Origin of the sequence: Myxococcus sp. CA051A (assembly GCF_013336705.1) — a bacterium.
Taxonomy (GTDB): Bacteria; Myxococcota; Myxococcia; order Myxococcales; family Myxococcaceae; genus Myxococcus; species Myxococcus llanfairpwllgwyngyllgogerychwyrndrobwllllantysiliogogogochensis.
Genome location: NZ_JABUMS010000006.1, coordinates 183161 through 240831 on the forward strand (window position 1 = coordinate 183161; position 57671 = coordinate 240831).

Consider the following 57671-nt stretch of genomic DNA (forward strand, 5'->3'; position numbering starts at 1 on the left):
CTCCTCCTTCCACCACGCCAACTGCTTCTCCAGCACCTCCCCCTTCAGCCACTCCCGCTGCCACCTCGCGTAATCCGCGTACTGCACCTCCAGGCCCCGCTCCTCCCCCTCCTCCCCTCTCACCCTCGCCCCGTACGCTTCGCTCAACTCCCTCTCCAGCACTCCCACCGACCACCCGTCGAACACGATGTGATGCACCACCCACACCAACACGTGCTCCGCCTCCCCCACCTTCAGCACCTTCGCCCTCAGCAGCGGCCCCCGCTCCAGGTCGAACGGCCCGCGCGCCTCCTCTTCCACTCGCGCCAGCACGTCCCCTTCCTCCACCTCCTCCACGCGCAGCTCCAGTTCCACCGCCTCCTGGATTCGCTGCACCGGCCGGCCGTCCACTTCGCCGAACGTCGTCCGCAGTGACTCGTGTCGCCTCACCACCTCGCGGAACGCGTCCTCCAGTGCCTGCACATCCAGCCGGCCGCTCAGCCGCCGCGCGAAGGGGACGTTGTAGGAAATCCCTCCCGCGTCGAGCTGCGAGGTGAGCCAGAGCCGCTGCTGCGCGAAGGACTGCTCCACCACGCCACCATGCGGCTGGTGCGTCAGGGGTGGCGGCTGCGCGCCATGGTTTTCCTCGAGTCGCTCCGCGAGCCGCGTCACGGTGGGAGACTCGAACAGGACTCGCACGGGCAGCTCCCGGCCCAGCACCTCGCGCAACCGCGACACAGCCCGTGTCGCCAGCAGGGAGTGTCCCCCCAGTTCGAAGAAGTGGTCCTCCACGCCCATCCGCGAGAGGCCCAACAACGGCGCCAGCACATCGGCCACCACCTGCTCCATCGCCGTGCGCGGTGCCACGTACTCACCTCGCGCGTCCTCCGCTCGCGGTGATGGCAGCGCCGTCCTGTCCAGCTTCCCGTTCAAGGTCAGGGGGAAGGCCGGCAGCGGGACGAAGGCCGAGGGCACCATGTACTCGGGCAGCCGTGCCTGCGCGTGCGTGCGCATCGCCTGGGGCGTCAGCGCCACTCCCACGGAGGGCACGAAGTACGCGACGAGCCACCGACCTCCGGGCCCATCGTCCCGGGCCAGCACCGCCACCTCACGCACCTCGGGATGCGCGGCAAGTGCGGCCTCCACCTCGCTCAGCTCGATGCGAAAGCCTCGGAGCTTCACCTGACCGTCCAGCCTGCTGGCGAACTCGAGCGTCCCGTCGCGCAGGAAGCGCACCCGGTCTCCCGTGCGGTACAGCCGGGCTCCCGGCTCCGCGCTGAAGGGATGCGGCACGAAGCGCTCCGCGGTCAGCTCGGGCCGTCGGAGATAGCCCCACGCCAGTCCATCGCCCCCTGTGTACAGCTCGCCCCACACGCCCACCGGCACCAGCTCCAGGGCCGCGTCCAGCACGTAGACGTTCGTGTTGGAGATGGGCCGACCGATGGACACCGACGTGCCGACTCGCGCCGGGTCCGTGAGCCGATGGGTGGTGGTGAAGGTGGTGTTCTCCGTGGGGCCATAGCCGTTGACCACGCTTCCACCCCGCGCCAGCCGCGCGCGGACGGCTCCCGGCGACACCACGTCACCTCCCGTGAGGACCTGACGCACGCTCGCCAGGGCCTCGGGCCGGGTGGCCATCACCTGCTCGAAGAACGCGGAGGTGAGCCACAGCGCGGTGACGCCATGGCGCGACAGCGCGCCCTCCAAATCCTCCACCGAAGGCGAGTGCTCGGAGAAGACGACCAGCCTGCCTCCGTTGAGCAACGGGCCCCACAGCTCCAGCGTGGCGGCGTCGAAGGAGATGGGCGCCAGTTGGAGGAAGACCTCCCCTGCTCCCAGCTCGGCGAAGTGAGCGCCCTTCACCAGTCGGACCACGGCCCGGTGTGGAATGCACACGCCCTTCGGCCTTCCGGTGGAGCCGGAGGTGTACATCACGTACGCCAGCGCCTCCGGTGGGACGGGCACGCCCGGCGCCTCGTCGTCCTCCGAGTCAGCCGGCTCCGATGAAAACTCCAGCGGCAGGATGTGCATGGCCATGGCGGGGAGCCGCGAACGCAACGAGGGCTGGACCAGCAGCACCTGGAGCCCCGCGTCCTCGCACATGAAGGCCAGCCGCTCGACGGGATACGACGGGGCCAGCGGCACATACGCCCCGCCGGCCTTGAGGATGCCAAGCGTCGCCACCACCATCTCCAGCGAGCGCCGCGTGAACAGCCCCACGCGACTTCCGGCCACCACACCCCGCTGCCGCAGCAGCCGCGCGAGCTGCCAGGCCCGCCGATTCAGCTCGGCATAGGTCAGGTGCGCGCCCTCGAACTCCACCGCGACGGCGTCGGGCGTGCGCGCCACCTGCGCCTCGAACACCTCGTGGATGCTCGCCTCGCGGGGATACTCCGTCCGCGTGTCATTCCACGCCACCAGGAGCTGCTCACGTTCGCTGGCGCTCAGCAGGGGCAGCTCCGAGACGCGCTGCTCGGGATGTGCCACCACCGACTCGAGCAACCGGACGTAGCGCTCAGCCAGTTCCGTCACCGTCTCTTCATCGAAGAGGTCCGTGTTGTATTCCCAGTACGTCACCAACCCTCGGGGCGTCTCCCGCGCGAACAGGGTGAGGTCGAATTTCGACACGCCCGGCTCCAGCGGAAGGTCCGAGACGTCCGCGCCTTCGAGCGCCAACGCCGAGGCCGGCGCGCCTTGGAGTACGAAGGCCACCTGGAAGAGGGGCGAGCGACTCAAGTCCCTCCCCGGCTGGAGCGCGTCCACCAGTTGTTCGAGCGGCAGCTCCTCGTGCGCGAACGCCCCCAGGCACGTGCGCCGCACCCGCTTGAGCAACTCCTGGAACGACACATCCTCGACGCGTGCTCGCAGCGCCAGCATGTTCGCGAAGAAGCCGATCATCCCCTCCAGGTCCCTGGAGCCGCGTCCCGCGAAGGGAGAACCGACGACGATGTCCCGCTGCCCGCTGTAGCGCGACAGCAACGCCTGGAACCCCGCCAGCAGCGTCATGTACAGCGTCACCCCCTCCTTCCGGCTCAGCTCGCGCAGGGGGCCCTCCAACGCCTCGAGCGGGGCCATCCACTTCAAGGCTCCGGCGAACGTCTGCACCGCGGGCCTCGGGCGGTCCGTCGGCAGCTCCAGCACCAGCGGCGCTCCCGCCAACTCCTCCTTCCACCACGCCAACTGCTTCTCCAGCACCTCCCCCTTCAGCCACTCCCGCTGCCACCTCGCGTAATCCGCGTACTGCACCTCCAGGCCCCGCTCCTCCCCCTCCTCCCCTCTCACCCTCGCCCCGTACGCTTCGCTCAACTCCCTCTCCAGCACTCCCACCGACCACCCGTCGAACACGATGTGATGCACCACCCACACCAACACGTGCTCCGCCTCCCCCACCTTCAGCACCTTCGCCCTCAGCAGCGGCCCTCGCTCCAGGTCGAACGGCCCGCGCGTCTCCTCCTCCACTCGCGCCAGCACGCCCCCTTCCTCCACCTTCTCCACTCGCAGGCTGAACTCCACCGCCTCGTGGATTCGCTGCACCGGCCGCCCGTCCACTTCGCCGAACGTCGTCCGCAGTGACTCGTGCCGCCTCACCACCTCGCGGAACGCGTCCTCCAGCGCTCCAACGTCCAGCCGCCCTTTCAGCCTCGCGGCGAAGGGAGCGTTGTAGGCGGACCCATCCGGGTCGAGCTGCGCGAGGAACCACAGTCGCTGCTGCGCGAAGGACTGCTCCACCACGCCACCGTGCGGCTGGTGCACCAACGGAGGCCGACGCCCCGCTCGTTCCACCTTCGTGCGGGTGGACTGCTCGCTCTGCGACATGGTGCTCCTCGGGTCCTCGTGAAGTCCCGTGACACCGGTGACCGGGCTGCGGGACTCCCGCGTGAGAGGCAATGAGAGGAAGAGACCGGATGCGTGCGTCAGGCCACGCGGAACTTGTGCCGGGAGTCACCCGGCTCACCCTGACCTGGCTCGACACCGCGCTCCGGCAGGAGCAGGTCATACGGGTCCATCGCATCCCCCGCGAGGCACTCCAGCTCCACGTCCATGCCCAGCCCATATCGCCGGGCCAGCTCCGTGAGGACACGCGTCACCGCCTCGTCCTCCAGCGAGAAGCCCGTGGAGTCGAACACCGTGGACCGCTTGCGCCAGTCCTCGTAGCGCTCGGGATGCTGCACGACGTCGATGATGCCCGGCCCAATCTGCTCGGGCCGGAGCTGCTGGCACTCCCCTTCGACGAGCGCCTGGGGAGGGAAGTCCGGGCACACCAGGCTGCGCTCCAGCAGCGAGCGAGGCAGCTCCACCTTCCCCGGCAGGTCCGAGCCCACCGCGTTGACGTGCACCCACGGCCGCAATCGCCCGTCCTCCAGCACCGGCCCTTCCCCCACCCCCACGGACGTCACCGTGCACAGGATATCCGCCTCCGCCTCCACCGCCTCCCGTGGCGCCGCGCGAACATCCAACCCCAGGAACCCCACCCGCTTGGGAAAGGAGCGCTGCACCGCCGCGTCCACGTCAAAGGCAAGCACCCGCTCCACGGGCCACACGCGGGACAACGCGTGCAGCTGCGTGACGGCCTGCGCCCCGCACCCCACCAGCCCCACCACCCGGCTCTCCGGATGCGCCAGGTGGCGGCTCGCGATGGCGGACGCCGCCCCCGTGCGCAACGCCGTCGCCAGCACCCCGTCCACCACCGCCTTCAAATGCCCCGTCTCACAGTCATAGACACTGTTCGTCGCGATGATGGTGGGAACCCCATAGCGTCTGGGATTCAACGGATTGTAGCCCACCACTTTGATTGTAATTGTTTCCCCCTGGCGCATCACTGGCATCCATTCCAGCACGCCTGTCCGAGCATTGCGCAGGGTGAAACCGTCGCGCTGCCGCAGCTCCGTCCGGGACGTGTCGAACGCGCGAAAGGCGCCTTCCACCGCCTCGATGACCTGGTCCATCAGGGCATCGATTCCAACCTCCTGCACGAGCCTGCGCAGGTCCGCCTGGGTGACGAGAAGTGTCTTCACGGGCGCTCCCCTCGGGTGGAGATGCGAGCACTCTGCATCAAGCCGTCGGGCCTGTGAAGACAATCAAAACAAACCGACACATCATTACCAGACCAGAAGAATTATCATCCCTGATTGCCCATGACCACACTTGCCGACATTGCATGATTTACAGGCCCTCAGCACAAGCCGTATCATCCGACGCCGTGAGCGCACGGACGGACACCGCGGAGTTGTCGTGGGGTTGGGTTCGCAATCCCCGCTTCGACCTTCTCTTCATCGTGGGAACCGCGGGACTGGGCTGTGTCTTCGCCCTGGCCGCGTTGGCGAAACCCTCGCTATTCCCGCTGCTGCTGACCATCGACGTGTGGCTGCTCGGCTACCACCATGTGGTGTCGACCTTCACGCGGCTGGGCTTCGACGGGGAGAGCCGGCAGCAGCACCGCTTCCACATCTGGGTGCTGCCGCTGCTCGTCTTCACGGGGACGTTCACCGTGTACAAGCTCGCGGGCGTCTGGCCGCTGATGAGCATCTACTTCTACTGGCAGGGGTGGCACTACCTGCGGCAGAGCTACGGCGTCAGCCGCATCCTGGACCGGGCCTCGCGCAGGCCACCCTCGGACAATCCGGCCACCGTGTGGATGCTCTACCTCCTGCCCCTGGCGGGCCTGCTCCACCGCTCCGCGCAGGGCTCCACCACGTTCCTCAAGCTGGACGTGCGCATGCTGCCGGTGCCCCAGGAAGTCGCCTGGGCGGCCGCGGCCAGCGCGCTGGTGGCGGTGGCCGCCTGGGCCACGTTCCAGGTCCGCGCGCTGCGCTCCGGCACCGGCAGCCCCGTGCAGACGCTCTATCTGGCCACGCACACGGGCATGTTCACGCTGGGCTACTTCGTCATCCCCAGCCTGGAGACGGGCTGGCTGGGCCTCAACGTTTGGCACAACGCGCAGTACATCCTCATCGTCTGGCTGTTCCACAACCGCCGCTTCGGGGACAAGGTGAGTCAGGCCCACCCGTTCCTCTCCACGCTCAGCCAGAGCCGGCGGATGCTCCACTACCTGGTGGTCTGCGTGGGGATTTCCGCGCTGCTCTACACCTTCATCCTCAAGGGACTCGGGTGGATTCCGGCGGCCAGCCTGCTCATCGTCCAGACGCTCAACTTCCACCACTACATCGTCGACAGCCTCATCTGGAAGGTGAGGCAGCCCGCGGTGCGGCGCAACCTGGGGCTCGCGGCGTGAGCCCCGCCGTCACGCGGACCTTCCCCGCCCGCGTGACGGACGGCACGACGGCCGGACGACTCCGCCCGGCCGCCGACGCGCGCCTCAGGCGCCCACGCGCAGCACGGAGCGGCCGCCGTAGCGGGCCTGCTTGCCCAGCTCCTGCTCGATTCGGATGAGCTGGTTGTACTTCGCGGTGCGGTCCGCGCGGGACAGCGAGCCCGTCTTGATTTGACCGCAGTTGGTGGCGACGGCCAGGTCCGCGATGGTGGCGTCCTCCGTCTCACCGGAGCGGTGGGACATCACGGCGGTGTAGCCCGCCTTGTGCGCCATCTCCACGGCGGCCATGACCTCCGACAGCGTGCCAATCTGGTTGACCTTCACCAGGATGGAGTTGGCGATGCCGTTCTTGATGCCGTCGGCCAGCCGCGTCACGTTGGTGACGAACAGGTCATCGCCGACAATCTGGATCTTCTTGCCGATGCGGTCCGTGAGCAGCTTCCAGCCGGCCATGTCGTCCTCGGCCAGCCCGTCCTCGATGGAGACGATGGGGTACTTCGCCGCCAGCCCCTCCAGGTACTTCACGTGCTCTTCGATGGAGCGCTTCTTGCCCTCGCCCTCGTAGTCGTAGACGCCGCCCTTGAAGAACTCGCTGGCGGCACAGTCCAGCGCCAGGGCGATGTCCTCGTTGGGGCGGTAGCCGGCCTTCTCGATGGACTTCATGATGAAGTCGAGCGCCTCTTCGGCGTTCTTGAGGTTCGGCGCGAAGCCGCCCTCGTCGCCCACGTTGGTGCCGTGGCCGGCCTCGGACAGGCCCTTCTTCAGGGTGTGGAAGACCTCGGCGCCCATGCGCACCGCCTCGGAGAGCGACCTGGCTCCCACGGGCATGATCATGAACTCCTGGAAGTCGATGGGGTTGTCCGCGTGTGCGCCGCCGTTGATGATGTTCATCATCGGCACGGGCAGCAGGTTGGCGGAGACGCCCCCCACGTAGCGGTAGAGCGGCAACCCGCGCGCGGCGGCGGCGGCCTTCGCCACGGCCAGCGACACGCCGAGGATGGCATTGGCGCCGAGCTTCTTCTTGTTCGGCGTGCCGTCGAGGGCAATCATCGTCTGGTCGATTTCGAGCTGCGCCTCCGCGTTCATCCCGCGGACCGCGTTGAACAACTCGTTGTTCACCGCGGAGACGGCCTTCAGCACGCCCTTGCCAAGGTAGCGACTCTTGTCGCCGTCCCTCAGCTCCACGGCCTCGTGCGTGCCCACCGAGGCACCGGAGGGAACCGCGGCGCGACCGCGAATGCCGTTCTCCAGGATGACATCGACTTCGACAGTGGGATTGCCGCGACTGTCGAGAATCTCACGGCCTACGACACCGACGATTGTAGTCATCGCGCCTTCGTAGCGAAGCGGTCCCAGTGCGTCAAGACACGAGTCCCCGAGCGAACCGGGGCATCTCCTGACTCACGCGGACAGTCGGGCCAGGGTGTTCTCCACCCAGCGAAAGCCGATGTGTTCCTGCTCCAGTCGGACGCGCTCGCCCAGCCGCTGATGGCGAAGGTCCTCGTAGAGCGCGGCCTCCGACTCGGTGAGTCGCGACAGCGTGCCCCGGTGAGGCTTGTCCTCCTCCACCCAGTGCGCGTTGTGCGCCAGCAGCACGTCGCGGTCCATCAGCAGGGAATGGACGCGGGGATGGTGCGCGCGCAATCGGTCGAGGATGGCGAAGCCATGCGTGTCGATGTCGCCCCAGTAGTACACCCCCTCTGGCCGGCGCAGGCGCAAGGTCAACGGAAAGAGCGCCTCGCCGGAGAGCGGGGCCGAGAGGATGCGGCCCGAGTCCCAGACGCGCCGGACTTGCTCCCGCACGTTCGCCGGAGTGGTCCATGCGAGCACCCGGCTCATGCGCTCCGGGCCTCTCGCTCGGCGTGGTACTGCTCGATGGTGAGGTTGCGAACCCGGGAGCGGCGGCCCTCCTCGTTGTGGACGTAACCCACGCTGGCCACGTACGGCTCGATGACGCGAATCTTCTGCAGCGGCGTCACGATGAGCAGTTGCAGGTCCAGGCGGCGGAACAGCTCCAGCCCATACGCCGCCGACTCGTCCGAGCCGCGCCCGAAGGCCTCGTCGATGACCACGAAGCGGAACGAGCGCGAGCGCGTCTCGCCCCACTGCAGGCCGAACTGGTAGGCCAGGCTCGCGGCCAGCACCGTGTACGCGAGCTTCTCCTTCTGTCCGCCCGACTTGCCGCCCGAGTCCGCGTAGTGCTCGTGCTCCTGGTCATCCGCGCGCCAGCGCTCCGAGGCGGAGAAGCTGAACCAGTTGCGCACGTCCGTCACCCGCTGCGTCCACTTCGCATCCGCGTCGGCCTCGCCCACTCGCCCCCGGAAGCGCTCGATGATGCGCTTCACCTCCAGGAACTTCTGCTCGGAGTACGCGTCATCCTCCGAGCCCGTGAGCGTGCCCTCCGTGCAGGCGCGCAGGTCCTGCTGGAACTCGCGGATGTCGGCGTCCACCGTCGGCACCAGCTCCAGGACGATGTAGCGGTCCGGGTTGTAGTCGATGGCCCGCAACGAGCGGTTGATGGTGTCCACCCGCTCGCGGATGCCGTGGCGCTCCCGGTGGAGCTGCGCCTGGAAGTTGGCCACCTCGCGGATGGTGTTCTCGTTCAAGAGGCTCTTGAAGCGCGCCTCGAAGCGCGGAAGGTCGTCCGCGCGCAGCGAGCCGAGCAGTGCCACGTACTCCGCCGCGGCCTCCAGGCTCGCCGCCAGCTCCTGGGTCTCCAGCGGAAACTCGGTGCGATACGCCTGCATCGCGGCAAGGAGGGCATCCCGCACCCGCTCCTGCTTGCGCGCCTCGCTGTCGATGCGCGTCTGGAGCCGCTCGCGCACCTGCCGCTCCCGCTCGTCGCACGCGTCCGCTTCGAGCGCCGCGCCCCCCTGCCCCTCCGCGCTGAGCGTGGCCACGCGCGGGTAGCAGGCCCGGATGGACTCTGACGTCTCCCCCATCGTTCGCTGGCACGCCGTCAGCGTCCGCCGCGTCGCGTCCTCCTTCTCCTCCAGGCGTCCCTGGCGCTTCTCCACGGCCTTCAAGGTCTGCTCGGTCGCCGCCAGCTCCTTCTCGACGGCGTCGAGCTCCCGCTCGAAGCCCCTGAGCACGTCGGACTCGCCCTCCAGGGCCTTGAGTCGCTCCTCCCTCCGCTGGATGTCGCTGGCGACCAGACGCCAGTCGAGCTCCCGGAAGGTGTCGAAGACGGCGAGCTGGCCCAACTGCTCGCCCTGGGTCTGCAGCCGCGCGTGGCGCTGTTCGAGCGCCTCCCACCGCGCGGTGGCCGCCTGGATTCTCGCTTCCAAGGCGCGGGACTCCGACTCCAGCGCCTGACGCTTGGTGTCGTTCGTCCAGCCCAGCACCCACTGCGAGCGGTCGTCGATGCGGCGCCGGTCGTCCTTCAAGTGCCGCTCCCCGCCCGACTTCACCTGTCCCGAACGAGAGAGCGCCTGACGTGAGCGAACGAACTGCTCCGTCGTGTCGCAGCAGGTGTAGTCGAACTGCCGGGCGAGCTGCCCCTCCAACCACGGCGCCATGCTGGAGCCCGGCTTGAGGGCGAGCTTGTGCGGAAGGGACTCGGGCCGTGACGGTGGCACCCGCGTCAGGCCCTCTTCCCGGACGCGGTAGTAGACGAGCCGCTCGTTCAGATGGGTGCGGTCCACCCACTGACTGACCCGCGCGTAGTCGGAGTCGGGCACCAGCAGGGACACGCCCAGCGAGTACAGCACGCGCTCGATGGCGCCCGTCCAGTCGCGCGCCTCGTCGCGGATTCGCAGCAGCTCTCCGGCGAACGGGAGCGCGTCCTCGGACAGCTGGAGGTCCGCGCACAGCCGGGCCCGGAGGTGGAGGAATCGCGCCGGGATGTTGGAGCGCTGACGACGCAGCGCCTCCAGTTCCACGGACACGGCCTCGTGCGCCTTCTTCATGTCACGCAGGTCCATGACGACCTCCGTGCGGGTGTTCTGCACCTCCGCCAGCTCGCTCGCGGTCGCCTCGCGCTGGAACTGGACCGAGCGCGCATTGGAGAGGAAGACCTCCAGCTCCGTCGCGGCCGGCAGGCCCACTGCCTGGGCCATCCGCGAGTAGCGGTCCGCCTTCCGCAGGCGCTCGTCCCGCTCATGTCTGCGCTGCACCAGCTCCGCCTTCTCCGTCTCCAGGCGGTCTCCCCCGTTGGCGGAGATGGACTGACGCAGCCTGTCCCGGTCCGCCCCGTGTCGCTCGCGCTGCTCCCGCACCTGCTCCGCCTGGAGGCGCACCTGCTCGCGCTCCGCCTCCAGGCTGGCCAGCCGCGCCTCGAACAGTCGCGCCTTCTGCTCGGAGAACCAGGGCCGCAGGGCGTCGCGGCAGCTTCGCAGCGCGTCGAGCTCCGTGGACAGGGCGGTGAAGCGCTCATGGTCCGCCACCAGCGGCTCCAATCGGCTCACCTGCCGTTTCGCCTTGAGGACCGCTTCGTGCGCGCGGTGGAGGTCATCGAAGTGGCCCATGAGCGCCGCGAGCCGCGTCTCCACGTCGAAGGGAGGCAGCATGTGCTGGCGCACGAAGTCCGTCAGGTTGCCCACGGACTTCATCGACACCGTCTGGAGGAACAGGTCCAACGCCTGCTCGTTCTCCAGCCCGAAGCGTCGCCGGAAGGCCGCCTGATATGGAGGGAACGTCTCATGGACTTCGCGCGAGAGGTCCTTGAGGCGCTTCTTCAGCGCGTTCAGGTCCGAGCCGCAGCGAGAGAAGTGCTCGGTGATGGAGAGCTTCCCATCCGCGACCACGTACAGCCGCGCGGGCTGGCCCTCCGGCTCGCGCATCCACATGACCTGGGCGAGCGTGACGTCCTGGCCATAACCCTCGTTGTGGAAGTGGGCGAGCAGCACCGAGTACGTCGGCGCGTCGCGGAGGAAGACGGGCCTGGCGCCCTGCCCTCCCTCGCCGCGCTCGGACTTGTACTGGCCTCGCACATAGGAGCGCAGTGAGCGCTCCCGGGCCTCCGCGCCCGCTGCCTTGTTGTAGGCGAGCTTCTGGGGCGGCACGAACAGCGTCACCAGGCCGTCCACCAGCGTCGACTTGCCCGAGCCGATATCCCCAGTGAGCAGCCCGCTCTCGCCCTGGAGCTCCAGGTGCCACACGCGGTCGTGGAAGGTGCCCCAGTTGTAGACCTCGAACCGGCGCAGTCGAAACCCCGCGCGCTCGTTGGGCGCGCCGATATCCAACAGGTCCGCCTGCGTGAGAGGACGCACCGTGCTCATTCCACACCTCCAGGTTGTTTCTCGACGAGCTGGTCGCGGTAGGCCGCGAGCCGCTGCTCGAAGTCCTCCAGCCACTGCGCATCGACGAATGCCTTCAGGATGCGGCGGACCTCGAAGGTGTCCTCCTCCCCCAGCCTTCGGAGGAACCCCATCTCCAGCGCCCGCTCGATGTCCTGATTCACGCGCTCCACCCACCGGACCTCGTTGGTGCCATCCGGGAGGAACAGCCTCACCAGCTCTTGCAGCTCATGGCGCCGGAGCACCAACCGCCCGCCCCCCGCCGCGGCGTCCGCATCCGCGAGCTTCTTGCGCAGCAGCGCGAGCAACAGGCTCAGGCCATACCCTAGCTGCCTGCGCGCGATGAGCCGAGGCAGCTCGGATGCGCACTCCCCCTCCGAGCGCTGTCGCAAGAACGCGTGGCCCTCCGACTCGTCGAGCATCAACCGCATGCCCAGCACGGACACCTGGTCCCGCACGCGGGCTTGCAGTTGGAGCAGGGACTGCCACAGCGCGGAGTTGTCCTCGCGGTAGACAACACCTTTCAAGAGGGAGACCACGACGAGTGACAGGGCATCGGGACCTTCAGAGGGACGCGGAGCGGGGGTCGTCATCGGAGGAAGAGCACCAGGGGAAGGGTGGCGCGGCGCGGGTGGCCGCTCGCGTCGGTCCAGAAGAGTTCTTGCGTACGGGCCTCATCGACCGAGGAGCGCCTGTCCTCGGAGGCAAGGCTCAGGTAGACGACCAGCTCCGCGAGGCCGTGTTGCAAGGGGTGCTCCCGCACCAGCTCCGCCAGGGAGATCTGCTCGCGTGACTGGAGGGCCTCCCGGACGTGCGTCTTCAACCGCGCCTTGTCGATGAATGCGAGGTTGAAGAGGGCCTCGGAGGGCACGTCCTCGGTCGCCTCCAGCACCTCCTCGTCCGCCATCCGGGTGCGCGCGGGCGGTGAGTACATGGGACGCTCCAGCGGAAGCTCGAGCGTGGGTGCCAGCTCGTCGAGCGACATGAGGGGCACGGTGGGGGGACGCGTGCGCACGGCGAGGGCGTGTTTCTCGATGCCGCGCAGCACCTGGAGGATGCGGCGGTTCTCCAACCAGACGCGGTCATCCAGGAAGCGGCGGAGCTGACCGGACAGCCTCGCCACGGTGCGCTGGGTGTGCTCGCCGGCCTCCAGCCAGTCGAAGTGGATGCGCGGCAGGCGCGAGTCCGGCTGGAGCGATTGAATGGCGGGATGGGCCAGCACGCGCTCCAGGTTCCGGGTGAGCGACTCCTTGCGCTCGGGGGACATGAGGAAGTCCCAGAAGGCTCGGAAGCTTCGCCCCTGGTCGGAGCCATTGATGGCGTCTCGTTCGCCCAGCACCGTCTCCAGGAGTTCGCCGCGCGTTCCCTCCCACGTCGCGATGCGCTCACGCACGCGCCGGTCCAGCGCATGGAAGCCGTCCTCCAGCGCCCGGAAGTCGGACAGCAGTCCGCGCGCGGTGTCGGACATCTGCTGGAAGCGGTCCTTGAGAGCGGACTCATCCATCAGGTCCAGGTGGCCGGCGCGCACGCGGGCGATCTCCGCCTCCACTTCGGCCTTGCGGCGCTCCAGCTCCACGAGCCGGGCCTCGGGGTCGGGCTCGGTGCCCTCGGTCATCTCCTGGAGGAGATGGAAGACGGTGAGCAATCGGGACTCGGTGCCCACGAAGGGTTGCTCGGTGAGCTGGCTCAACCAGCGGATGGCGCGCTCCGCCGCGGGCGTCAGGTCGAAGTGCGGTTCATCCGTGTCGGGCGGATAGAACTTGCGCAGCCAGCCCGCGCTGTCGGCGGCCCACTCGTCGAGATACGCGCCAGCACTTCGAGGAAACGCGGCCTCCCCGCGCCGCTCCCGGAGGGCGTGCAGATGGTCGTCGAGGCGCAGCACCAGTTCCCGTTGGGGCGTGGCGCGGGCGTTGGATTCGACGAAGACGCGGTGGAGGAAGCTGACGATGAGGGAGGCGTGGTCCGCGACGAGCAGCCGCCATGCGGGATGCTTCAGTCGCAGGGTTTCGAGCGTCGCGAAGTCCATGAAGTATCACCCTTACACCGCGCCTCTGACATGCCCGGGTGACCCCACGGGGTGGTTGTGTTGATGAAGATGGGTGTCGTGCCTGGTTGGTTGCCCACCCGCGAGGGACCTCGCCCAGCACGGGCCCCCATGGCCCGATCCACCCGGACGTTGGGCAACAGCAGGCGAGAGGTGGCCACCGGCTCCGCGCCCGCGTGGGCGACCAGGCACACGGAGGTCTCCAGCATGTCGAAGCGGCTCACCGCAACAGGAGCGACGCGCCAGACCGCGAGGACGGCGCTCCTTCTTCAAAGACAGTCCAACGGGTCAGCAGCGCGTCAACCAGCTCCCACCGGGTGGTCGCGACTCGACAGGTCAGTGACGACATGGGACCTCTCACGACGTATGGGTCCAGGCACGGCGTGGCCGGCCCACTTCCCATTCGTCGCGAAGCGCCAAAGCGCGGCGAGGCCGCCACCGCCCTGTCCTCCTGGGCAACCCGGCGGGAAGTACAGAGCTGCGCCGTGCTGGGTCTTCGGGTGAAATGACGTCATCCGCTCGACATCCGCCAAGGAACCCGGCGCAATGCAGGGACTGGAGTCTCCAAGATGCCCCTCATGAAGACACTGACGCTGGCAGGTTGGGTGCTGGGCGCGCTGCTGTGGAGCGCCTGTGGTTCCGACGATGACGACGAAGGGGCGTGCGTGCAGGTGACCGTCTTCGCCCGGTCCGCGACGGGGAACTGTTCCGCCTACCCGTCGACCTGCGACGTTCCCGCCGGCTACGTCGAGTGCTGCGGGGGGTTCCTCGGCGGCTGCGTCGCCTCCGGACCTGATGCGCGGTGCGTCGACGACCCCACGGACTCCTGCTCCCCTAACACAGGGGGTGCGGATTGCCCTGGTGTCTGCGACTAGCTTACTGAAAATTTCCAATTCCCGGGACGCCTCCGCGAGCCACGCCAATCCTGCATTGGTTGTGTCGACGTGATTGTGCATAGTGCGTCGTTCATGTCGTCACCGGCTCATTCCGTGCCGCGCAGTCGCCCCTGGCTGCGCTCCCTGCTGCGTCAATCCATTATCGGACTCACGTGGCTGTCAGGGCGGCTGCTGGCGACCGCCGAATGGCTCCGGTGGGTGCGTTTGAGATATGTCTGGCTCAAACCGCGACGCGGAGACATCTACATCGCCACCAGCCCCAAGGCGGGAACGACGTGGATGCAGATGATTGTCTTCCAGCTCGTCACGCAAGGCCGGGGCGAGTTCGAGCACATCAATCAGGTGTCACCCTTCCTGGAGCTCCTGCCCCGCGATGCCACCACGGAGCCCCTGCTGGACTCGCTGCCCTCACCGCGCATCCTGAAGTCGCACCTGCCCTTCCAGCAGCTCAAGCCGCCCAGGCACAGCCGCATCATCTACGTCACGCGCAACGCGGCGGACTCGCTGGGCTCGCTCTACCACCACCACTGTCTGATGGAGGCCACGCCCCTGCCCTTCGAGGGCTACTTTCGGGTGGTGATGGATGTGGAGAACCCGTGGCTCGGGCACCTCGAGTCCTGGTGGCCGCACCGGAAGGACGCCAACGTCCTGCACGTGCGCTACGAGGACTTGATTGAGAACCTGGAGGCGGGCGTCAGGCGTGTGGCCGCGTTCTGCGAGCTGCCCATCGACGAGTCGCGGCTGGGCAACATCCTGGAGCGGTGCGGCATCGCGTACATGAAGCAGCACAACGAGCGGTTCGACATGCGCGGGCCGCAAGCGGCGCTCCAGGGCCGAGGCACCTTCATCCACCAGGGTGGCGTGGGCCAGGGCCGCGCGAAGCTGAGCGAGGAGCAGCGCGCGGAGCTGGACACCCGGGTGGTCCGCGCTCGCCAGCGGCTGGGCATGGTGGCCACGGAGCCGTAGGGCCAAACGCTCGCCCGGCCGCACCTGGAGCGCTGGTGCTACACGTCCGGCTTGGACGGGTCCTTCCCCTTCTGCTTGTCGTTCTTCCAGCCCCAGCTGGAGCTCCACATCCCGGGCCCCGTGAAGAGCACCGTGACGAGCGTCATCACCGCGGCGCCAATGAGAATCTCCCAGAACATGTCCACGCCTCCAGCCACAGAGTCAGCACCATCCGTACACGCCCAGCATCCCTGATGAAGGCGTAACCGGCGACACATCCCAAGGGGAGTGTCACCTCGCCCACCCGTCGCGAGCACCCTACCGCCCGCTCCCTCGGGGACCCGACGAGAGGTCGCCCTTGAAACAATGACGGGTGGCGTCAACGGCGCGCGGCAACCTAGCAGCTCATGCCCCGAGTGCAATCGAGGACGGAGACACTTCGCCGTCGGGGGCCGGTCCACTTCGCGGTGGTACTGTGCCCGCCCGAATGCCTCTGCTCCCCATCCGTGGCCCGCACCGCTCCGCAGTCATCGGCGCGTGCGTCTCTTCTCTTCGCCGTGCTCCGCTGCTCATGGGCCTGCTGTTCGGCGTCCTCGGCTGTGAGGGGCGACCCCCTCCGGAGAATCCAGGCCCGGTGAATCCGTGTCCCTCCGGCACCTGTGGCGGCGGCCAGGTCGTCCGGCCCGAGGGGAGCGTGCGCATCGCGGCGTTCAACGTTCATCGCCTCTTCGACACCGTCTGCGACTCAGGGAAGTGCGGCGGCTCCGAGTATGAAGCCCTGCCCACGCCGGGCGTCTTCGATGCCCAGGTGGGTCGGCTGGCGAGTTCCCTCACCACGCTGGACGCCGACATCGTGCTGCTTTCCGAGGTGGAGACCCAGGTGGGGCTCGACGCGCTCCAGGCGCGGCTGCCGGAGTTTCCTCACGCCGTGCTGGGCGAGACGGGTGGGACGGCCTCCGTGGACGTGGCGGTGCTGTCCGCCTTCCCCATCACCTCGGTGGGAAGCCACCGGGACCGCGTCCTGACGCGACCGGATGGCTCGACGACGCGCTTCTCGCGCGAGCTGCTGGAGGTGCACCTGGACGTGAACGGCAAGGAGGTCATCGTCTTCGCCGCGCACTTCCGCTCGAAGGTGGATGACGACCCGGGCCGTCGCTACGCGGAGGCGGACACCACGCGGACCATCGTCGCGCAGGCCGCCGCGCGCGCGCCGAAGGCGCTGGTGGTGATGGGCGGCGACCTCAACGACGTGCCCGGCTCGGCGCCCATCACCGCCATGGAGCGAGATGGACAGCTGCTGCGCGTGGCGAAGGACCGGCCGGACGACCAGACCTGGACCTATGTCTATTCCGGGCAGAAGCAGGCCATCGACCACCTGTTCGTCGCGAACGCGGCGGGCGGCACCTATGTGCCGGGCTCGTTCCGCGCGGCGCGGGAAGGAGGCGGTGGGTTTGGCGGTTCGGACCACTCCGCCGTGCTGGCCGACTTCCTTCCCTCGCCTTGAGCCGCGTCTTCAGCTCGCGGCGGGCAGGGCCTGGATGTCCAGTTCGATGTCCACCTTCTCGCCGACGAGCCACCCTCCGTTGTCGAGCGTCTTGTTCCAGCGGATGCCGTAGTCGGAGCGGTTGATGGTGCCCTTGGCCGTGTAGATGAGGCGCATGCTGCCCCACGGGTCCTTCGACGTGGCCGTGTGGCGCGCCTCGAACACGACGGGCTTCGTCACGTTGCGGATGGTCAGCTCACCGAGGAGCCGGAAGCCCGCGCCTCCGGTGGGCTCCAGGTTCGTGCTGCGGAAGGTGAGCCTGGGCGCGGCGTCCGCGTCGAGGAAGTCGGGCGAGCGCAGGTGCGTGTCGCGGTCCGGCGCGCCCGTGTAGATGCTGGCCGTCTCCGCGCTCACTTCGACCTCGCCCTGGGTCGGCCGCTCGGCGTCCACGCGCAGCACGCCGGAGACGCGCTCGAAGCGGCCGTGCACGCGCGCCACCACCATGTGGCGGGCGATGAACAGGACAGAGGAATGGGATGAATCAATGTTCCAGGAGGTCACGGGCATGAGGGGGGCTCGTTGGGTGAGAAGTCGAGGGGGAGCGTCGCGAGCGGGTCACCGCGGACACAGTCATCCTAGAGAAAGAACGCACCCCAGGTGGCCTATTCGAGTGACGCTTCAAACATTGCGACGCGAAGTGAATGCCTACCCGACGTGGCGCGCGCGCAGGCGAGCGTGGACGATGTCAGACATTGCGCGAGCCCCCGTCGGGGTGTCGCCGTAAAACAAACAAGGCCCGTACACTCGGACGCCTTGGCGCTTTTTCCCCAGCCTCCGAACAGTGGATGCTTTCCGGAGAACAGATGCGTCCCAACATCGTGGTCGTCAACGGCGAGCGGCACTGGCCGACCTACTTCCCGGAGGCCGAGGTCATCCCGGTCCGACTCCAGGACTCCGCCTGGGTGCTGCGCGAGGGCATCCTGTGGTGCATCACCCGAGAGGCGGCGGTGCGAGTCGACGGCGTCTTCTGGCGCGTGGGCGCCATCCGTCCGGACCCGCGCCATCGCACGGTCCTGGACCTGGTGCGACTGAGCGGCGTGCCGTGTGTCAACCCCGCGAAGACGCTCGTGCGGTGTCATGACCGGCTGTCCATGCTCGCCGAGCTTCGCGAGGCGGGCCTGCCCGTCATCCCCTTCGACGTCGCGCTCGGTGACGACATGGTGCGCCGGATTGCCCGACCCGCGCCGTTCGTCGTGAAGGTGGGTAACCACCATGGCGGTTACGGGAAGGCGCTGGTGCGAAAAGAGTCCGAGTGGTTCGAGGTCGCGGACCTGCTGTTCGCCGCCGATGACTACGCGGCTGTCGAGCCCTTCATCGACTACCGGCGGGACGTGCGCTGCCTGGCCATCAGGGACCAGTTCTGGGCCATGTCGCGCGCGGGCGCGGGCTGGAAGGCCAACGTCCAGACGCGAAAACACCAGGTCATCGACGCTCCCGAGGAATTGGTGGGCTACACCCGGCGGGCCCTGGAGCACCTGGGGGCTGATATCGTCGCGCTCGACTTCCTGGAGACGCAGGAGGGGCGCTTCGTGTTGCTGGAGTGCAACGACACGCCGGGCCTGTCGGGCTTCCCCGAGCAGCTGTGTTCCGAATTGGCGGAATGTCTCCGGGAGAAATTGCGGACCCGCCCCCCAGCTGGGGCCTGAAACACGCGGGGGTCCATCGGGACACAGCCGCTGTCATTTTGCCAAGACGGCTCACCCGGAGGATTCTGGGAACACGGTCTCACGAGGGGGAGACTCCGACTGTCGACGGCGAATCCTCGCTCGCGCCGCTTCATCCTGGAGCCACAGCCTCGCATGCGGATCGCCGTCATCGCCACGTACACGCACCCCACGCGCCTGCGCATCAAGGAACCCTCCATCATGCAGTCCTCCGTGCCGGAGCTGATCGCCGGCCTGTGCCCCGAGCACGCGGAGGTGGAGGTCTTCAACGAGAAGGAGGTGGACATCCCGTTGGACCGGCACTGGGACCTGGTCTTCTTCTCGTACCTGCACTCCTACTACGAGCACACCAAGGTGCTCTCCACGCTGTTCCGCCAGCGCGGAATGACCACCGTCGCCGGCGGCCGCCACGCCACGCACTTCCCCGACGACGTGGCGCTGTACTTCGACGCCGTCATCACCGGTGAGCCCGAGTCCAACGTCCCCGCCCTCATCGCGGACTTCGAGAAGGGCCAGCTCCAGAAGCGCTACGAGCGGCCCTCGCTCGGCCCCACCGCCATCCAGCCGTATCGCTACGAGCTCATCGACTTCACGAACAACAAGGTGCGCCTGCCCGGCATCGAGGCGTCACGCGGCTGCCCGTTCCGCTGCAACTTCTGCGTCCTCACCGGCCACGAGCGCTACCGCTACCGCCCCGTCGCGCAGGTCATCGACGAAATCCAGACGCGCATGCGCTGGAACCCCAACTACCTGGGGTTGATGAAGGACGCCTTCATCTTCCTCGACAACAACCTGGGCGGCTCGCCCAAGTACCTGCGCGAGCTGTGCGAGGCGCTGATTCCCCTCAAGAAGACCTGGGGCTGCGCGCTCACCTTCAACGTCCTCAAGGACGCGTCGCTGGTGAACCTGATGGCCAAGGCCGGCTGCCGCTACGTGTACACCGGTCTGGAGTCGCTCAACCCCGAGTCCATCAAGGCGATGAACAAGGGGCAGAACACGCTCTCCGAGGTCGACGCCGTCATCCGCCGCACCTTCTCCGCCGGAATCCTCCTGTCCTTCGGCCTCATCGTCGGCTCGGACGGCGACACCAACGAGTACCTCGAGAAAATCCCCGAGTACCTCGCGGACCTGCAGTACTTCTCCGTCACGTTCCTCGGCATCGTCAGCCCCTACCCGGAGACGCCGTTCTTCCGCGAGCTGCAGGCCGAGGACCGGCTCCTGCCCGGCACCGTCAGCCGCGACTACGACGGCTACACGCTCTGCCACCGGCCGAAGAACCTGCACCCCTCCGAGGTCGTGGACCACTTCCACCGGCTCTGCGCACAGTTGGGGAGCCTGCCGAACATCGCCCGGCACTACTGGTCCAAGCTGACCTTGAGCAACCTGCCCCGCTACAAGCAGACCATCCTCTTCGCCGGGCCCGAAATCCTCAGCATCCGCAACCCGCTGAAGAACCCGGCCCGCCGCTACATCGCCGGCATGGACGCGCTGGAGGACTGGGACACGAAGCAGATGGCGGCGCTCGGACTTCAGCCCCAGCGCATCACCTGAGCGCGACGGCGCGAGGCGCTTCCACCGGGGCAGGCGGCGTCAGGCCCAGCTCCGCCTCCAACCGGTCCAGGCGCCGCAACTCCGCCTGGGCACCAATGGACTGGAAGATGTCGCGCGCCCGCGCCAGGAACTCCACGCGCCGGTGCGGCAGCGCCACGGCCGCGTCATGGTACGCGACGCCCGTCTCCCACCGGTTCGGCGTGTCCTCCAGGAAGGCGATGGCGCGAAGGAACAGCGACTCCGCCGCCTTGCCGCCCTTCTTCAGCGCCAGCGCGCGCGCCGTCACCCGCATCGCGGGCCCCTTCAGGTACGGGTAGCGCCGCCCCAACAGCCGTGCCTTGAACAGGCAGCGACGGATGATGGCCCACAGCGTCTCCTGGGGCACCGCCACCGCGCCCTGCTCCAGCGCGAACAGCGCGCCCTCCGCCGCGTCGACCAGGCCAATGTGGAGGAAGGGCACCAGCACGTGGTAGCGCCACAGCGCCTCGTCCGCGCGCACCGCCATCAACCCCGCTTCCTCCACCTGATGCTCGCGCACCGTCACGTTGACCAGGTGGTTGAGGCTGGCGCACTGGTTGGCCAGGTCCTGCACCTCGATGCTGATGCGCAGGCCCTGCTCCAGCTCCGCGCACAGCTCGCCGACTTCGCCCTCGCCCCGCAGGTAGCGGCACATGGGAATCCACGAGTGCGCCCACCCCTGGTGCATGAGCGCGTGCAGCTCCTCGCCCATCTTCCCCATCTCCAGAAAGGCCCGCTCGGCCCCCTCGAAGCGCGAGGCGAGGAACTGGCTGGAGCCCAGCATCATCAGCCCCGTCTGCACCTCCCACATGTCCCGCACCTGGCGCAGCAGGGACATGGCCTGCTCGGCGTACTGCGTCGCCTGCGCCAGGTCGTTGCTGAAGACGGACAGCGTGGCCAGCCGGCTCAGGGCGATGCCCTCCGCCGAGGGATCTCTCGCCCGCCGCGCGTAGTCCAACGCGCGCAGACACCAGCGCTTCGACAGCCCGAGGAAGCCCGAGCCGAACAAGAGCGAGCCGTAATAGCTGCTCGCCAGGCTCAGGCCCCGCTCACCGCGCGAGCGCTCCGCCATGATGGTGGCCACCATGGTCGCCCAGGTGAGCTTGGCGATGTCCTTGAAGTAGTAGATCTTGATGAGGGAGATGAGCGTGGTCAGCTGCTTGAGGTACAGCGGCAGCCGTGAGCCCAGGGGCCGCGCCAACCAGGGGAACAGCGCGTAGAGCAGGTGCAGCCCGAAGGCCAGAAGCGTGCGCACCACGAGCGCGGGCAGGCTCCCCGGCGTGCGGTGCCCCATCAACTCCATGGCCCGCTCCAGCTCCTGGATGGCCCGCTTGGACTCGCCCTTCTCCTGATGGGCTCGCCCCAGGCCCAGGTGCAGCTCCGCGCGGCGTGACACCAGCTCCTCGTCCGCCAGGCACTGCTCGAACATGTGGATGGCGCCCGCGTAGTTGCCCGCCTGCAGCAGCGTCTCCGCCAGCTCCTGCATCACCCGGCGCGTCTTGAGCAGCACCTCGTCCGGGTCCAACTCCACCGTGCCGGCGAGGATTTCGATGGCGCGGTTGTAGTGGTGGAGGGCGTCGTCGTTGGCGTACTGACCGCGCGCCCCGCGGGCCGCCATCAGCGTGTACTCCAGGCCCTTCACCTCGTCGTTCCCGGCGAGGAAGTGGAAGGCGAGGATGCCCGCGGACGCCGCCGTGTTCTCACCGGCACGGGCTTCCAGGAAGCGCGCCAGGCGCCGGTGCAGGTCCTCCCGCGACGACACCATGAGCGTGTTGTAGGCCGCGTCGCGGATGACGATGTGCTTGAAGATGCAGGTGTAGGGCTCCTCCACCTCCAGGAGGATGAGGCCCAGGTGCGTCAGCGTGTCGATGGCCTCGCGGATGCGCTGACGGGACACCGAGCCCGGCGCGAGCGCCGCCACCGCGTCCAGCGTGAAGATGCGGCCGATGACGGACGCCACCTTCACCACCAGCTTCTCCGTCTCGCTCAAGAGGTCGATGCGCGCGAGCACCACGTCCTGGATGGAGTCCGGCAGCACCAGCGTCTGGAGGCTCCGCTTCAGCTCCCGCCGCGACGCGCCCGGCGACACCGGCCCCAGGTAGCCGCCCTCGACGAGCCCCTGGACGATGGACTCCGCGAAGAACGGATTGCCCTGCACCTTGGACAGGAGCACGTCCTCCAGCGCCGTGTCTGGCGGCTCCATGCGCAGGTGGACGCGCAGGAGCGCGCGGGTGTCCTCGTCCTCCAGGCTGGACAGGTCCAACCGGCACAACCCCGGCATGTCGTCGCGCACGTTGCGCAGCTGCTCACCGGGCCGCATCGTCACCAGCAGCGTCAGCCGCAGCGGCGCGAGCCGGGCCGCCACGTACTCGATGAGGTCGACGGAGATGTTGTCCGCCCAGTGCAGGTCCTCGAAGAACAACAGCAGCGGCGTCTTGCGCGCGTGCTTCTCCAGGAGCTGGAAGATGATTTGAAAGACCTTCTGGTTCTTGTGCCGCGCGTCCAGCCCCACCGTGGCCGCGTCTTCCTCCACGCTCAGGCCCAGCAGGGCGGCCATCACCGGAATCCACTCCGGGCCCGCGTCCTCCAGCCCGTCGAACCCCTGCCGCAGCCGCGCGAGCTGCGCGTCCACGTCGTCGCCCTCGTGCAGGCCGAAGAGCTGCACGAGCACCTCCTTCCAGGGGAAGAAGGGCGTGAACATCTCGTACGAGTAGCAGATGCCGTACAGGCTGCGCGCGCCGCGCGACTCCGCCTCCTCCACCACCTTGGCGCCCAGCCGCGACTTGCCGATGCCCGCCTCGCCGGACACCACGCACAGCCGGCCACTGCCCGAAAGCGACTCCTCCACCGCCGCGTGGAGCTGCCCCAGCTCGCGCCCGCGCCCGACGATGCCGCCCCGCCCCTTGATGAAGAGGCTGCGGCGCACCTCGCCCTTGAGCTGATAGACGGGCACCGCGCGGGAGACGCCCTTGAGCGTCGCGTCCTCCACGAACTCCGTGGTGAAGCCGCCCGCCTGGAGCTTGCGCTCCGTCTGCGCGTCGATGTGGATGCCCACTCCGTCCGCGTACGTCATCAGCCGCGCGGCCAGGTTCACCACCTCGCCCAGCGCCGAGTAGCCCTTGCGCCAGGGCGAGCCCATGTCGCCGAAGTAGGCGTGCCCCGTGGCGATGCCAATCTGCAGCTCGCGCACGTACGGGAAGGACTCGCGCTCACGCAACAGCTTGCACGCCAACCGGCTGGCGAGCACTTCCTTGTTCTGCTGCGCGGTGGGCGCGCCGAAGAGGACGTAGAGGACGTTGCCCTTGTCCGTGAAGTCCGTCATCAGCAGCACGCCGCCGTGATGCGCGCTCTCTCGCTGGACGTGCTCGTAGAAGGCGTTCAGCTCGCGGGTGAAACCCTCGATTTCCGACGGCGAATGGTCCGTCTTGAAGCGCAGGAAGAAGCAGGTGAGGTCTCGGAAGTCCCCGCCCAATTCCTGGTGCGCCGTGGTGATGCGGGTGAAGAGCACCGGGTGCAGCAGGAGCGCGCAGCGGCCCACCAGCTCCTCGCCACCAGGGGAGACAAACGTGGGCGGAGCCCGCGCCTCCAGCGGCACCGAGGGCTCCAGGCGGAAGGCGCCGTCGCGCTCCTCGCCCACCCGGGCCAGGTCCGGCAGGAGCGCCCACGCCTCGCGGCTCAGGAGGACCTCTCCCACGCGGGCCCGCTTCTCCGCGGCCACCGCCTGCTCCAGCGGGTGGCCCACGAGCGCCGGGTGCATCCACATGCCCGTCGTGCCCAGGACGATGCGGTGCGACTCCCCCACGCCGATGCCGATGCGCGACGACACGGCGAAGCGCTGTCCCAACAGCTCCAGCCGGGAGAAGCGCGCCAGCCGCCGCTGCACGTCCAGCGCGCACCGCGCCGCGCGTCCCACCGCCTCCGCGTCGCCCTCGCTCGCGGCGGGCTCGAAGCAGGCGAGGATGGAGTCTCCGGCGAACTGGTAGATATCGCCGCCGTGCTCCTTCACGACGTCGATCATCTCCGTGTAGTAGCTCTCCAGGAGGCGCTGGAGCGCGTCGATGCCGCGAGGCCCCTCGCCGCTCAGCCCGACGACGATGGGCGTGAAGCCCGCGATGTCGAGCACCAGGATGGCGCCGCGCACCGATTCCACCGGAGGCAGCGCGTGCGCCTCCGTGTCCTCCAGGCGGCGCAGCAGCGCGCCGGGGATGTAGGGCCGCAGGGAGGAGAGGACGAGGTCGATGTCCGCCGACGACATGCCGCCCTCAGCCCAACGTCCGGAAGCGAATCCACATCGCGACCACACCCACCGCGGCGTAGAAGAACGTCTCGATGGTCTCCGACAGCGGCTGCGCCCTTCTCAGCGCGCCCCACGCGTGGACCACCACCATCGCCGCGCACACCCAGCCGATGAGCTCGAACAGCGCCGGCTGACTCCGGGGGTCCGGGATGTAGCGCACCACCGTGAGGATGATGGCCAGCGCCACCCCTCCCAGACAGCGGCCGAAGTACACCGTCAGGTCCGTGTTCCCCTGCACCGGCGCCCAGCCGAACCACCGGGACCAGCGCAGCGGCATCAGCAACAGCGGCAGCGCGAACACCAGCAGGAAGAACGTCGTCGAGACGGCGAGGAACCAGCTGGCGAGTGGGTATTCGGCGCTGATCATGTCGACAGCCGTCCATCCTAGTCGTTTTTCCCCCGGCTTCGAGTGCCCTCGATCAAACCAAGCAATCCTGGCTTTTCTCGCTCAGGGAGCGAGGGGGCGGGCGGGCTCACGGACGGAGGCGCGGATGAACTCGGCGACGCGCTCCAGGGAGTCGGTGCGCTCCAGCTCCGACGAGAAGCGGCGGAACGCCTCCGGAGGGCCGAAGAGGATGATGGGCTTGCCGTAGCGCAGGCACAGCGAGGCCTCGGAGGCGGTGCCGGCGCCCCCCGGCAGGGCCACGAGGGCGTGGGGGGTGAGCACGTTGATGTGGTTGCGGCTGAGCGGGTCCGTCCCCTGCTCTCCGCTGAGGGGCAGGTGGGTGTAGATGGCCAGCTCCACCCCGGGGTTGGGGTAGCCGGAGCGCGGCACGTAGTCGCCGTCCTTCACGGTGCCCGGGACGATGCCAATGGAGATTCCGCGCCGACCCACCACCTGGACGAAGGCATCCGCGGCGGCCCGCATGACACCGCTGCCGGCGCCGGTGAGCAGGTCGAACCCCGCTTCGGCGATCCACCGTGCCAGGGGAATGACACGCTCCAGGTGCTCTTCCTGGCCTGATCCGAAGACCCCGATGATCCGCCGTTCCCTTCGCATGGATGCCCACTCCTTCCCGGACCTGTGACCGGCCCTCCCGGAAGCTTCTTCCATGTGCGTCCGACGCACCCGGCGCAACCGTTCAGTGCCGCACAGAGGGGGCGTCGGCCGTTCACCGACGGAAGGATCCACCCTCGGACAGAGACCGAAATGACACTTGCAGGACGGCGCGCGCGGCGGGGTGTGACTCCCCCGGGGGCCCTCCACCTGTCAGACCCCCTCCCTACCCTCCTTCACGTCAAGCCTGGAGGTCGGCCTTGTTCGACACCTGTGGTGGATGTGAGCGGCGCGGTGGCCCCGGTGAAATCTTCGACTGGTGCGCCAACTGTGAGCTGTCCTTGTGCCCCCGCTGCATGAAGCGGGGATGCTGCGACGCGCTACCCGCGGAGTCGGGGCGGGATGCTCCGTTGATGTTGCCGGACCCGCCGGAAGAGGAGGACGCCCCCTTGCCGGAGCACTTCGGCGGGCGGTGCTGCTCCAGCGCCCGCGCGGTGGCGTGCTCGTGTGCCTTCCACTGGGTCTGTGAGCGACACGGGGACCAGCACATCGGCACCCACGACTGAAGCGACGGCGTGAGGGAAGAAAATCCCGGGCGTACGTTCAACCGTCGGCGGCACAGAGCCAACGGCGTCCCGAGCCTGGGGCGCGCGTGACGCAGGCTGACGGGGGACTCGTCGATGACCATGGTGCTGGGGCACGGACCGATTCACGTCCGGCTGATGGAGCTGGTCGCAGCCGCGGCGACAAACGACGCGGAGGTGCTCATCCAGGGACCGAGCGGCGTGGGCAAGGAGCTGTATGCGCGGCTCGTCCACGAGCAGAGCGCCCGGGCACCCCATCCATTCATCCCCGTCAATTGTGGCGCCCTGCCACCGGACCTCTTCGAGAACGAGCTGTTCGGCCACGTGGGCGGCGCCTTCACCGGCGCGAAGACGCGCAACCGGGGGCTGGTGGCGGAGGCGGAGCACGGCACCCTCTTCCTGGACGAGCTCGACGCCCTCCCCCTCTCCAGCCAGGTGAAGCTCTTGCGCCTCATCCAGCAGAAGGAATACCGGCCGCTGGGGGACTCACGGCTGTATCACTCCGACGTGCGCATCATCGCCGCCACCAACACGGACCTGCTGGCGGCGGCCCAGGCGGGACACTTCCGCTTCGATTTGTTCTTCCGCCTGCGCGTGCTGCCCATCGACGTGCCTCCGCTGCGCGAGCGGCCCGAGGACATCCAGCCCCTGCTCGAGTACTACCTCCGGCGCTACGCGGACGAGTACAGCAAAGCCCCCGTCACCTTCACGGAGGCCGCGAGGCATCGCCTGATGACCTACGCGTGGCCCGGCAACATCCGCGAGCTGGAGAACTGCGCGCGCTACCTCCTGTGCACGCGCGCGGGCACCTGTGTCGACGAGGAGGACCTGCCCCTGCTGGTGGAGCCCGCGCCCACGGGACACCGCGAGCCGACGTCCGCGGTGTCCCGCGAGTCCTTCCAGGTGGCCAAGCGCCGCGTCGTGGAGGCTTTCGAGAAGGCCTGGCTGGAGGGCTCGCTCGTCGAGCACGGGGGCAACATCGCCGCCGCCGCGCGCGCCAGCGGCAAGCACCGCCGCGCCTTCTTCGAGCTGATGCGGCGGCACGGCCTCAAGGCCCACTCGCGCTGACGGGGACGCTCTCCTCCACGGGCCCCTCGCACGGCAGCTCCACGGTGAAGCGGGCCCCGGCGCCCAGCGTGCTCTCCGCGCGCACCTGCCCGCCCAGCGCCGCGACGATTTCCCGGACGATGAAGAGGCCCAGGCCCAGGCCGCCGTACTCCCGCGAGGAGACGGCGCGCTCGAAGCGGCCGAAGATGTGGGGCAGTCGCTCGGCGGGAATGCCGATGCCCTGGTCGACAATCTCCAGCCGCACGCGGCCTCCGGTCTCCTCCAGGTGGACCTCGATGGGCTGCCCCGCGCCGAACTTGAGCGCGTTGGCGAGCAGGTTCGTCACCACCTGCTCCAGCCGGACACGATCCCACCGGCCCATGCAGCCCGGGGCCAGGTCCAGCGACAGCGAGGACTGCGAGCGCTGGATGGCGTCGCCCAACCCCTCCACCACGGCGCGCACCACGGCCTCCAGGTCCACGGTCTCCAGTTGCAGGTGCAGCCGCCCCGTCTGGATGCGGGAGACATCGAGCAGTTCGTCCACCAGGTGCGCCAGCCGACGCGTCTGGGCCTGGGTGGAGCGGGAGGCGCGCTGGACGGAGTCGCGCGTGGGCACCTCGCTGCGGGCCAGCCCCTGCACGGAGAGCTGCAACGCGGTGATGGGCGTGTAGAGCTCGTGCGCGGCGATGGAGAGGAACTCGTCGCGCAGGCGGATGGCATCCTGCGACTCGTGGTACAGCCGCGCGTTGTCCAGGGCGATGGCCGCGCGGCGAGCCAGGTCCTGCGCCAGCTCCAGGTCCCCGGGCCCATAGCGCTTCGTCGGCACCGAGGAGACGAGGGTCATGACGCCCAGCAGCCGCTCCCGGGCGATGAGGGGCACCGCCATCAACGTCCGGGCCTTCAGGGCACGGATGAGCGCGAAATGCCGCGCGTCCCGACACAGTCGCGCCAGGAGTTCGTCGGTGAGCACCGGGATGAGCAGTGGCTCCTTCGTGCGCAGCACGGCGTTGGCGGGCTGCGACGAATCCCAATCCGGCGTGTATGACGACTGGAGCTCCCGTGCGAGCCCCTCCGAGGCCGGGTCCGCGTGCGCGGTGGAGAGCCTGCGGATGGAGCCCGACGCATCCACCACGTCGATGGCACACACGGTGGCCAGGAAGGGCACCGCCAGTCGAGCCAGCCGCTTGAGGGTGGCCTCGTAATCCAGCGACTCGGCGAGCACCACGCTGGATTCGGCCAGGAAGCGCACGGCCTCCTCGGCCCGCTTGCGCTCCTCGAAGAGGAGGCTGTTCTCCAGGGAGATGGCCATCTGCGAGGACAACAACTGGAGCACCCTCACCCGGTCCGGGGTGAAGGCGTGCGTGGCCAGATTGTTCTCCAGGTACAACACCCCCATGGTCCGCGCGTGGCGGCGGATGGGCACCACCAGCGCGGACTTCACCCGCTGCCGCGCCACGTACGCGTCCGTCACGAAGCGGCCCTGGTGCGCGGCGTCTCCCAGCACCACCGCGTCCCCCGTGCGCCAGGTGTGCCCGAGGAGCGACTCCGGCACCAGCTCCGCGCCCGCGAGCGGGACGTGGAGCCGCGTCATCGGCTCACCCACGCCCCCCACCGCCTCCAGCATCGGCGTGCCCTGCTCCTCCAGCACCAGCGCGCCCCGCTGCGCCCCAGCGACCTCCAGGCACACCGCCATCAGCTTCTCCAGGAGCCGCTCCAACGCCACCTCACCGGACAGCGACTGCGCGGCCTTGAGGATGCTCAGCAGGTCGAGCGACGCGCCCCGGAAGTCGTCCCCCGTCGGCGTGACGGTCTGGTCCCAGATGCCGGGCTCCTGTATCTGGATGTCCGGAAACTCCTCCTGGAGCGCGGCGACCACGGCCTTCGCCCCCCAGCGCGCATACCCCTCGCGCGCGGCCCGCAGGTACAGCGTGGCGATCCGCTTTCGGCCCAGCGCGCTGTACAGCCGTCCCGCGAGCACGTTCGCGAGGGCCTCGTCCTGCGGGAAGCCTTCCTCCCGGGCCCGGTCGATGGCCTCGTCGAACAGCTCCGCGGCCTCCGTGAAGCGCCCCTCCAGCCGGGCCCGCTCCGCCGACAACATCAGGTGGCGGTGACGGAAGTTCTCCGGGCAGTTCGTCGCCCAGTGCCGGAAGCGGTGCCACGTCTGCTCGACATACGCACGGCGCGCCTGTCGCTCCGCGTCGCTCCCAGCGTCCACACTGGCCGCCAGCACGAGCGCGCCGAAGAAGGCGTGCTCCGTGACGTTGAAGAGCGACTGCACGAAGCGGAGGTTCGGCTCGGCCGCGCGGAACATCTCGCGCGCACCCGCGAGGTCCCCGAGCAGGTAGGACGTCTGGAGCCGGAGGATGAAGAACTGACCGAGGATGGTCGGGTCGCCTTTCGACTGCTCCAGGAAGGCCGCCGTGTCGAACGTCGCGTCGTCGTAGCCTCCCCGCTCGCGCGTCCTCCCCTGGAGACACCGAACGGCCTGACGCAAGGCGAGCTGCGTGTCCGCCATGGCGCCCTGCCCGCTCTTGCGGTCGAAGGCCAGGGCCCCTTCGGCTTCCGCGTGGACGCGGTCCAGCTCCGTGCCCAGTCGCAGCCGGGTGAAGCTGATGCTGGCCAGGAGGTAGGCGACGTACTGCGGCTCTCCGCTCTCCAGGCCCGCGGCGAGTCCCCGACGCAGCAACGGCATCGACGAGCGCAGGGGCTCGCGCCAGTGGCGCATGTAGAAGAGGAAGGCGGCGAGGACGCGACACTCCTCACGCGGGTTGGCGAAGCGGCGGCTCAACTCCATGCCCAGATGACTGAAGGGGTGGCCCGCGGCGTAGTCGCCCCGTGACTCGCCATGGATGAGGCCGAAGCACACGTAGGCGAAGGCCGAGTACACGCTGTTGCCGTGATTCAGCGTGAGGCCCAGCATCCGGGTGTAGATGAACGAGAACATCGGCGGGTCGGAGAACCACGCCGCGATGCCCGCGCTCATCAAGAGGCGCATGCAGCCGCGCTCCAACGAATCGGCCATGCGCGGCGCCGACAGCAGCTCCTCCTCGGTGCGGGACCTCCACATCTCGACCACCTGGGGCAGCTCCGCCTGGAAGTCGGCGGTGGCATCCCCGTCCGGCAGCGCCACGCCAAAGAGTCGCAGGCCCTCGCGGGCGTGCTGGAGCGCCGCCGCGTGATTCCGGCCGAGGATGCTGGCGTTCATGCGCAGGACGTAGAGGTCCACCTTCTCCAGTGGCGACGTGGCATGCGCCATCGCCTGGTCGATGAGGCGCTCGGACAGGAGGCGGTCTCCCGTGAGCTGCGCGCACTCCGCCGCGTCCTGGTGGAGCCGGAGCATGCGCTCGCGCTGCGTGTCCCACGCGTCCTCCGGGAGGAGGACCCGGGCGCGCATGAAGTAGGCCAGGGCGGCCTCGAAGGCGGAGGCGTCTCGCACCTTGCGCCCCGCGCGCTGATTGAGCTCGGCGAGCCACTGGCGCTCGGTGGCGGTCTCCACCACGTCGCCGCCCAGGTGGAAGTGGTCCGCCACCTCGCAGATGCGCGGCTCGGCCTCCATGCCCGGGGCGTCTTCCCAGAGACGGCGGCCGATGGTCCGGTGCAGTGCCCGGCGCTCCTCGTCCGACAACAACGAGTAGGCGGAATGTCTCACACGGTCATGCGCGAAACGGTACGTGGCCTGCCCCTCCGTCAGCCCGTCCGGCGTCTGCTCCGGATGGAGCGGCTGGAAGCGAGGTCCCCGCCCCTCCGGGACGAGCAGGCCCGCACGCAGCGCGCTCCACAGCGCTCCCGCCGTGTCCTCCATGGGGGCATCGACGACGCGAGCCAGGAGCCACAGGTCCACCTGACCGCGCATGCACGCCGCCACCGTCAGCAGCCGCTGCGTGTGCTCCGGGAGCCGGCGGATGGAGTCCAGCATCAGCTCCACCACGTTGTCGGTGACCTCCGCCTGTTCGATTCGCGCCAGGTCCCAGTGCCACGAGCCGTCCTCCAGCTCATACGTGAGCAACCCGGTGCGATGCAGGTGCCGCAGGAAGTGACTGATGGAGAAGGGGTTGCCCGCGGTCTTCTCCAGCACGAGCCGCGCCAGCGCCCGCGCGCGCTCCGGCTCGCAGCGCAGCGTGTCCACGCACAGCGTCGTCAGGGCGGACAGGTCCAGGGGCCCCAGCTCCAGGAGTCGCGGCGCCGCAGTGGTGCCCGCGAGTGACGACAGCACTCGGGAGAGGGGATGCGACGTGCCCCACTCTCCGGGGCGATAGGCACCAATGAGAAGCACATGGTGCAGCTCCGGGTCCGTCACCAGCCGCGTGAGCAGCTCCAGCGTGGCGGCGTCCGCCCACTGGAGGTCGTCGAGGAACAACACCAGCGGCTCCTCGTCCGTGGCGAGGTCGCGAAAGAAGGACTGGAGCAGCAGGAGGAAGCGGCTGCCCGCCTCCCGAGGGCCCAGGGGGACGATGGGAGGCTGCTCGCCGATGAGCCGCTCCAGTTCGGGAACCAGCTCGGTGAGCACCCTCCCCTGGGTGCCCAGCGCTTCCTGGAGACGCTGCCGCCACTCGGCCACTTCGTCGGGAGGTTGCTCCAGGACACCGACGACGAGCCCCCGGACGGCCTCCACCAGCGAGGCGTACGGTGCCTGGCCCTTCAGCTCCGAGGACTTTCCGGAGAGGAAGCGCGCCGTGCCCAGGTGCGCGCGCAGCGCGTGGACCAGGGACGTCTTGCCGCTCCCCGAGGCTCCCGACAACAGCACCCACTCCCGGGCGCCGAACCGCGCGCGCTCCAGCGCGGCGTCGAGCACGGCGCGCTCCTGGTCGCGGCCATAGAGCCTGTCGGGCAGCCCCAGCTCGCGCGCGAGGTCATACCGGCCCAGTTCGAAGGCGATGGGCGTACCCGGTCCGCGCCAACGTCGCTGGATTTCTCGCAGGTCCTCCACGAGCGCCTCGGCGCTCTGGTAGCGCTCCTCGGGCACCTTCGCGAGCAGGCGCAGCACCACGTCGGAAAGGATGGCGGGAAGCTGGGGGTTCTTGTCGACGGGAGGCACGGGCGGCAGCGCGAGCAGGGCGTGGACCAGCTCCGCGGCGTCGGTCGACACGAAAGGCGCCTCGCCCGTGAGCATCTCGTAGAACGTCGCGCCCAGCGCATACAGGTCCGCGCGGTGGTCTACCCGGCGGCGCATCCTCCCGGTCTGCTCGGGGGCGATGTAGCGCAGCGTGCCCTCGAAGCCACCGGGGACTCCCGCCATGTGCACGAGCCCCTGCACGCGCGTGGACAGGTCGAAGTCGATCATCACCAGCCCGCGTCCTCCAGGCGCCACGACGAGGTTGGCGGGGTTGAGGTCGCGGTGGATGACATGCTGGCGATGCAGCGCGCCCAGCGAGCTGGCGAGGTCACACGCCAGTTCCAGGAAGAGGTCCACCTCGATGGGGCCCCGGCGCAGCCATTCCCGCAAGTCATGGGGTCCTGCGTCCTCGATGGCGAGCGCAGGCTGGCCCGCCCCCCCCTCCAGCGCCACCACGCGGGCGACTCCGTGGAGGTCTCGGAGGTCGCTGAGCATCGCGTGCTCGTGACGCAGCAGGCCGGCGCTGCTCTCCGCCAGCGGCCCTTCGCGGACGACCTTGAGCACCCGCGCGGCGCCCTCGGGCGTCCAGGCGCGGAACACGTCGTAGCGGTGTCCCCGGTAGATTCTTCGCACGTCCTGATAGCCGGCCAGCTCCAGCATCACGACCCCTCGACGACTTCCCAGGGGAAGTTGCACACGCGACAGGCCCCGGGGCTCAGAAGGCACTAACGGATGATGCGGGCGCGGTCCTGTCCAGAGGAGCGGGCCGCCTGCCGCTCGGACGTCAACAGCTCCTGCGTGCGCCTCGCGGCATGCCTGCCTCGGGGTCCGAGAGTACGTCGGCTAGTGAGCGCCCACCGCCCCGTGCTCAGGGGCGAGGAGCGGCTCCAACGAACAGCCCGCTCGGTCCAGCAGTGGAGTTGCTTCAGTTTCGGCGTGAGGAGCGCGACGTCCTCTCAGGCCGCGACCTGGTTCGCTCAGGAAGGCGTCGGCACGCCCAAGAAGCGTTCCGATTCGTGAGCGAGAACCAGGCCGAGCATGCAGTGGCGACGATCTGCCGGGTGCTGGGAGTCACCGAGGCCGGCGACTCCGCCTGGAAGCGACGGGCCGCCTTGAAGCGAGCCGAGACCAGGATGGCCGTCTTTCAGTACATCGAGGGCTGGTACAACCTGCGGCGGCGGCACTCAGCCCTCGGCTACCAGTCACCGGCTAGCGATGCGGAACCGGTGTAACTCGAGACGGCTAAAGGAGTGACTCGATGATGGTCCGAAGCTCGTCCTCGCCGAAAAGCTTGTCCGAGTAGCCGTAGAAACTCTCACGCACAAAGAGAGTGTTGTCCTTGAGCTCCACATTCTTGTCGCCTGGGTTGTCTGGGTTCGTGGCGACATTCTGGAAGATGATCTTGTTGAACTTCGCTTTGACTGCCTCACGACCGAGATCATCGCTACAGATACTCTTCATCGCCTGTGCGACGAGCCCCGGACCGTATGACTCATAGTAGGAGTCGTAGCAGTCGAGAATGGTCTTGTCTTCGGGGAAGCTCGCGATGTCGATTTCAAAAGGCATCGAGAATCCAATGGAGCTGTTCAGCTCTGATTGGAAACGGGGGGTGTGCGACTCCTTGATCGTAGCGATACGGCGTCGCTCTGCGAGACCCATCGAATGCTCCTTTATCCCAGGGCGTGCTTGTTGGTTTGGAGAGTGTGTCCGCTCGTATTTCAGGCGTCAACTCATTCGGAACCTCGCGCACGGCTCATTCTGTCAGGGGCCAGGCCCCAGCACCTCACGGATGAACTCGCCCATGGAGCCCAGTGGCTCATCACCATGGGATGCGGTGATGCTCTACTTCCCCAGTCGGGTATGCAGGGTGATGAGCGACACCAGCGGGGCCTGGCGGAATCCGCTCATCCGAGGAGAGGTCTCCTCTGAAAGGGAGCGTTCGCGAGTTTGCTAGAGTCCGGACATGCATCCCAACGTGCGTCGGGCTCGAGGAAGCGTGCTGCGTGCCCTGGTGTGGTTTGTCAGCGCGCTCCTCCTGCTGGCTGTCATCGCGATGGTCGCGTTCGATTGGTTCACGCGCGCGAAGTACGAGCCCACGCTCGATGCGATGCGACAGGAAGTCACGGCGCACGTGGACCTCTTCTGTCAGGAGCAGACGAAGCTCGCCGCCGACCCGTGGTTCCATGAGCCTCGCACCGAGGGCGACGCGGGTCCGCTGCTCAACCGCTGGGCGGAGTGGGACCGCCCAGGCCCGTCGATGCCCGCGGACTCGCCCCTCCAGCTTCCCGCGCACTTGAAGGAGAAGAAGACGCTGGAGGAATGGTTCGCGGCCAACCCCGATCTGTCCGCGCTCGACTTCAACTGGATGCGCGAGCTCAAGCGGTTCGACCGGTGGGATATCCGCCAGAACCTTCCATTCAAACAGGAGGAGCCGTTCGACCTGATGACGGTCCCCTTTCCGAACTTCATCGTGCTGATGGAGTGGTCCAAGCTCCGGCTCCTCCAAGGCATGCGGACCGGGCAGCCCCTGGAGGCAGCTCAGGACGTGCGTCACCTCGCGTGGCTGTCGTATCGGACGGACACCCTGATCGGTTCGATGATCGCCTATACGCTTCTCGGGCTGGAGCGCACGGCACATGCACTGACGAAGCAACCTCCGTCGGAGTGGCGACCGATGAGCCAGGAGCAAGGCGATCGCCTGCGCGCCGTGTTCTGGGCGAGCAAGTCGTTCTCCAACATCACCACGCCCGTGGAGGTGGCCCGAAAGGCGCGAAGCTGTGGTTCTGGCATCTCGCGCTGCCTTGGACTGGTCGAGGCCAGCAATATGGCGAAGCATCTCCAGCCCCTCGCGGAGCCGTCGTATCGCGAGGCCTACGCAGAGCTCCAGAAGGAGATGGCCACGCCCTGCCCCACGTCGGTGTTGATCACGCAGTGGCAGCACGGCGGCACCATCGAAGATCACCCGCCCAGAAGTGGCTCAATGCCAGACCAAGCAGGCTGGATGCGCAGCCTCCCCGGGCGATATTTCGCAAAGCACATCGCCGGAGTCCTGCTGACCGTCGCGAACCAGGACATCGACCTGCTCAAGAAGCTCCCTCAGGGACAGGCGACTCCCGCCTCCGCCGAAGCCGCGCCTTGAGCGGCGCTGGGTGGACCTTTTCGTCCACCCCCGACTCCGCAACGATTCCGCGAGGTTCCGCGCCACCCGCTGGAGCAATTCATCCGCCCTGGCCCGGCGCGTGCGCTCACCCCGTCACTCAAGTGCCTGGGATCACTCACGCGCGCACGCTTCGCCACGTGGGCACGCGCGTTGCTGTCCAGCCGCTGACCTTCCCACCGCACCATGGGGGTGTGGGTGGGGGGCGGATGTCAGCGCTGGGGGCACAGCTCGGTGGCGACGTACGCAGCGATACCAGCGGTGGGACAAGCCCTTCTGGCCCTGCTCGAGCAGGCCTGTCCGAAGCCTGAGTTCGAGGGCGCGAAGTTCCGCCTCTATCAGGCCTCCGACTTCAAGGCCCCCATGGACGAGGGCATCTCCCTCTTCCTCTTCCGCGTCACCCCCAGCACCACGCGTCGCAACCTTCCCGGTCGACTCGACTCGCAGGGACGCCGCACCCGTCGGCCCCTCCCCGTCGACCTCTACTACCTGCTCACGCCCTGGGCGAAGTCCGCCGCCAAGCAACACCGGCTCCTCGGCTGGGCCATGCGCCAGCTCGAGGACACCCCCACCCTCACCGCCAGCTTCCTCAATCACTACGGCACTCCCGAGACAGACACCTTCCTCCCGGATGAAACAGTCACCGTCGTCTACGAGCCGCTCTCCATCCAGGACATGCTCAACGTCTGGGAGCCCGGCAAGCCGAACGTCCAGGTCTCCGCCTCGTACATCGCGCGCATGGTCGGCATCGAATCCGCCATCGCCGACGAGGAAGCCGGCCCCGTCCAGACGCGCGTGATGTCGCCCGGAAAGGTGACCGAGCGATGAGGCCCGCCATCCACGTCCTCGAGCACGTGTCGCGCGTGGCTCCGCTCGGCATCCGCTTCCGCGACGAGGCCACGGGTGCATCGATCGGCGAAGGACTGCGCGTCAGCGCGTTCCCCGAAGGACAGCCCGCGTTGCGCCGCGAATCCGTGGTCAACCGCTCGGGCCTCCACCTGCTGATGAACCTCCCCGGCTTGCGAGACTTGGAGTTCGGAGGCGAGCACGCCGGCGACGACGCGTGGTGGGACGCCCTGCCCTCGCGACGGCCCTACACCATTGAAGTGCATGACACCTTGAACCGCTTCGTGTCGTGCGCCTTCCGCGCGGCGCTTCCGCATCGAGGCCTCTTCTCCCTCGACTGCGTCACCTCACCCCCCTCGCCGCTGTCGCCACCGTCCCCCTCCGTGCCGCTCTTCTCCGCGCCCACGCGCCAGAGCGCCGTGCCCATGGCCGTGGTGCGCGCGGAGCTGTGGGACACGAAGGCGAACGCCCCCGCCGCCTGGGCGTTGGTGGAAGTCACGCCCACGGGGGGCGTCACCGCGCGCGGCATGACGGATGAGCGCGGACGGCTCGCGCTGTTCTTCCCGTACCCGGCTCCCGTGGACTTCGCTCCCGGCTCGCCCGTGGACGCATCCAGCCTGCCTCCGGGGCTTCCGCTCTTGGAGCAGACCTGGCTGCTCCAGCTTCGCGTCCGTCACGACTACCGCGCACCCGGGACGGCGCTGCCGGACGTGTGCACCACGCTGTCCCAACCCCCGGCGGGGGTGTGGGCGGACACGGGCAGCCCCCAGGCGCTGCTCGAGCCAACGCTGCGCTACGGCCAGGAGCTCGTCCTGCGCACCCAGGACGCGCCTGCCTCCCGGCTGTGGATCACCCCCACGGGTTCACCTCCCTAGGAAATGACCGATGCCTGAATATCTCGCTCCCGGTGTATTCGTCGAAGAGACCAGCTTCCGCTCGAAGTCCATCGAGGGCGTGAGCACCACCACCACCGGCTTCATCGGCCCCACCCGCTACGGGCCCGTGGAGCTCGAGCCCGAGCTCATCACCAGCGTGGTGGAGTTCGAGCGCATCCACGGCAACCGCCAACAGCTCGCCTTCACCGACGACGTCACGCTGCACAACTACACGTGGCACGCGGCGCGCGCCTTCTTCGAGGAGGGCGGCAAGCGGCTCTACATCAGCCGCGCCTTCCGCCGTCCGGACGACGCGCTCTACACGGGCCTGGACACCACCATCGACCTGGGCACCGGCACCGCCGTCTCCAACGAGTACAACGACGGCCACGCCCGCGCGCTCCTCGATGCGAGCGCGAACCCCAAGACGGACACGCTGTCGCTGACCGCGCGCTTCCCGGGCTCGGCCGGAAACCTGCGCGTGCGCTTCTCCCTGCGCGTGGGCCAGAACGTCCTCTCGTTCGAGGACGGCACGCCCCGCGTAGGCGCGCTCCTGGCGCGCGACGTCGTCCTCATCCGCGACATCCAGTCCCCCATCTCCAGCCCCGTGGGCACCGGCGAGTTCTACCTGGCCACGTGGGACGAGGACGTGCAGGACTGGAAGTTCACCGGCGGCGCCGGCAGCCCCCTCTTCCTCGCGTCGCTTCAAGAAAACGCGGGCTTCGAGATTCGCGTCGTCACCGTCGCCGTGACGGTCATCCCCATGGATGACCCGGCCTCCGCGCAGACGTGGGACGGGTTGGCCCTGGACCCCGGGCACACGCGCAGCGGCGCGGCGGACTCGCTGTCCGCGCGCTTCGCCTACGACGCCGCCGAGCCGGCGAAGAACCGCGACGTCCCCATCATCATCTCCACGCAGAACCTGGATGACGGCGTGGAGGTGCTGGGCGCCTTCCTGGATGCCAGCCTCGCCAGCCCCATCATGAGCCCGCCGCTGGACTCCGCGCTGGAGGACCCGGACTCGCCCGAGTCGCAGCGCTCGCTGGAGGTGCTGCTCAAGGGCGGCAGCGACGGCATGCGCCCCACCGCCGACGACTACAAGGGCCAGCAGGTCCCCAACACGACGCGCAAGACGGGCCTGTTCCACTTCGAGGACCTGGAGGACATCTCCATCGTCGCCGCGCCAGGCTCCACGTTCGGCTACGAGAACGGCTACGGCGCCAACGCCGCCACCATCATCAACCTGCTCATCTCCCACGCGCAGCGGATGAAGTACCGCATCGCCGTGCTGGACAGCGGCAATGGCCAGACGCTGGGACAGGTGCGGGCGCTGCGCGCCAAGATAGACACCAGCTACGCGGCGCTCTACTACCCGTGGGTGAAGGTGCTGGACCCCGTCACGCGCCAGCCCATCTTCCTGCCGCCCAGCGGCTTCGTGGCGGGCATCTACGCGCGCAACGACGTCAACCGCGCCGTCTACAAGGCCCCCGCCAACGAAGTGGTGAACCTGGCGCTCGGCTTCGAGACGAACCTGAGCAAGGCGCAGCAGGAGGTGCTCAATCCGGAGGGCATCAACGCGTTCCGCTACTTCGAGGGGCGCGGCAACCGGCTGTGGGGCGCGCGCACGACGGCGTCGGACCCGGAGTGGAAGTACGTCAACCTGCGGCGCTACTTCGCCTACCTGGAGCGCTCCATCGACAAGGGGACCCAGTGGGCGGTGTTCGAACCGAACGGTGAGCAACTCTGGGCCAACGTGCGGCGCACCATTGAAGACTTCATGCTCAATGAGTGGCAGCAGGGCGCGCTGCTCGGAGAGAAGCCGGAGAAGGCGTACTTCGTGAAGTGCGACCGCAGCACCATGAGCCAGAACGACCTGGATAACGGTCGGCTGGTCTGCCTCATCGGCGTGGCGCCGCTGCGCCCGGCCGAGTTCGTCATCTTCCGCATCGGTCAGTGGACCGGCGACCGGAAGTAATCCCTCTGGAGACCACCCATGGCTGTCTTTCGTGATCGCCCCTATGTGCAGTTCAACTTCCTGGTCGACCTGGGCGCCGGCAACGGCACCGAAGGGCCGGACGCGGGTTTCCAGGAGATCTCCAACGTGGGCATGGAGGTCACCGTCGCGGAGTACCGCAACGGCAACGAGAAGGAGAACAGCGTCCGGAAAATCACCGGCCTGAACAAGGCGACGGATGTCACCATGAAGCGCGGGGTGATTGGCTCGCTCAGCCTCTACAAGTGGTTGGACCAACTGCGCAACGGCGAGTCCAACGCGCTGCGCACCGTCACCATCCAGCTCCAGAACGAGGACCACACCGCGGTGGTGCAGACGTGGAAGCTGCTGCGCGCGCGCATCATCAAGCACGTCAGCGGCCCCTTCAACGCGAAGGGCACGGATGTGGCCATCGAGGAGCTCACCATCGCGTACGAGCGCCTGGAGATGGAGTGACGTGAGCCGCCCCGCCGCCAGACGCCTCCCCGGCTTGCGCTTCGAAATCCAGGCACCGTCCGTCGTGGACGTGTTGCCCCGGATGGACGTGGGCGCGTTCGTGGGCTTCGCCTCCTCCGGTCCCCTGCACGTGCCGGTGGCGGTGGAGGACGTGGCGGACTTCGAGGCGGTGTTCGGCGAGGCCCCGCTGCTCGCCTGGGACGCCGAGCGCGGAGAGCCCGTGCAGGGGCACCTGGCCTCGGCGGTGCGCGCCTTCTTCCGCAACGGGGGACGGCGCTGCTGGGTCGTCCGCGTGGCGGGGCCCGACGCGAAGTCCAACACCTTCCCTGTCCCCGGACTGCTGCGTTGCTCGGAAGGTGGAGCGGTGTCCACGGCCGTGGCCCGGGCGCGCTCGGAAGGGAGCTGGTCGGACCCGGTGCGCGTGGCGGCATCCATCCATCGCGAGCTGGTGGACCTGGTGGACTGGAGCACCACGGGGAGCGGCGACGCGACGCTCGTCGTGACGGCCTCGGGTGGAGTGGCCGTGGGAGACCTGCTGCGCGTGGGCTTCGATGGCACCGCGTGCGCGCTGCTCGTGCCCGTGGAGTCGGTGGAGGCCGTGGGCCAGGAGGCGGCGCCGTCCTACTCGGGGCCCGCGCCTCGACGCGTGACGGTGCGCGTGCGCACGAAGAAGGCCCGCTGGCTCGAATCGAGCGTGGCGCCGACGTCGCTGCCCACCGCGTCGTGGACCCGAGGCGAAGGAGAGATCGCCACGCTCGGGGTGACGGCGATGACGGACCCGGGCCCGGGCGATGCGCCCCGTGTGCTCACCCTCACGTTGAGCGTGACTCCGGAGGGCGCTCCGCCTCCGGGTGCGGTGCTGCGGTTGATGGAGGCGTCGCTGGGCGAGCACTGGCTCCTGGTGGAGTCCGTCATGCTGGGACAGGTGGGCGCGGGAGCGGTGCAGGTCTCCGGCGTCGCCTCTCGCGTGCTGACGTCCACGCCCGGTGCCGTGAGCTCGGCGCCAGCCTGGTGCGAGCGATTGACGCTGGGGCTGTGGACCCGCCGAAGCGCGGAGCAGCCCGCGCAACTCGAGCGGCTCGGATTCTGCCCGAGCCATCCGCGCCACTGGGCCGCGCTGCCCACGGACACCGAGCGGGCTCGCTTCGAGGACGCGGAGACGCTCCCCTCGCGGCTTCCCGAAGAGCGGCTGCCGAGCGACTGGCGCCAGGGCATCCCCAACAGCCGCTTCCCCCTTGCCGGCCCGGGAGCGCGGGGTGAGGCGTTCTCCATTCCCCTCGGACTGTCGGACTCACCCACCGCCTACGTGGGCTGCACGCCGCCCGCCGGGGACTCGCTGACGCGTGACGGGCTTGCGTCCTTCGACGCGGACCTCTTCATGGATGCGGACCTGAAGTCGGTGAGCATCGAGGCACTGCCGGCCCAGGCGGACTTCCTGCGCTACCAGAGCAGCCGCCCGCGCTCGCTCAAGGGCCTCCACGCCGTCATGGACCGACTGGACGCGACGTTGGTGGCCGCGCCGGATGCCATCCATCGCGCCTGGGTGCTCACGGGCAGGCCCTCCGTCCCGCCGCCCGCGCCAAACGAGCCGCTGCCCGAGCCCGATTGGGGAACGTTCCTCGATTGCGCGCACGAGCCGCCGCCAGCGCCCGCGCCACTGGTCGCCTCACCACCGGAGCCCACCTCAAGTCAGCCCTTCACGCTGACCTGGGCCACGCTGCCCGGCACGGGAATCGAGTACGTGCTGGAGGAGGCGCTTCGCCCGGACTTCAGCGACGCCGCCGTGCTGTACCGGGGGCCGCTCACCACGCGCACGCTGTACGGGCGCACGCCGGGCACTCGCTACCATCGCGTCCGCGCGGAACGGGCGGGAATCACCGGACCCTGGACTCCGGGCGTGGCCGTCAGCGTGTCGCCTCCCGCGAGATGGCAGCTGCTGCCGGCTTCGTCCTACGACGTGGGGCCGCTGCTCGCGGTGCAGCGCGCGCTGGTGCGCATGGCGCGGGCTCGCGGAGACCTGCTGGCCGTGCTGTCGCTGCCCGAGCACTACCGCGAGGAGGACGCTCTCGCGCACGCGGGGACGCTCCAGTCGCCCCTGGGCGCGGAAGAGGACGGCGTGCCTCCGATTGGCTTCGCGGAGGACGCGGCGCTGTCGCACGGCGCGCTCTATCACCCGTGGACCTTCGTCTCCGAGGAGAACAAACCCGCGGAGCCCCGGCGCATGCCTCCGGACGGCAACGCGTGCGGCGTGCTCGCCCGGCGCGCGCTGGAGCGAGGCGCCTGGGTGGCTCCCGCGAACGAGCCCTGGACGGGGGTGGTGGCGCTGAGTCCGGCGTTGGGCCGCGACTGGTGGCTGGACCTCCAGGAAGCGCAGGTCAACGTCGTGCGCCAGGAGCCGCGCGCCTTCCTCACGCTGTCCGCGGACACGCTGGCCACGGACCCGGAGCTGCGGCCCATCCACGTCCGTCGGCTGCTGTCCCTGCTGCGACGCGCGGCGCTGCGCCTGGGCGCCACGTACGTCTTCGAGCCCAACGACGCCAGCTTCCGCCGCCGGGTGCAGCGCGGCTTCGAGTCACTGCTCGGAGACCTCTTCGTCCGGGGTGCCTTCGCCGGCAAGACGCGCGAAGGCGCCTTCCAGGTGGTGACGGGCTCCGAGCTGAACACGCCCACCCTCGTCGAGCAGGGCCGCTTCTACGTGGACCTGCGCGTGGCCCCTTCCCAACCCCTCACCTTCCTCAACGTGCGGCTCGTCCAGAGCGGCGACCGCGGGCTCGTCACGGAGGCGCGCTAGGCCATGGCCACGACCGAAGACGAGACGGTCATCGACCCCTTCATCGCCTTCGCCTTCGCGGTGGAGATCGACATCCCGGACCTCGCGCCCACCGCGTGCTTCGCCGCGTTCTCCGAATGCGACGGCCTGGAGATGACGATGGACGTGAAGACCATCCGCGAGGGCGGCAACAACGGCCGGCAGATTCGCCTCACCGGCGCGCACAGCTTCGGCCAGCTCACGCTCAAGCGCGGCATGAGCGCCAACGAGGACCTGTGGCGGTGGTTCGAAATCATGAGGACCCGTCCCCGCCTGCGCGCAAGCGCGGAGGTGGTGATGTTCGGTCCCGGGCTCGAACGGAAGGAGCGCGCGCGCTTCGTCCTGTCGCGCTGCCTGCCCGTGAAACTCAAGGCCCCTCCGCTCAACGCGAAGGACGGCATGGTGGCCATCGAGGAGCTTCAAATCGCCTACGAGTCCCTCACCCGAAAAGCCGGAGGCGCCTGAGCCATGTCCGACGACGCCACGCCGCTCGCGAAGGCCAAGCTGCTCCAGCTCGACTCCAACTTCGAGCACCCGATTGACGAGCAGACGACGTCCACCGTGGTGCAGTTCAACCCGGAGACGCTGAAGGTCGCCTACGCCAACCAGGTGCAGCAGCCCTCTGGAGGCGGAGACCAGCGCGGCACGCCCGCGCAGCAGTTCGTCGGCGCCGGCACCACCAAGCTGAGCGTGCAGTTGTGGTTCGACGTCACGGGCCAGCCGGAGGGCGCCTCGGACGCGGTGGAGGACGTGCGCAAGCTCACCGCGAAGGTGGCCTTCTTCATCACTCCGAAGAAGGAGGGCGACAAGTTCGTCCCGCCCGCCGTGCGCTTCCTGTGGGGCAGCTTCCAGTTCGACGGAATCATGGAGTCGATGGAGGAGTCGCTGGAGCTGTTCTCCGCCGAGGGCCTGCCCCTGCGCGCCAGCGTCAGCTTCAGCCTGTCGCAGCAGAAGATCACCGCCTTCGTCTTCGCACCCACGCAGCCTCCCGCGGGAGCCAGTCCGAACCCCAGCGGCAAGGGCGCGGGAGAGGCGCCCATGAAGTCCGCGCCGGAGGGCTCGACGGTGCAGGGGCTCGCGTCGAACGAGGGCAAGGGCGCGAGCTGGCAGGGCATCGCCTCCGCGAACGGAATCGAGAACCCGAGGCGACTGGCCCCGGGGCAGCTCATCGACTTGCAGGCGGGCATCAACATCGGAGTCAGGCGGTAGCGGGGGGCGTGCATGGCCGTGGTCATCAACGAGATGGAAGTGGTGAGCGCGCCGCCAGCGGCGTCCACGCCGTCAGGGGGCGGGTCCGGGGGCTCGGCCGAAGGTGGCGCGTCAGCGGTGCAGAAGGCGCACGAGCAGGAGCGCGCCCAGGTCCTCCACCGCGAACGGCACGCACGCGTGCGCGCGCACTGAGTCGGAGAGCGCCATGGCCGACGGAACAAGCAATGACTCCAAGCTGCGCGCCTCCCGCCCCACGCTGCGGGTGGACGGTCGCGAGCACCCCACGCTCGCCAGTGGGCTGCTGGAGCTGTGCATCGTCGAGACGGCGCAAGGGCTGTACCGGTGCGAGGCGACGTTCGGCAACTGGGGTCCGAAGGCTGGCGAGACGGGGTTTCTCTACTTCGACCGCTCGGTGCTCGACTTCGGCAAGCCTTTCGAGGTGCGGCTGGGCACCCAGGATGTCCTCTTCGAGGGGCGCATCACCGGCCTGGAGGCCGGCTTCCCGGAGAGCGCCTCCCCCACCCTCACGGTGCTGGCCGAGGACCGCCTCCAGGACCTGCGGATGACGCGGCGGACGGCGACGTACGAGAACGCGACGGACGAGGACGTCCTGCGCCAGCTCGCGGGCAAACATGGCCTGACGGCCGAGGTGGAGGTCCCAGGGCCCAAGCACCCCGTGCTGGCCCAGGTGAACCAGAGCGACCTCGCCTTCCTGCGCGAGCGCTGCCGTGCGCTGGGCGCGGAGCTGTGGGTGGAGGGCCGCACGCTGAAGGCGAAGGCGCGCGCAAGCCGCTCCAGTGGCCAGCCCCTGAAGCTGGGACGTGGCAACGAGCTGATGTCCTTCACGGTGCTGGCGGACCTGGCGGGTCAGCGCTCCTCGGTGACGGTGGGCGGGTGGAACGTGGCGGAGAAGGACGCGATTGCGTGTGAGGCCGGCCCTTCGGTGCTGGGCGCGGAGCTGGAGAAGGACGAGAGCGGGGCGAGCCTGCTGGCCTCGAAGCTGGCCGAGCGCAAGGAAGCCGTGGTGCACGCGGCGCCCCTGAGTGTCCCAGAGGCGCAGGCGCGAGCGGACGCGCACTTCCGACAGCAGGCGCGGCGCTTCGTGGTGGGGCGTGGCACGGCACAGACGGACGCGAAGCTGCGCGTGGGGGCGCGCGTGGAGCTGACCGGCCTGGGGCCGCTGTTCAGCGGCAAGTACCACCTGGCCGAGGTGAAGCACCTGTTCGACGGCGCGCGCGGCCTTCGCACGGAGCTGGTGGCGGAGCGCGTGGGACTGGGGAAGGCGTCATGAGCGCGGACGCGGCGTGGGAACAGGTGCTGGACGAGCGCGTCGCGGACGGCCTGGGTGGCCGCTTCTACGGCCTGTATCCAGCGCGAGTCACGGACATCAAGGACCCGGACAGCCAGGGTCGGGTGAAGGTGCTGCTGCCATGGGCCGCCGACGCGGCGGGCGGCGGACGCTATGAGGCGTGGGCACGGCTGGCCACGCTGATGGGCGGCAAGAATCGCGGCTCCTGGTTCGTTCCGGACGTGGATGACGAGGTGCTCGTCGGCTTCGAGGCGGGCGACGCTCGGCGGCCCTATGTCGTCGGCGCGTTGTGGAACGGGAAGGACACGCCGCCGGAGTCCATGGACGGCGCGGGCCGCAACGCGAAGAAGGTGCTGCGCTCGCGCAACGGCATCGTCATCACGCTCGACGACACGGACGGGCAGGAGACGCTCACGCTGCAGACGCCCGCAGGTCAGACGGTGACGCTCAAGGACGGGCCCGGCTCCATCGAGGCGAAGGACAGCAACGGCAACTCGCTGAAGATGGAGCCCAGCGGCATCACCGTGAACGCCGCGGCCAAGGTCACCATCAACGCGAGCACGGCGGAGATTTCGGCCGGGATGCTCACCGTCAACGCGGGCATGTCCAAGTTCAGCGGCGTGGTGCAGGCGGACACAATCATCACCAACAGCGTGGTCAGCGCCTCGTATACGCCGGGCGCGGGGAACGTGTGGTGATGGCGACCACCCTCCCCCATCCGGTGCAGTGGGTGACGGCCTCGCCGCTGTGGGGCCCCGCGCCCGACAAGCTGGCGCGACTCCAGGCGCCCGGCATCCTCCAGTTCGACTCGGACCGCTTCATGGAGGAGCTGGCAGAGCGACTCCAGGCGCCCACGCGGCCGGACCTGACGGACCTGCTGGTGACGCGCTTCAAGAGCTACCGCGAGCGCATGCCCGGCGAGCCTCCGGACGACGAGGTCAACACGCCGCCCAAGCTGTACCAGCCGGCGCACGGGCGCTTCTATCTGGTGGCCACGAGCCTCGTGTGTCGACTGCCGGGCCTGCCGGACCACGTCGTGGACACCGCGAGCGGAGAGAAGGCCGCGTTCGTCCTGCGTCGCTCCCTGGGCGGCGGCAAGGAAGGCGCGTGGGTGCCGGCCTCGCCCGGCAACCCCGCCGACAAGCGGCGCATCTGGAAGGAGCTGGGCACGGCGGAGACAGGCGCGCTGGCGAAGGGCGAGGAGCTCCTGCCCCTCTTCCCGATGAACTTCGCCTCCGAGGGGAAGCGGCGCCGGATGCTCGTGGGGCTGGTGCCCACCTCCAGTCGCGACACCTTCGAGTCCGCGGCGGCCTTCCAGGACGACGACCCGAGCACGGGGTTGGACCCGGACAAGATGCTGGCGGACGAGGCCGAGGGGCAGGTGGTCGCGCCGTTCGAGCAGCTCCTCGCGTACACGAAGGCGACGAGCGAGGCGGTGGCCGTCCAGAAGGAAGTGACGCGCTTCCTGCTCGTGGACTTCGCCACCTTCCTGGAGGAGCGCCTCCCCGCGCTGTGGACGCTCCTGGACAAGGCGTCACCAGGACCCACGCCCGCGGCGGGTTCTCCCCTGCGCACGCTGTTCCTGTTGCTGACAGGCAGCCACCGCGTGGAAGGCAGCTCCGGGGATACGTGGCAGCAGGCGCTGCGCAAGGCGATGCAGCAGCGCACGGCCATCCTCAACGGCGGCACGGGCGGGCTCGACTACAACCTGCGGCTGTGCACCGAGGTGACGGTGGCGGCGCTGCGTTCGGCGTTGGGCGCGGCGGTGGTGGCGGGGGTGTACTCGCTGCCCTCGGAGCCGGAGCCGGTGTCCAAGCTGGAGGAGCCGGGCAAGGCGCTCTACGTGCTGCGGTGCGTGTACTTGAAGCCGGCGTGCGGCGCGCTGTGTCCGCCCATCGTCAGCGCGCCATCGAAGGGTTTCACCCTGGCGCCGTTCTTTGATTCGGACGCGCCCGCGCGACCGGTGCGCATCGAGCTGCCGTTGGACACCAGCATCCGGGGGCTTCGCAAGTTCAAGAAGAACGTCGGCTTCACGCTGTCGAAGGGGTTGCGCAAGCAGATGTCTCGGGTGGCGGGGTTGGAGAAGACGATGAAGGGGGAACTCGACGACGGGCTGAGCTTCGACCTGGGAGAGCTGTGCATGTTCTCCATTCCCATCATCACGCTCGGCGCGTTCATCGTCCTGATGATCTTCTTCAGCCTGCTCAACATCATCTTCTGGTGGATGCCCTTCCTGAAAATCTGTCTGCCCAAGCCCAGGGTGGGGTGAGTCCATGGACGCCGGAAAACTCATTGGACGCGGACTCGGCTTCCCTCCACGCGTGGGCCCGGATGGGCGCATGCAGTGGTCCGAGGGTGAGCGCAACGTGCGTGAAGCCATTCAAATCATCCTCGCCACCGAGCAACGCGAGCGGCTGATGTTGCCGGAGTTCGGCGCGGGGCTCGGGCGCTTCCTGTTCGAGCCGAACACCGTCACGACACGGCATCAAATCGCCGATCGCATCAACCGGGCCCTGGCGCAGTGGGAGCCCCGCATCGCGGTGGAGTCGGTCAGCGTGGACGCGGACCCACAGGACGCTCGGGCCGCCACCGCGACCATCACCTACAAGCTCGTGGCCACCGGCGCACGAGAGCGGCTCAACCTGAGCGTCACGCTCGCGGGGTAACGACATCGTGCCACTCACCCTCCCGCCCATCGATGACCGCAAGTACCAGCAGCTCCTCGACGAGGCGCTGGCACGCATCCCCATCCACAACCCCGAGTGGACCAACTTCAACAAGTCCGACCCGGGCGTCACGCTGCTGGAGCTCTTCGCCTTCCTGACGGAGAGCCTGCTGTACCGCGCCAACCAGATTCCGGAGCGCAACCGGCTCAAGTTCCTCCAACTGCTCGGCGTGCCGCTGCTGCCGGCCGCGTCCGCGCGCGGCCTCGTCGCCTTCCGCAACGAGCGCGGCGGTCCGCCCCAGGCCCTCACTCTGACGGAGGGCGTGGAGGTCCGCGCCGGCCAGGTGCCCTTCCGCACCGAGCGCGGCCTGGACGTGCTGCCCGTGGAGGCGGCGTGCTTCTACAAGCGGAGCGTCGCGCCCGAGGAGCGGGTGAAGGAGTACTACCAGGAGCTCTACGCCTCCTTCACCGCCACCGCGCCGCCGCCCGCGCCGCTCAACGAACTCCAGTTCTACGAGACGACGCCCTTCTCTCCGCGCGGCACGGAGCCGTTGGACCTCAACACCGAGACGCTGGACAAGGCGCTGTGGGTGGCACTGCTGCTGCGGCCCGCGGACCGGAAGCTCCCGGATGCGCTGACACGGGCGAGGGAGGAGTTGAAGGGCAAGGTGCTGACGGTGGGGCTCGCGCCCGCCGGTGGCTCCGAGGGACGAGACCTGGTCCCCAATGGACAGGCGCGGCCCGTGGGCTCGGCGGTGCTCCAGTTCCAGCTTCCCCGCTTGCCGGTGGACAGCAAGCTCCCGGAGGACCCGGCGCTGCGCAACGCGAGCTGGCGCACCCTGGTCACTTCGGAGATGCCTGGCGAGCCCTCCGTGGTGGACGTCCCCCTGCCCTCCACGCTCGGCGAGCTGGAGCTGTGGACGAACCTGGATCCGCTTGAGGCGGGCACGCGGGACTTCCCTCCCTCGCTCGATGACGAGGAACTGGAAGCGCGCGTCATCACCTGGGTGCGCATCACCGCTTCGGCGCCGGTGACGACGAAGCTCCTGTGGGCCGGCATCAACGCCGCGCCCGTGTCCCAGCGCGAACGCGTGACGAGCGAGCTGTTGCCCACGGGCTCGGGCGAGCCGGACCAGGCGCTGAAGCTGTCGCGCGCGCCGGTGTTGCCGGGCTCGGTGAAGCTGAGCGTCACGTTGAATGGAATCACCGAGACGTGGGAGGAAATCGATGACCTGACGAGCGCGGGCCCCGAGGTCTCCGTGCCGGACCCGCGCCTGCCGCCCGGCTCGCCGCGCCCCGCGCAGACACGCGTGAAGGTGTTCCGCCTGGACGCGGAGGCGGGGGAGCTTCGCTTCGGTGACGGTGCCCACGGCGCGAGGCCGCCGCTCGGGGCCACGCTGCGCGCTGACTATGACCACGGCGTGGGCCGGGCCGGCAATGTAGCCACGGGCACGGTGGCGAGTGGACCCGCGCTTCCTCCCGGCATCCAGGTGGCGAACCCGCTGCCCACGTGGGGCGGCTCCGACGCGGAGGGCGTGCGCGAAGGAGAGCGGCACATCTCGCGGTTCCTCCAGCACCGGGACAGGCTGGTGACGGCGCAGGACTTCGAGGCGGTGACGCTGCGCACGCCCGGCGTCGCGGTGGGCCGAGTGGATGTGCTGCCCGCGTTCCACCCTGCCCTCTCGCCCAATGAGCCAGGCGATGCACCCGGCGCGGTGACGGTGTTGGCCATTCCCCGCGCGGAGCCTGACGCGCGCGAGGCGGAGGGGCCGGACACGTTCCTCGATGCGATTGCCTGCTGGCTCGCGCCGCGTCGACTGGTGACGACCGAGGTCTTCGTGCGCCGCCCCCAGTACAAGCCCGTCTGGGTGACGGTGGGCCTGGAGGTGGTGGCGGGAGTCTCGCAGGCACAGGTGCGCGAGGCGGTGAAGGCGGCCCTCATCGAGTTCCTGTCTCCCCTGCCCCCCGAGGACGCGGAGTTGCTGGAGCAGACGGTGTCGCTTGCGGGCGCGAACCTGTCCACGGTGGCCCGGCGTGGCTGGCCGCTGCGCAAGGCGGTGGTGTCGCTGGAGCTGGCGGCGGTGGCCAGTCGCGTGGCGGGCGTGGCGCTGGTGCGCGGGGTGCGACTGGGGCTGGCCACGGGCACTCAGCAGGACCAGATACCGATGACGGGGCTCCAGCTCCCCCGGCTCGCCGGACTCTCGGTGGCCGTGGGTGACGCGCCCTCGCTCGACGACCTGCGCGGCACGTCCGTCACGACGACGCAGCGGCCGTTCGTCTCGGTGCCCATCGTCCCCGAGGAGTGCCGATAGATGGATGCCAACGGCGCTCGCTTTCATCTGCTGCTCGGTCGCGACGACTGGGGCCGCTGCACCTCGAAGGGCCGCGTGCTCTCCGAAGCGTGGAGCGAGGCGTCCGGCACCGGCGCGGACGTCGCGTGGGACTCATCGCGCGCGGAGGTGTCCCTGCGCGCGGAGCTGTTCCGCTTCATCGCCGCGCCGCGCGACGTGCCTCCCGCGCTGGAGGACCGGCGCGGCGCCGCGAAGGACCGCTATGGCAACGTCTACTGGGTGGCTCTCGACGGGCGCACGCTGAAGGTGCTCTCCAGCGGTTCGAGGCAGACGAGCGACTTCTGGCCCGTCACGCCCGAGGCCGCACCCGTCTCCGGCACGGGCGGCTTCGGCCCGCTGATTCCGCCCACGCCTCCCAAGCCCGAGCTGCTCGGAGCCATGGCCATCAGCGGGCATCACTACCTGGTCGTCGGCACGCTCGCGCCCGCGGGGCTGCTCGTGTTCGACCTGCACTCGGGCGGCCCTCCGGTGCGACACCTGTGGCCCACGGGTGTGCCCTTCGCGCCGTGGGACATGGCGGCCACTCCCGATGGCGGTGTGGTGGTGCTCGACCGTCAGCACCGCCGCCTGTGGCGCCTGGACGCGGGCTTCCGCGTGGTGCGCACGGGCGTGGATGACGTGCTCTCCGCGTCACGGGTGGAAGCCTTCCAGCCCCTGGCCGGAGGACCGACGCGAACGATTCCCGCCGTCACCTTCCCACGTCCGGTGACGCTGGATGCGTCGACGCCTGTCGCCGCGCAGGACCCCATCTCCGTGGAGGTGCTGCCCGACGGACGCGTGCTCGTGCTGGACCGGGGCACCGAGGACAGTCGCCTGCTGGTCTACCGCGACGGCGTCCTGACAGGCGCCCCCGTGCCGCTGGAGGTCGATGGCCTCCTTGGCGACAACAGTCCCGCGTCGTCGTACGTCCTGGTGGCGCATGACATGGCGCTGCTTCCGGCCGGGTCGGATGGCTCGGTGGGCCGCGTCGTCGTGGTGGGTCGGGACGGCAACCAGGCCTTCGCCTTCGAGCTGCACACCTCGGAAGGCGGTGACCTCGTCGCGGTGGCGCAGCCGGAGTACCTGCCGCTGCGGTTGTTTGGCGGCAAGGCGCTCATCGCCTCGGACGGGCAGGCCCTCTACGACTTCGCGGACACGTTCATCCCGCTCGTGGCGCAGCGACGCCCGCGCTACGTGTCCGAGGGCACGCTGCGCACGCCCGTGCTCGATGGACGGACGCCGGACTGCGTGTGGCATCGGCTGGTGTTGGACGGCTCCCTTCCTCCCGGAGCACGCATCGTCGTGCGCAGTCGCGCGGCCAATGAGCGCTCGGACCTGGAGGCCCTTCCCTTCAGCGAAGAGCCCGCGCTCTACAAGCGAGGAGCCGGCTCCGAGCTGCCCTTCACCACGACGGCGCGGGGCGAGCACCGGGGCACCTTCGAGGTGCTCTTCCAGCGCGCCAGGGGCCGCTTCGCGCAGGTGGAGCTGGTCCTCCAGGGAGGCGGCGCCGCGACTCCGCGCATCCACGCGATGCGAGCGTGGTACCCGCGCTTCTCCTACGCGGAGCAGTACCTCCCGGGCCTGTACCGACAGGACCCTGAGTCGGCCAGCTTCCTGGACCGCTTCCTCGCGAACCCCGAGGGACTGCTCACGCCCCTGGAAGACCGCATCGCCGCCGCACAGGTCCTCTTCGACGCGAGGAGCGCGCCCCCGGAGGCGCTCGAGTGGCTGGCCTCCTGGTTCGGCGTGGCGCTGGACCCGGCCTGGGACGAGACGCGTCGCCGCCTCTTCCTCCGTCACACGCTGGACTTCTTTCAGTGGCGAGGCACGCCGCGCGGCCTGCGCATGGCGCTGCGCGTGGCCCTGGACGACTGCCCTGACGCGTCCATCTTCACCGACGACACCGAGCCGACGCGCGCCCGCTACCGCATCGTCGAGCGCTTCCGCACCGCGCGCACCCCGTTCCTCTTCGCGACGGACACCTCCGAGACGGGAGGCATCCGCATCCAGCCCGCCGCCACGTCGCGCCGCTGGGAGCCCGCCCAGGGCATCGCGAGGCTGCTGGAGCGCTATCAAGCCGCGCTCGCCGACGCGGGTGTGACGGCGGCGTCCGATGCGCTCCCCTTGCGTGAGCCCACCCAGGTCGCGGTGGCCACCGTGTGGCGAGCCTTCACGCAGGAGACGCTCGGCTTCATCCCGGCCGCCACGGCCGCGAGCGCGCCGCGCTGGCTCGACTTCCTCACGCGACGCTATCGGACGGTGCAGGCCCTCAACGCGGCGCATGGCACCACGCTGACGGACTTCACGCAGGCCGTGTTGCCAGTGACGCTGCCCGGGGACGGTCCGGCGCAGTCGGACTGGTACCACTTCGAGACGGTGGTGCTGCCGGTGCGTGCGGCGGCCCATCGCTTCACGGTGGTGCTGCCCGTCCCACGAGGCAGCGCGGCGCAGGAGCAGCGCGCGCGACAAGAGCAGGCGATGCGGGTGGTGGCGGTGGAGAAGCCGGCCCACACCGTGTTCGACGTGAAGTTCTACTGGGACATGTTCCGCGTCGGCGAAGCCCGCCTGGGCGTGGACACCCTGGTCGATCTGGGCAGCCGTGCCCCCGAGCTGATGCCCGCCATGCGGCTCGGACGCGAATACCTGGCGGAAAGCCATCTGGCCCCGAGACCACCCCAGGACGCCGCGGACCGGCGAATCCTGGGGCGGGACTTGCTCGGGCGCCGTGAGACCCACGGGAGCGACATCCAATGAGCACCTTCACTTCCACGTCAGTGCAGCGCGCGCCGGCCGACCCGACCAGACACGTCAACTACGTGCTCGGCATGGTGCTGGGCGTGGACGACTTCACCCAGGAGTTCGCCTACCTGTCGGAGCGAGACAGATGGCTCGCGCGCGACCTGCTGGGCTACGGCACCGCCTGGGGCCTCGCCGTGAGCCACGGCACCGGCACGCGTGGCCCGGAGGTGCGCGTCACCCCCGGCGCGGCGCTGACACCGCGAGGACAACTGGTCCGCGTGACGCCCACCCAGTGCGCCGCGCTCAACGACTGGCTCATCGCGCGCGGCACGGAGGTGGATGCCTACCTGCGTTCCGGCAACCGGCTGACGGTCTACGTGGTGCTTCAGCACCGCGACTGCCTGACGGACCCGGTCCCCGTGCCGGGAGAGCCGTGCCGCACCGAGGACGACACCACCGCGCCCTCGCGTGTGACGGACGACTTCCACCTGGAGCTGGCGCTCCAGCCGCCCACGCCTCCGCTCGAGGAGAACGCGGTGCGCGACTTCGTGCGCTGGCTGCGGCGGAACATGAACGTGGTCTCCTCCACGCCCACGCCCACGACGCTGGAGCAGTTCATCACCCTGCTGCGCGGCTCCGTCGTCCCCTCGTCGCCGGTGTCACCGGTGGACGACTACGTGCTGGACGACCCGCCGGGTGGACCCGTGCCAGTGCTGGAGACGGACGTGGAGGCCTTCCTGCGCGAGGCGTCGCGGCTGTGGGTGACGGAGCTGCGTCCCTTGTGGCGGACGAACTGGCTGGGCGAGGCCCAGGGCTGCACCCAACCCGTGTCTCCCGCGCCGGAGTCGCCGAACGACGGCGTCCTGCTGGCGGCCGTGGACCTGCCGTTGGTGCGCGAGCTGGGCACCGGTCCGTGGAAGGTCGACGCGACGGGCACGAAGACGGTGGACGAGAGGCAGCGGCCGTACCTGCTGCACCAGCGCATGCTCCAGGAGTGGCTGCTGGCGGGGCTCGCCCGTGACGCCTCTGCGGTGCACCACCCGGACAACCTGCCGCCCTACTCCCTCATCGCGGCGGGAATGATTCCCATCGACGACACCTCCACCGACGTTGGCTACAACGGTTTGAAGGCGACGAAGGTGGACGTCGGGCTCGTGACGCTGAGCTTCGACGGCTTCGCGCACCAGCCGGACCAGTGGCGCTACGTGGTCAAGGCGACGCTGGTGGAGCCGCAGAACGGACTGGTGACGCAGCCCTCCGTCACCTTCGTACGCGCGGACGCGGATGGCCTGCTGCTGAAGGTGCGGGACAAGGACGCCCTGCTTCCCATCGCCACCCTGCGCAAGCTGGGCCTCATCGTGGAGGTGAGCCAGTACGCCGTCCCCGCGAAGAAGAAATCCTCCAGTGGCGACGCGAAGCCGAAGGCCCGCGTTGGCACGGAAGGCACGAGGTAGGCCATGCGCATCGACCTGGACACCGCGTTCCTCGAGGACGGCATCCGCTCGACGAACTTCTTCAACGGCCGGCTGCTGTCCGCCGAGGACCTGAGTCAGGAGCAGACCGCCCACGAGGCGGCCCTGGGACGACACGTGCGAGCCATGGGCGAAGGTGTCGCCCACGGGCTCGCGGTGTCCATCGCTCCGGGAAGCACCGTGTCCTCGCCGCTCGTCACGGTGACGGCGGGCCTGGCGCTCAGCCGCGCGGGCCACGCACTGGAGCTGCTCCAGCCGGTGGAGGTGTCCCTGGTGCGAGGCCCCTCCAACAGCGGCAGTGGCGCGACGGCCACCGCCACGGGCGGCTTCGAGACCTGCGCGCCGGGCAGCAGCGACTACGTGTCCGGCACGGGCGTGTACCTGCTGGTCCTCTCGCCCGCGTCCGGCCGCGAGGGGCGCGCGCCCGTCAGCGGCCTGGGCGGAAATCCCTCCTCCGGCTGCGAGGCGAAGCGGCGGGTGGAGGGCGTGCGCTTCCGGCTGCTGGACTTGAAGCTGACGGCGGCCCAGCTCTCGGACGAAGCGCGGCTGCGCAACCGGGTGGCGCACCTGTGCCTGGGCACGTCGGACGCGGCGAGCCGCGCGTGGATGATGAATCCCTTCGGGCCGGCGAACCCGCCCTATGGCCTCATCGACAAGCTGCGGCCCACGGTGCTGACGCCGTGTGACGTGCCGCTGGCGGTGGTGCACTGGAAGGCGGGCGTGGGCCTGCGCTGGGTGGATGCCTGGGCCGCGCGACGCCGGCCCGCGCGCGTGGCCACGCCGGAGCGCTGGGGCCTGGGGCTCGAGGACCGCCGAGCCACGGAGGGCGAGGCGAGCTTCCTCCAGTTCCAGGAGCACCTGGACACGCTGCGCACCGGGACGCCGGAGACGGTGCGCGCGCTGGACCACTTCGTGGCACTGCCCGCGGTGGGCCTGTTGCCGCTGGAGGGCATGACGGGCGCGCGGGGCTTCACGTACACGAAGTTCTTCGACGGGCTCACGTATCCCCCCGAGGCGCCGGTCCACGTGGAGGGCTCGCGGCTGCAAGCCCTCTTGAGGATGTCGCTGGCGTATCCGCCCGTGGACCTGGTCCGCAAGGAGCCCTTCCTGTGGCTCTACCTGGTCCACGAGAACCAGCTCGCGCAGAGCGACGCGAGCACACCCCGGCCCCAGCCCTATCTCGTCTTCGCCAGTGGATACCTGCCCTACCTGGGTGACGCGCGGTCCGACGCCGCGCACTGGCACTTCGGCAACTACGCGCTGCCCCGCTGACCTTCCCACCTTCCATCTCTCGCAGGCCGCGAGGAGACCCCGATGGCCGACCCACTCAACCTCGTCAAGCCCGGCGACCTCATCAGCGCCGAGCTCATCAACGCAATCATCCAGCTGCTCAACGCGCTGGCCACCACGTCGGGTGGGCCCAACGTGGTGCCCAATCTGTTCAGCCGAACGCTGCTCGACGTGAAGGCCCTGCTGGCGCAGTCCGGCGGCAACCTCCAGCTCGCCCTGTCGATGGATGCCTCGGGCCTGGTGGTGAACCTCAATGACCCGAAGAACAACGCGCGGCCGGTCATCGGGCAGATTCCCACGCCGGGCACCCGGGTGCCGGACGGCACGGGCATCCACCTCCTCATCGCAACCATCGCCGGCTCCACGCCCACGCCTCCGGCGAAGCCCACCGTCAGCGGCTTCTCTCCGCTGACGCCGAACATCGGCACGGAGGTGCAGATCATCGGCGAGAACTTCGACGCGGTGCGCGCCAACAACACGGTGACGTTCGACGGGACCGTGGCCGCGCCGCCCTCGAACGCGAGCACGCGCTACTCGCTGTTCGTCGTCGTGCCCTCCGTCGCCAACCCGCCCGCCGCCGGCCAGCAGAAGACGGTGACGGTGGTGGTGACCAACCCCGCGGGCGCGACGTCCTCGCAGCTCATCATCCTGGGCCCCACGGGCACGCCCCTGCCCGCAATCACCCCCTTCAGCATCGCCAATGCACCGCTGGGTGGCGAGCTGATCATCAACGGCCAGAACTTCGGCTCCACACTGACCAACATCCGCGTGTTCTTCGATGACCAGCCCCGCGATGGCACGTCGGGCACGCCCATTGGCGTGCAGCCCCTGGGCACCTCCACGCTGCCTGGCCGGCTCGTCGTCACCATCCCCACGTCCCTGACAGGCATCAACCTCTCCGGGGACAGCAAGATCATCAACATCAAGGTGCGCGTGGGGACGGCCATGTCTCCCACGCAGGCACTCGAAATCTACAAGCCCTGAGGTCCACACATGCCAAGACATTCCAAGAGGCTTTCCTGGCTCGCGCTCCCCTTCCTGCTGGGGGCGACGGGCTCCCTGGCGGCGACGCACGAGCTCGCCATCTCCGCGCCCGCGACGACCATTCCCATCACCCGCGTGAAGGTGATGCTCGAGTCCACCACGCCGATTCAGAACGGCGCGACGCTGAACTTCGAGACGCCCCTGGGCAACACCGACGTGACGGTGGGCGGCGGGCCCGTCAATCTGGCCAACGGCGACAACGTGTTCATCGTCGGAGCCGGCACCAACGCCATCATCATCGACTACAAGCGCCGGGACGTCCTGGCAGCCGTGGACAACCTCTGCGGCATCAAGCTCCCCCAGGATGGCTCCGGGACGATTCGCTTCACGCCGGACGCCGCGAACTTCAACAACCTCACGGGCTATCGCACCACGACCTTCGCCGCGCCATCGGTGGACCAGTGCACCTGCTCCTCGCGACGGGTGAAGGGCCTGACGAATTGGACGGTGCCGCCTCCGGGGGTGAATCGGGGCCGCATTCCCATGGACGTGGCGCTGGTGCTGGACCGCTCCGGCAGCATGATCTCCGCGACACCCGGTGACCCGGCGAACATCCAGAAGTGGCTCGCGCTCCAGAGCGCCGCCGAGCAGTTCATCCACTTCTGGGAGGTCGAGGGGTTGGATCCGCTGAGCGAGACGGGCGGCACGGGGCTGGGCAGGGACCGGCTGGCGCTCGTCTACTTCGAGAGCGACTCCGAGCCGACCAAGTTCAACGGCAAGCTGTTCGTCGAGCGCGCTCCGGCGCTCATGGATGGCGGCCACCCGTGGGAACAGGCCGTCAGCCATGTGAACGCGAACATCACCGCGGGCACCACGGCGATGGGCGGCGGCATCCGGGATGCGCTCGCCGCGTGGCAGGCGGACAAGGTCAACGACCTGACGCTCGTGGTGATGACGGACGGCATGCAGAACGTCAATCCGATGGTGAAGGACGGCACGGGCCCGGACATCGGCTTCAAGGTGCTGGAAGTCACCCCCGGAACGACGGAGCGCCTTACCAATCACTGCGTCCCCATCTTGACGGTCGCAGTGGCAAGCGGCGCCGTCCCGTACGCGGACCTGATGAACGCCATCTCCCTGCAGACGGCGGGGCAGAACCACCTGACGACGAGCAGCGGCACCACGACGGCCTTCGCGCAGCAACTGGTGACGGCGCTCAAGGGCAACACGCTCGCCACACTGCTCCAGAGCTCCACCACCCTGCCCTCGGGCACCAACACCGCGACCCGGTCCGTCGACGTGGACGGCACGGTGCAGAGCCTCTACGTCAACCTGGGCTGGTTCACCACGAGCCCGCGCGGGCAACCCGTGACGCTCAAGGTGACCGCGCCGGACGGCAGCAACCCGAAGC

General features: G+C 69.1%; 41 protein-coding genes (1 of these 41 cut by a window edge). 27 read left to right on the forward strand and 14 right to left on the reverse strand.

Annotated elements, in window-relative coordinates; genetic code table 11:
- Positions 1–3795 (reverse strand): non-ribosomal peptide synthetase (locus HUA74_RS19245; protein ID WP_174455659.1); only part of this gene is annotated, 3795 nt, incomplete at its 3' end.
- Between the two features lie 98 nt (positions 3796–3893).
- Entirely contained in the window at positions 3894–4994 is a 1101-nt protein-coding gene (locus HUA74_RS19250; protein WP_371817265.1) for an ornithine cyclodeaminase family protein, read from the reverse strand.
- A gap of 185 nt (positions 4995–5179) precedes the next feature.
- Between HUA74_RS19250 and HUA74_RS19255 the strand changes: the two genes are divergently transcribed.
- The gene (locus tag HUA74_RS19255) at positions 5180–6211 is read left to right on the forward strand and encodes a hypothetical protein (protein ID WP_174455660.1); all 1032 of its coding nucleotides are present in this window, start codon (positions 5180–5182) and stop codon (positions 6209–6211) included.
- A gap of 84 nt (positions 6212–6295) precedes the next feature.
- Here the strand turns inward: HUA74_RS19255 and eno are convergent, their stop codons facing one another.
- The 5 genes from eno to HUA74_RS19280 form a co-directional block, all read right to left on the reverse strand.
- Positions 6296–7579 carry a phosphopyruvate hydratase gene (gene eno, locus HUA74_RS19260; protein WP_174455661.1) on the reverse strand — a complete coding sequence of 428 codons (1284 nt, stop codon included), beginning with the start codon at positions 7577–7579 and terminating at the stop codon, positions 6296–6298.
- 72 nt (positions 7580–7651) lie between these two features.
- Positions 7652–8089, reverse strand: coding sequence for a DUF2220 domain-containing protein (locus HUA74_RS19265; protein ID WP_174455662.1), 438 nt, complete (start codon positions 8087–8089; stop codon positions 7652–7654).
- Positions 8086–11469 (reverse strand): ATP-binding protein, encoded by a 3384-nt coding sequence (locus HUA74_RS19270; RefSeq protein ID WP_174455663.1) that lies wholly within the window; start codon positions 11467–11469, stop codon positions 8086–8088. The genes HUA74_RS19265 and HUA74_RS19270 overlap by 4 nt, the downstream gene beginning before the upstream one ends.
- The gene (locus HUA74_RS19275) at positions 11466–12080 is read right to left on the reverse strand and encodes a DUF4194 domain-containing protein (protein WP_174455664.1); all 615 of its coding nucleotides are present in this window, start codon (positions 12078–12080) and stop codon (positions 11466–11468) included. The genes HUA74_RS19270 and HUA74_RS19275 overlap by 4 nt, the downstream gene beginning before the upstream one ends.
- Positions 12077–13513 carry a DUF3375 domain-containing protein gene (locus HUA74_RS19280; protein WP_174455665.1) on the reverse strand — a complete coding sequence of 479 codons (1437 nt, stop codon included), beginning with the start codon at positions 13511–13513 and terminating at the stop codon, positions 12077–12079. Before HUA74_RS19280 ends, HUA74_RS19275 begins: the two co-directional genes overlap by 4 nt.
- A 962-nt stretch (positions 13514–14475) precedes the next feature.
- Between HUA74_RS19280 and HUA74_RS19285 the strand changes: the two genes are divergently transcribed.
- Entirely contained in the window at positions 14476–15393 is a 918-nt protein-coding gene (locus tag HUA74_RS19285; protein ID WP_174455666.1) for a sulfotransferase domain-containing protein, read from the forward strand.
- A 38-nt stretch (positions 15394–15431) separates the two neighbouring features.
- Here HUA74_RS19285 and HUA74_RS19290 read toward each other — a convergent pair whose 3' ends face one another.
- Positions 15432–15572, reverse strand: coding sequence for a hypothetical protein (locus HUA74_RS19290; protein WP_174455667.1), 141 nt, complete (start codon positions 15570–15572; stop codon positions 15432–15434).
- A gap of 434 nt (positions 15573–16006) precedes the next feature.
- On the opposite strand from HUA74_RS19290, the gene HUA74_RS19295 reads away from it, so the two are divergent.
- Positions 16007–16876: an endonuclease/exonuclease/phosphatase family protein gene (locus HUA74_RS19295; protein WP_371817266.1), complete on the forward strand. Its 870-nt coding sequence runs from the start codon at positions 16007–16009 to the stop codon at positions 16874–16876.
- A gap of 9 nt (positions 16877–16885) precedes the next feature.
- Here the strand turns inward: HUA74_RS19295 and HUA74_RS19300 are convergent, their stop codons facing one another.
- Positions 16886–17422 (reverse strand): YceI family protein, encoded by a 537-nt coding sequence (locus HUA74_RS19300; protein WP_174455668.1) that lies wholly within the window; start codon positions 17420–17422, stop codon positions 16886–16888.
- A gap of 296 nt (positions 17423–17718) precedes the next feature.
- On the opposite strand from HUA74_RS19300, the gene HUA74_RS19305 reads away from it, so the two are divergent.
- Positions 17719–18561: a RimK family alpha-L-glutamate ligase gene (locus HUA74_RS19305; protein WP_174455669.1), complete on the forward strand. Its 843-nt coding sequence runs from the start codon at positions 17719–17721 to the stop codon at positions 18559–18561.
- Between the two features lie 153 nt (positions 18562–18714).
- Positions 18715–20130: a radical SAM protein gene (locus HUA74_RS19310; RefSeq protein WP_141644757.1), complete on the forward strand. Its 1416-nt coding sequence runs from the start codon at positions 18715–18717 to the stop codon at positions 20128–20130.
- Here the strand turns inward: HUA74_RS19310 and HUA74_RS19315 are convergent.
- The 3 genes from HUA74_RS19315 to HUA74_RS19325 form a co-directional block, all read right to left on the reverse strand.
- Complete coding sequence (locus HUA74_RS19315; protein ID WP_174455670.1) at positions 20123–24403, reverse strand: AAA family ATPase; 4281 nt, start codon at positions 24401–24403, stop codon at positions 20123–20125. The two genes, HUA74_RS19310 and HUA74_RS19315, sit on opposite strands and share 8 nt — an antisense overlap.
- A 7-nt stretch (positions 24404–24410) precedes the next feature.
- Positions 24411–24812 (reverse strand): hypothetical protein, encoded by a 402-nt coding sequence (locus tag HUA74_RS19320; protein WP_174455671.1) that lies wholly within the window; start codon positions 24810–24812, stop codon positions 24411–24413.
- A gap of 81 nt (positions 24813–24893) precedes the next feature.
- Entirely contained in the window at positions 24894–25445 is a 552-nt protein-coding gene (locus HUA74_RS19325; protein ID WP_174455672.1) for a molybdenum cofactor carrier protein, read from the reverse strand.
- Between the two features lie 257 nt (positions 25446–25702).
- On the opposite strand from HUA74_RS19325, the gene HUA74_RS19330 reads away from it, so the two are divergent.
- On the forward strand, positions 25703–26008 hold the full coding sequence (locus HUA74_RS19330) for a hypothetical protein (RefSeq protein WP_174455673.1): 306 nt from the start codon (positions 25703–25705) through the stop codon (positions 26006–26008).
- A gap of 114 nt (positions 26009–26122) precedes the next feature.
- The gene (locus tag HUA74_RS19335) at positions 26123–27094 is read left to right on the forward strand and encodes a sigma 54-interacting transcriptional regulator (protein WP_174455674.1); all 972 of its coding nucleotides are present in this window, start codon (positions 26123–26125) and stop codon (positions 27092–27094) included.
- On the opposite strand, the gene HUA74_RS19340 is transcribed toward HUA74_RS19335, so the two are convergent.
- Positions 27075–32786 carry an AAA family ATPase gene (locus HUA74_RS19340; protein ID WP_174455675.1) on the reverse strand — a complete coding sequence of 1904 codons (5712 nt, stop codon included), beginning with the start codon at positions 32784–32786 and terminating at the stop codon, positions 27075–27077. The genes HUA74_RS19335 and HUA74_RS19340 overlap by 20 nt on opposite strands.
- A gap of 356 nt (positions 32787–33142) precedes the next feature.
- Between HUA74_RS19340 and HUA74_RS19345 the strand changes: the two genes are divergently transcribed.
- Positions 33143–33358, forward strand: coding sequence for a hypothetical protein (locus HUA74_RS19345; protein ID WP_174455572.1), 216 nt, complete (start codon positions 33143–33145; stop codon positions 33356–33358).
- A gap of 10 nt (positions 33359–33368) precedes the next feature.
- Here the strand turns inward: HUA74_RS19345 and HUA74_RS19350 are convergent, their stop codons facing one another.
- On the reverse strand, positions 33369–33785 hold the full coding sequence (locus tag HUA74_RS19350) for a hypothetical protein (protein WP_174455676.1): 417 nt from the start codon (positions 33783–33785) through the stop codon (positions 33369–33371).
- A gap of 304 nt (positions 33786–34089) precedes the next feature.
- Here HUA74_RS19350 and HUA74_RS19355 point away from each other — a divergent pair, with 304 nt between their 5' ends.
- From HUA74_RS19355 to HUA74_RS19445, 19 genes are all read left to right on the forward strand, one after another.
- On the forward strand, positions 34090–35265 hold the full coding sequence (locus HUA74_RS19355; protein ID WP_174455677.1) for a hypothetical protein: 1176 nt from the start codon (positions 34090–34092) through the stop codon (positions 35263–35265).
- 279 nt (positions 35266–35544) lie between these two features.
- Positions 35545–36111 (forward strand): DUF4255 domain-containing protein, encoded by a 567-nt coding sequence (locus HUA74_RS19360; RefSeq protein ID WP_174455678.1) that lies wholly within the window; start codon positions 35545–35547, stop codon positions 36109–36111.
- Positions 36108–37004 carry a hypothetical protein gene (locus tag HUA74_RS19365; RefSeq protein ID WP_174455679.1) on the forward strand — a complete coding sequence of 299 codons (897 nt, stop codon included), beginning with the start codon at positions 36108–36110 and terminating at the stop codon, positions 37002–37004. The genes HUA74_RS19360 and HUA74_RS19365 overlap by 4 nt, the downstream gene beginning before the upstream one ends.
- A gap of 10 nt (positions 37005–37014) precedes the next feature.
- Complete coding sequence (locus HUA74_RS45695) at positions 37015–38979, forward strand: phage tail sheath subtilisin-like domain-containing protein (RefSeq protein ID WP_174455680.1); 1965 nt, start codon at positions 37015–37017, stop codon at positions 38977–38979.
- 18 nt (positions 38980–38997) lie between these two features.
- On the forward strand, positions 38998–39453 hold the full coding sequence (locus tag HUA74_RS19375) for a phage tail protein (protein WP_141643598.1): 456 nt from the start codon (positions 38998–39000) through the stop codon (positions 39451–39453).
- Between the two features lies 1 nt (position 39454).
- Positions 39455–42244 carry a phage tail sheath family protein gene (locus HUA74_RS19380; RefSeq protein ID WP_174455681.1) on the forward strand — a complete coding sequence of 930 codons (2790 nt, stop codon included), beginning with the start codon at positions 39455–39457 and terminating at the stop codon, positions 42242–42244.
- Positions 42245–42247: 3 nt separating this feature from the next.
- Positions 42248–42727, forward strand: a complete 480-nt coding sequence (locus HUA74_RS19385; protein WP_141643596.1) for a phage tail protein — start codon at positions 42248–42250, stop codon at positions 42725–42727.
- A gap of 3 nt (positions 42728–42730) precedes the next feature.
- Positions 42731–43471 (forward strand): peptidoglycan-binding protein, encoded by a 741-nt coding sequence (locus HUA74_RS19390; protein ID WP_174455682.1) that lies wholly within the window; start codon positions 42731–42733, stop codon positions 43469–43471.
- A gap of 12 nt (positions 43472–43483) precedes the next feature.
- A complete protein-coding gene (locus HUA74_RS19395; protein WP_174455683.1) occupies positions 43484–43663 on the forward strand; it encodes a hypothetical protein in 180 nt (59 codons plus the stop codon).
- A 13-nt stretch (positions 43664–43676) separates the two neighbouring features.
- Positions 43677–44762: a phage late control D family protein gene (locus HUA74_RS19400; protein ID WP_174455684.1), complete on the forward strand. Its 1086-nt coding sequence runs from the start codon at positions 43677–43679 to the stop codon at positions 44760–44762.
- Positions 44759–45478: a phage baseplate assembly protein V gene (locus HUA74_RS19405; RefSeq protein WP_174455685.1), complete on the forward strand. Its 720-nt coding sequence runs from the start codon at positions 44759–44761 to the stop codon at positions 45476–45478. Before HUA74_RS19400 ends, HUA74_RS19405 begins: the two co-directional genes overlap by 4 nt.
- Entirely contained in the window at positions 45478–47049 is a 1572-nt protein-coding gene (locus tag HUA74_RS19410) for a hypothetical protein (protein WP_174455686.1), read from the forward strand. Before HUA74_RS19405 ends, HUA74_RS19410 begins: the two co-directional genes overlap by 1 nt.
- Positions 47050–47053: 4 nt before the next feature.
- The gene (locus HUA74_RS19415) at positions 47054–47446 is read left to right on the forward strand and encodes a GPW/gp25 family protein (protein ID WP_141643590.1); all 393 of its coding nucleotides are present in this window, start codon (positions 47054–47056) and stop codon (positions 47444–47446) included.
- Positions 47447–47453: 7 nt separating this feature from the next.
- The gene (locus HUA74_RS46845; protein WP_174455687.1) at positions 47454–49757 is read left to right on the forward strand and encodes a baseplate J/gp47 family protein; all 2304 of its coding nucleotides are present in this window, start codon (positions 47454–47456) and stop codon (positions 49755–49757) included.
- On the forward strand, positions 49758–52529 hold the full coding sequence (locus tag HUA74_RS19425) for a phage tail protein (protein WP_174455688.1): 2772 nt from the start codon (positions 49758–49760) through the stop codon (positions 52527–52529).
- A complete protein-coding gene (locus tag HUA74_RS19430; protein ID WP_174455689.1) occupies positions 52526–53968 on the forward strand; it encodes a hypothetical protein in 1443 nt (480 codons plus the stop codon). The genes HUA74_RS19425 and HUA74_RS19430 overlap by 4 nt, the downstream gene beginning before the upstream one ends.
- Before the next feature lie 3 nt (positions 53969–53971).
- The gene (locus HUA74_RS19435) at positions 53972–55258 is read left to right on the forward strand and encodes a hypothetical protein (RefSeq protein ID WP_174455690.1); all 1287 of its coding nucleotides are present in this window, start codon (positions 53972–53974) and stop codon (positions 55256–55258) included.
- A 42-nt stretch (positions 55259–55300) separates the two neighbouring features.
- Positions 55301–56260, forward strand: a complete 960-nt coding sequence (locus HUA74_RS19440; RefSeq protein WP_174455691.1) for an IPT/TIG domain-containing protein — start codon at positions 55301–55303, stop codon at positions 56258–56260.
- 9 nt (positions 56261–56269) lie between these two features.
- Positions 56270–57671, forward strand: partial view of a hypothetical protein gene (locus tag HUA74_RS19445; RefSeq protein WP_174455692.1) — the 5' portion only. Its footprint extends 1097 nt past the window's final position; only the first 1402 of its 2499 coding nucleotides appear in the window; it begins with the start codon at positions 56270–56272; its stop codon lies off the right edge, out of view.

What these genes read in the sequence shown, in the direction of transcription:
- eno (WP_174455661.1), bottom strand. Translation starts at nt 7,579, where the DNA reads ATGACTACAATCGTCGGTGTCGTAGGCCGTGAGATTCTCGACAGTCGC.
- HUA74_RS19310 (WP_141644757.1), top strand. Translation starts at nt 18,715, where the DNA reads ATGCGGATCGCCGTCATCGCCACGTACACGCACCCCACGCGCCTGCGC.
- HUA74_RS19270 (WP_174455663.1), bottom strand. Translation starts at nt 11,469, where the DNA reads ATGAGCACGGTGCGTCCTCTCACGCAGGCGGACCTGTTGGATATCGGC.
- HUA74_RS19300 (WP_174455668.1), bottom strand. Translation starts at nt 17,422, where the DNA reads ATGCCCGTGACCTCCTGGAACATTGATTCATCCCATTCCTCTGTCCTG.
- HUA74_RS19400 (WP_174455684.1), top strand. Translation starts at nt 43,677, where the DNA reads ATGGCCGACGGAACAAGCAATGACTCCAAGCTGCGCGCCTCCCGCCCC.
- HUA74_RS19410 (WP_174455686.1), top strand. Translation starts at nt 45,478, where the DNA reads ATGGCGACCACCCTCCCCCATCCGGTGCAGTGGGTGACGGCCTCGCCG.
- HUA74_RS19405 (WP_174455685.1), top strand. Translation starts at nt 44,759, where the DNA reads ATGAGCGCGGACGCGGCGTGGGAACAGGTGCTGGACGAGCGCGTCGCG.
- HUA74_RS19385 (WP_141643596.1), top strand. Translation starts at nt 42,248, where the DNA reads ATGGCCACGACCGAAGACGAGACGGTCATCGACCCCTTCATCGCCTTC.
- HUA74_RS19365 (WP_174455679.1), top strand. Translation starts at nt 36,108, where the DNA reads ATGAGGCCCGCCATCCACGTCCTCGAGCACGTGTCGCGCGTGGCTCCG.
- HUA74_RS19415 (WP_141643590.1), top strand. Translation starts at nt 47,054, where the DNA reads ATGGACGCCGGAAAACTCATTGGACGCGGACTCGGCTTCCCTCCACGC.
- HUA74_RS19265 (WP_174455662.1), bottom strand. Translation starts at nt 8,089, where the DNA reads ATGAGCCGGGTGCTCGCATGGACCACTCCGGCGAACGTGCGGGAGCAA.
- HUA74_RS19440 (WP_174455691.1), top strand. Translation starts at nt 55,301, where the DNA reads ATGGCCGACCCACTCAACCTCGTCAAGCCCGGCGACCTCATCAGCGCC.
- HUA74_RS19290 (WP_174455667.1), bottom strand. Translation starts at nt 15,572, where the DNA reads ATGTTCTGGGAGATTCTCATTGGCGCCGCGGTGATGACGCTCGTCACG.
- HUA74_RS19340 (WP_174455675.1), bottom strand. Translation starts at nt 32,786, where the DNA reads ATGCTGGAGCTGGCCGGCTATCAGGACGTGCGAAGAATCTACCGGGGA.
- HUA74_RS19375 (WP_141643598.1), top strand. Translation starts at nt 38,998, where the DNA reads ATGGCTGTCTTTCGTGATCGCCCCTATGTGCAGTTCAACTTCCTGGTC.
- HUA74_RS19305 (WP_174455669.1), top strand. Translation starts at nt 17,719, where the DNA reads ATGCGTCCCAACATCGTGGTCGTCAACGGCGAGCGGCACTGGCCGACC.
- HUA74_RS19350 (WP_174455676.1), bottom strand. Translation starts at nt 33,785, where the DNA reads ATGGGTCTCGCAGAGCGACGCCGTATCGCTACGATCAAGGAGTCGCAC.
- HUA74_RS19435 (WP_174455690.1), top strand. Translation starts at nt 53,972, where the DNA reads ATGCGCATCGACCTGGACACCGCGTTCCTCGAGGACGGCATCCGCTCG.
- HUA74_RS19335 (WP_174455674.1), top strand. Translation starts at nt 26,123, where the DNA reads ATGACCATGGTGCTGGGGCACGGACCGATTCACGTCCGGCTGATGGAG.
- HUA74_RS19315 (WP_174455670.1), bottom strand. Translation starts at nt 24,403, where the DNA reads ATGTCGTCGGCGGACATCGACCTCGTCCTCTCCTCCCTGCGGCCCTAC.
- HUA74_RS19355 (WP_174455677.1), top strand. Translation starts at nt 34,090, where the DNA reads ATGCATCCCAACGTGCGTCGGGCTCGAGGAAGCGTGCTGCGTGCCCTG.
- HUA74_RS19425 (WP_174455688.1), top strand. Translation starts at nt 49,758, where the DNA reads ATGGATGCCAACGGCGCTCGCTTTCATCTGCTGCTCGGTCGCGACGAC.
- HUA74_RS19325 (WP_174455672.1), bottom strand. Translation starts at nt 25,445, where the DNA reads ATGCGAAGGGAACGGCGGATCATCGGGGTCTTCGGATCAGGCCAGGAA.
- HUA74_RS45695 (WP_174455680.1), top strand. Translation starts at nt 37,015, where the DNA reads ATGCCTGAATATCTCGCTCCCGGTGTATTCGTCGAAGAGACCAGCTTC.
- HUA74_RS19430 (WP_174455689.1), top strand. Translation starts at nt 52,526, where the DNA reads ATGAGCACCTTCACTTCCACGTCAGTGCAGCGCGCGCCGGCCGACCCG.
- HUA74_RS19280 (WP_174455665.1), bottom strand. Translation starts at nt 13,513, where the DNA reads ATGGACTTCGCGACGCTCGAAACCCTGCGACTGAAGCATCCCGCATGG.
- HUA74_RS19390 (WP_174455682.1), top strand. Translation starts at nt 42,731, where the DNA reads ATGTCCGACGACGCCACGCCGCTCGCGAAGGCCAAGCTGCTCCAGCTC.
- HUA74_RS19275 (WP_174455664.1), bottom strand. Translation starts at nt 12,080, where the DNA reads ATGACGACCCCCGCTCCGCGTCCCTCTGAAGGTCCCGATGCCCTGTCA.
- HUA74_RS19395 (WP_174455683.1), top strand. Translation starts at nt 43,484, where the DNA reads ATGGCCGTGGTCATCAACGAGATGGAAGTGGTGAGCGCGCCGCCAGCG.
- HUA74_RS19320 (WP_174455671.1), bottom strand. Translation starts at nt 24,812, where the DNA reads ATGATCAGCGCCGAATACCCACTCGCCAGCTGGTTCCTCGCCGTCTCG.